The 57671-nt window shown below is 58.9% G+C and carries 55 protein-coding genes and 1 other RNA gene (2 of these 56 cut by a window edge); 45 read left to right on the top strand and 11 right to left on the bottom strand.

Features of this window, described 5'->3' with window-relative positions:
* From B0D78_RS02540 to B0D78_RS02520, 5 genes are all read left to right on the top strand, one after another.
* A protein-coding gene (locus B0D78_RS02540) for a DEAD/DEAH box helicase (RefSeq protein ID WP_078015413.1) crosses the window boundary here: on the top strand, window positions 1-1589 show its 3' portion. The gene continues 130 nt to the left of window position 1, outside the view; 1589 of the gene's 1719 nt are visible here — the last part of the coding sequence; its start codon lies beyond the left edge, outside the window; it ends in the stop codon at window positions 1587-1589.
* Window positions 1519-3528 (top strand): AAA family ATPase, encoded by a 2010-nt coding sequence (locus tag B0D78_RS02535; RefSeq protein WP_078015412.1) that lies wholly within the window; start codon window positions 1519-1521, stop codon window positions 3526-3528. The genes B0D78_RS02540 and B0D78_RS02535 overlap by 71 nt, the downstream gene beginning before the upstream one ends.
* 116 nt (window positions 3529-3644) lie before the next feature.
* On the top strand, window positions 3645-4184 hold the full coding sequence (locus tag B0D78_RS02530) for a hypothetical protein (RefSeq protein ID WP_168169968.1): 540 nt from the start codon (window positions 3645-3647) through the stop codon (window positions 4182-4184).
* Window positions 4181-4666 carry a methyltransferase domain-containing protein gene (locus B0D78_RS02525; RefSeq protein ID WP_078015410.1) on the top strand — a complete coding sequence of 162 codons (486 nt, stop codon included), beginning with the start codon at window positions 4181-4183 and terminating at the stop codon, window positions 4664-4666. The genes B0D78_RS02530 and B0D78_RS02525 overlap by 4 nt, the downstream gene beginning before the upstream one ends.
* On the top strand, window positions 4659-5108 hold the full coding sequence (locus B0D78_RS02520) for a hypothetical protein (protein ID WP_078015409.1): 450 nt from the start codon (window positions 4659-4661) through the stop codon (window positions 5106-5108). Before B0D78_RS02525 ends, B0D78_RS02520 begins: the two co-directional genes overlap by 8 nt.
* Before the next feature lie 89 nt (window positions 5109-5197).
* Here the strand turns inward: B0D78_RS02520 and B0D78_RS02515 are convergent, their stop codons facing one another.
* The 4 genes from B0D78_RS02515 to B0D78_RS02500 form a co-directional block, all read right to left on the bottom strand.
* Window positions 5198-6343, bottom strand: a complete 1146-nt coding sequence (locus B0D78_RS02515) for an HTH domain-containing protein (RefSeq protein WP_078015408.1) — start codon at window positions 6341-6343, stop codon at window positions 5198-5200.
* Window positions 6344-6877, bottom strand: a complete 534-nt coding sequence (locus B0D78_RS02510; RefSeq protein ID WP_078015407.1) for a hypothetical protein — start codon at window positions 6875-6877, stop codon at window positions 6344-6346.
* Window positions 6864-7190, bottom strand: a complete 327-nt coding sequence (locus tag B0D78_RS02505) for a hypothetical protein (protein WP_078015406.1) — start codon at window positions 7188-7190, stop codon at window positions 6864-6866. Before B0D78_RS02505 ends, B0D78_RS02510 begins: the two co-directional genes overlap by 14 nt.
* Before the next feature lie 77 nt (window positions 7191-7267).
* Entirely contained in the window at window positions 7268-7807 is a 540-nt protein-coding gene (locus B0D78_RS02500; protein WP_078015405.1) for a hypothetical protein, read from the bottom strand.
* Window positions 7808-7997: 190 nt separating this feature from the next.
* Here B0D78_RS02500 and B0D78_RS02495 point away from each other — a divergent pair, with 190 nt between their 5' ends.
* Genes B0D78_RS02495 through B0D78_RS02385 form a run of 23 tightly spaced genes read left to right on the top strand, consistent with a single transcriptional unit; the run spans window position 7998 to window position 33353 of the window.
* Complete coding sequence (locus B0D78_RS02495; protein ID WP_143521697.1) at window positions 7998-8426, top strand: terminase small subunit; 429 nt, start codon at window positions 7998-8000, stop codon at window positions 8424-8426.
* The gene (gene terL / locus B0D78_RS02490; RefSeq protein ID WP_078015403.1) at window positions 8419-9885 is read left to right on the top strand and encodes a phage terminase large subunit; all 1467 of its coding nucleotides are present in this window, start codon (window positions 8419-8421) and stop codon (window positions 9883-9885) included. The genes B0D78_RS02495 and terL overlap by 8 nt, the downstream gene beginning before the upstream one ends.
* A 12-nt stretch (window positions 9886-9897) precedes the next feature.
* Complete coding sequence (locus tag B0D78_RS02485; RefSeq protein WP_078015402.1) at window positions 9898-10332, top strand: hypothetical protein; 435 nt, start codon at window positions 9898-9900, stop codon at window positions 10330-10332.
* A complete protein-coding gene (locus B0D78_RS02480) occupies window positions 10332-12245 on the top strand; it encodes a portal protein (protein WP_078015401.1) in 1914 nt (637 codons plus the stop codon). Before B0D78_RS02485 ends, B0D78_RS02480 begins: the two co-directional genes overlap by 1 nt.
* Entirely contained in the window at window positions 12226-12486 is a 261-nt protein-coding gene (locus tag B0D78_RS02475; protein ID WP_078015400.1) for a hypothetical protein, read from the top strand. The genes B0D78_RS02480 and B0D78_RS02475 overlap by 20 nt, the downstream gene beginning before the upstream one ends.
* Entirely contained in the window at window positions 12479-13576 is a 1098-nt protein-coding gene (locus B0D78_RS02470) for a hypothetical protein (protein WP_078015399.1), read from the top strand. Before B0D78_RS02475 ends, B0D78_RS02470 begins: the two co-directional genes overlap by 8 nt.
* 13 nt (window positions 13577-13589) lie before the next feature.
* Window positions 13590-14492 carry an SU10 major capsid protein gene (locus tag B0D78_RS02465; RefSeq protein ID WP_078015398.1) on the top strand — a complete coding sequence of 301 codons (903 nt, stop codon included), beginning with the start codon at window positions 13590-13592 and terminating at the stop codon, window positions 14490-14492.
* Window position 14493: 1 nt separating this feature from the next.
* Window positions 14494-14823 carry a hypothetical protein gene (locus B0D78_RS02460; RefSeq protein WP_078015397.1) on the top strand — a complete coding sequence of 110 codons (330 nt, stop codon included), beginning with the start codon at window positions 14494-14496 and terminating at the stop codon, window positions 14821-14823.
* Window positions 14820-15377, top strand: coding sequence for a hypothetical protein (locus tag B0D78_RS02455; protein ID WP_078015396.1), 558 nt, complete (start codon window positions 14820-14822; stop codon window positions 15375-15377). The genes B0D78_RS02460 and B0D78_RS02455 overlap by 4 nt, the downstream gene beginning before the upstream one ends.
* Window positions 15374-15835: a hypothetical protein gene (locus B0D78_RS02450; RefSeq protein WP_143521693.1), complete on the top strand. Its 462-nt coding sequence runs from the start codon at window positions 15374-15376 to the stop codon at window positions 15833-15835. The genes B0D78_RS02455 and B0D78_RS02450 overlap by 4 nt, the downstream gene beginning before the upstream one ends.
* 14 nt (window positions 15836-15849) lie before the next feature.
* A complete protein-coding gene (locus B0D78_RS02445; protein WP_078015394.1) occupies window positions 15850-17367 on the top strand; it encodes a hypothetical protein in 1518 nt (505 codons plus the stop codon).
* Window positions 17364-18410 (top strand): hypothetical protein, encoded by a 1047-nt coding sequence (locus B0D78_RS02440; RefSeq protein WP_078015393.1) that lies wholly within the window; start codon window positions 17364-17366, stop codon window positions 18408-18410. Before B0D78_RS02445 ends, B0D78_RS02440 begins: the two co-directional genes overlap by 4 nt.
* 18 nt (window positions 18411-18428) lie before the next feature.
* Window positions 18429-19574, top strand: a complete 1146-nt coding sequence (locus B0D78_RS13185) for a hypothetical protein (protein WP_078015392.1) — start codon at window positions 18429-18431, stop codon at window positions 19572-19574.
* Between the two features lie 10 nt (window positions 19575-19584).
* Window positions 19585-20133: a hypothetical protein gene (locus tag B0D78_RS02430; protein WP_078015391.1), complete on the top strand. Its 549-nt coding sequence runs from the start codon at window positions 19585-19587 to the stop codon at window positions 20131-20133.
* Complete coding sequence (locus B0D78_RS02425; RefSeq protein WP_078015390.1) at window positions 20114-20539, top strand: hypothetical protein; 426 nt, start codon at window positions 20114-20116, stop codon at window positions 20537-20539. Before B0D78_RS02430 ends, B0D78_RS02425 begins: the two co-directional genes overlap by 20 nt.
* Before the next feature lie 55 nt (window positions 20540-20594).
* Window positions 20595-21938 (top strand): hypothetical protein, encoded by a 1344-nt coding sequence (locus B0D78_RS02420; protein ID WP_078015389.1) that lies wholly within the window; start codon window positions 20595-20597, stop codon window positions 21936-21938.
* A gap of 12 nt (window positions 21939-21950) precedes the next feature.
* Window positions 21951-22238, top strand: a complete 288-nt coding sequence (locus tag B0D78_RS02415) for a hypothetical protein (protein WP_078015388.1) — start codon at window positions 21951-21953, stop codon at window positions 22236-22238.
* Window positions 22239-23450, top strand: coding sequence for a hypothetical protein (locus B0D78_RS02410; protein ID WP_078015387.1), 1212 nt, complete (start codon window positions 22239-22241; stop codon window positions 23448-23450).
* Window positions 23451-23499: 49 nt separating this feature from the next.
* Window positions 23500-31929 carry an LPD38 domain-containing protein gene (locus B0D78_RS02405; protein WP_078015386.1) on the top strand — a complete coding sequence of 2810 codons (8430 nt, stop codon included), beginning with the start codon at window positions 23500-23502 and terminating at the stop codon, window positions 31927-31929.
* Window positions 31930-31982: 53 nt separating this feature from the next.
* On the top strand, window positions 31983-32384 hold the full coding sequence (locus B0D78_RS02400) for a YcbK family protein (protein WP_078015385.1): 402 nt from the start codon (window positions 31983-31985) through the stop codon (window positions 32382-32384).
* A gap of 4 nt (window positions 32385-32388) precedes the next feature.
* Window positions 32389-32763, top strand: coding sequence for a phage holin family protein (locus tag B0D78_RS02395; protein ID WP_078015384.1), 375 nt, complete (start codon window positions 32389-32391; stop codon window positions 32761-32763).
* The gene (locus B0D78_RS02390; protein ID WP_240496098.1) at window positions 32753-33070 is read left to right on the top strand and encodes a transposase; all 318 of its coding nucleotides are present in this window, start codon (window positions 32753-32755) and stop codon (window positions 33068-33070) included. The genes B0D78_RS02395 and B0D78_RS02390 overlap by 11 nt, the downstream gene beginning before the upstream one ends.
* Entirely contained in the window at window positions 32976-33353 is a 378-nt protein-coding gene (locus B0D78_RS02385; protein WP_240496097.1) for a chemotaxis protein, read from the top strand. The genes B0D78_RS02390 and B0D78_RS02385 overlap by 95 nt, the downstream gene beginning before the upstream one ends.
* A 584-nt stretch (window positions 33354-33937) precedes the next feature.
* On the opposite strand, the gene B0D78_RS02380 is transcribed toward B0D78_RS02385, so the two are convergent.
* The 6 genes from B0D78_RS02380 to B0D78_RS02355 all read right to left on the bottom strand — a co-directional run bounded on the left by B0D78_RS02380 (window position 33938) and on the right by B0D78_RS02355 (window position 40539).
* Complete coding sequence (locus tag B0D78_RS02380; RefSeq protein WP_078015383.1) at window positions 33938-34129, bottom strand: hypothetical protein; 192 nt, start codon at window positions 34127-34129, stop codon at window positions 33938-33940.
* A complete protein-coding gene (locus tag B0D78_RS02375) occupies window positions 34122-34472 on the bottom strand; it encodes a hypothetical protein (RefSeq protein ID WP_078015382.1) in 351 nt (116 codons plus the stop codon). The genes B0D78_RS02380 and B0D78_RS02375 overlap by 8 nt, the downstream gene beginning before the upstream one ends.
* A complete protein-coding gene (locus B0D78_RS02370; RefSeq protein WP_078015381.1) occupies window positions 34460-35347 on the bottom strand; it encodes a hypothetical protein in 888 nt (295 codons plus the stop codon). The genes B0D78_RS02375 and B0D78_RS02370 overlap by 13 nt, the downstream gene beginning before the upstream one ends.
* Window positions 35340-35726, bottom strand: a complete 387-nt coding sequence (locus tag B0D78_RS02365) for a hypothetical protein (RefSeq protein WP_078015380.1) — start codon at window positions 35724-35726, stop codon at window positions 35340-35342. Before B0D78_RS02365 ends, B0D78_RS02370 begins: the two co-directional genes overlap by 8 nt.
* A 114-nt stretch (window positions 35727-35840) precedes the next feature.
* On the bottom strand, window positions 35841-37016 hold the full coding sequence (locus B0D78_RS02360; protein ID WP_078015379.1) for a tyrosine-type recombinase/integrase: 1176 nt from the start codon (window positions 37014-37016) through the stop codon (window positions 35841-35843).
* 361 nt (window positions 37017-37377) lie between these two features.
* Window positions 37378-40539, bottom strand: a complete 3162-nt coding sequence (locus tag B0D78_RS02355) for a hypothetical protein (protein ID WP_143521687.1) — start codon at window positions 40537-40539, stop codon at window positions 37378-37380.
* A 295-nt stretch (window positions 40540-40834) separates the two neighbouring features.
* Between B0D78_RS02355 and B0D78_RS02350 the strand changes: the two genes are divergently transcribed.
* Together B0D78_RS02350 and B0D78_RS02345 are read left to right on the top strand one after the other, a co-directional pair.
* Entirely contained in the window at window positions 40835-41131 is a 297-nt protein-coding gene (locus tag B0D78_RS02350) for a hypothetical protein (RefSeq protein WP_078015377.1), read from the top strand.
* 10 nt (window positions 41132-41141) lie between these two features.
* The gene (locus B0D78_RS02345; protein WP_078015376.1) at window positions 41142-42104 is read left to right on the top strand and encodes an ArsA family ATPase; all 963 of its coding nucleotides are present in this window, start codon (window positions 41142-41144) and stop codon (window positions 42102-42104) included.
* 68 nt (window positions 42105-42172) lie between these two features.
* On the opposite strand, the gene B0D78_RS02340 is transcribed toward B0D78_RS02345, so the two are convergent.
* Complete coding sequence (locus B0D78_RS02340) at window positions 42173-42658, bottom strand: DNA-deoxyinosine glycosylase (protein ID WP_078015375.1); 486 nt, start codon at window positions 42656-42658, stop codon at window positions 42173-42175.
* A gap of 172 nt (window positions 42659-42830) precedes the next feature.
* Here B0D78_RS02340 and B0D78_RS02335 point away from each other — a divergent pair, with 172 nt between their 5' ends.
* From B0D78_RS02335 to ftsA, 15 genes are all read left to right on the top strand, one after another.
* Window positions 42831-43391: a hydrolase gene (locus B0D78_RS02335; RefSeq protein ID WP_078015374.1), complete on the top strand. Its 561-nt coding sequence runs from the start codon at window positions 42831-42833 to the stop codon at window positions 43389-43391.
* Window positions 43392-43653: 262 nt separating this feature from the next.
* Window positions 43654-43997, top strand: an RNA gene (rnpB, locus tag B0D78_RS02330) — RNase P RNA component class A.
* 321 nt (window positions 43998-44318) lie between these two features.
* On the top strand, window positions 44319-44744 hold the full coding sequence (gene mraZ, locus B0D78_RS02325; RefSeq protein ID WP_240496096.1) for a division/cell wall cluster transcriptional repressor MraZ: 426 nt from the start codon (window positions 44319-44321) through the stop codon (window positions 44742-44744).
* Window positions 44734-45675, top strand: a complete 942-nt coding sequence (gene rsmH / locus B0D78_RS02320) for a 16S rRNA (cytosine(1402)-N(4))-methyltransferase RsmH (protein WP_078015373.1) — start codon at window positions 44734-44736, stop codon at window positions 45673-45675. Before mraZ ends, rsmH begins: the two co-directional genes overlap by 11 nt.
* Before the next feature lie 41 nt (window positions 45676-45716).
* Complete coding sequence (locus tag B0D78_RS02315; protein ID WP_143521685.1) at window positions 45717-46025, top strand: hypothetical protein; 309 nt, start codon at window positions 45717-45719, stop codon at window positions 46023-46025.
* 118 nt (window positions 46026-46143) lie between these two features.
* A complete protein-coding gene (locus B0D78_RS02310; protein WP_240496095.1) occupies window positions 46144-47760 on the top strand; it encodes a peptidoglycan D,D-transpeptidase FtsI family protein in 1617 nt (538 codons plus the stop codon).
* Window positions 47761-47775: 15 nt separating this feature from the next.
* On the top strand, window positions 47776-49275 hold the full coding sequence (locus B0D78_RS02305; protein ID WP_078015370.1) for a UDP-N-acetylmuramoyl-L-alanyl-D-glutamate--2,6-diaminopimelate ligase: 1500 nt from the start codon (window positions 47776-47778) through the stop codon (window positions 49273-49275).
* Complete coding sequence (locus tag B0D78_RS02300; RefSeq protein ID WP_168169967.1) at window positions 49272-50642, top strand: UDP-N-acetylmuramoyl-tripeptide--D-alanyl-D-alanine ligase; 1371 nt, start codon at window positions 49272-49274, stop codon at window positions 50640-50642. Before B0D78_RS02305 ends, B0D78_RS02300 begins: the two co-directional genes overlap by 4 nt.
* Complete coding sequence (locus B0D78_RS02295) at window positions 50639-51607, top strand: phospho-N-acetylmuramoyl-pentapeptide-transferase (RefSeq protein ID WP_078015368.1); 969 nt, start codon at window positions 50639-50641, stop codon at window positions 51605-51607. The genes B0D78_RS02300 and B0D78_RS02295 overlap by 4 nt, the downstream gene beginning before the upstream one ends.
* A 72-nt stretch (window positions 51608-51679) precedes the next feature.
* On the top strand, window positions 51680-52990 hold the full coding sequence (murD, locus tag B0D78_RS02290; protein ID WP_078015367.1) for a UDP-N-acetylmuramoyl-L-alanine--D-glutamate ligase: 1311 nt from the start codon (window positions 51680-51682) through the stop codon (window positions 52988-52990).
* 67 nt (window positions 52991-53057) lie between these two features.
* Window positions 53058-54071 carry an FtsW/RodA/SpoVE family cell cycle protein gene (locus tag B0D78_RS02285; RefSeq protein WP_233543428.1) on the top strand — a complete coding sequence of 338 codons (1014 nt, stop codon included), beginning with the start codon at window positions 53058-53060 and terminating at the stop codon, window positions 54069-54071.
* Window positions 54014-55123: a UDP-N-acetylglucosamine--N-acetylmuramyl-(pentapeptide) pyrophosphoryl-undecaprenol N-acetylglucosamine transferase gene (locus B0D78_RS02280; RefSeq protein WP_168169966.1), complete on the top strand. Its 1110-nt coding sequence runs from the start codon at window positions 54014-54016 to the stop codon at window positions 55121-55123. The genes B0D78_RS02285 and B0D78_RS02280 overlap by 58 nt, the downstream gene beginning before the upstream one ends.
* Window positions 55124-55137: 14 nt before the next feature.
* Entirely contained in the window at window positions 55138-56568 is a 1431-nt protein-coding gene (murC, locus tag B0D78_RS02275; protein ID WP_078015364.1) for a UDP-N-acetylmuramate--L-alanine ligase, read from the top strand.
* A 26-nt stretch (window positions 56569-56594) separates the two neighbouring features.
* Window positions 56595-57356: a hypothetical protein gene (locus B0D78_RS02270; protein WP_143521682.1), complete on the top strand. Its 762-nt coding sequence runs from the start codon at window positions 56595-56597 to the stop codon at window positions 57354-57356.
* 27 nt (window positions 57357-57383) lie between these two features.
* Window positions 57384-57671: the 5' portion of a cell division protein FtsA gene (gene ftsA, locus B0D78_RS02265; protein WP_078015362.1), read on the top strand. Its footprint extends 1020 nt past the window's final position; 288 of the gene's 1308 nt are visible here — the first part of the coding sequence; it begins with the start codon at window positions 57384-57386; the stop codon falls past the right edge of the window.

Here is a 57671-nt window from a genome sequence, read left to right as displayed (position 1 = left end):
TGTGCGAGGACATCCTGCGGCAATGGCCGGACAGCCGCATCCTGATCCTCTCGCACGTCAAGGAGCTGCTTTCCCAGGACGCCGACAAGATCGTGCAGGCGTGGCCGGACGCGCCCGTCGGGCTGTACTCGGCGGGGCTGAACCATAGAGACGTGGACCGTATCACGGTGGCCGGTATCCAGTCGATCTGGCGGCGTCCGGAGGAATGCGGCAAGATCGACCTGGCTATTGTCGACGAAGCGCATCTGATCAACCACAGCGACAGCGGCATGTACCGCTCGCTGCTGAAAGACCTGAAAGAACGGAATCCGCTGCTGCGGGTCGTCGGGCTGACGGCGACGCCCTACCGCCTCGGGCACGGGCTGATCACCGAGGGCGAGAACCGCATTTTCGACGGGCTGATCGAACCGGTGACGATCGCCGAGCTGGTGGCGGGGGGGAGCCTGGCGCCGCTGCGGTCGAAACTGCCGGCGAAGACGCTGGACGTCGAAGGCGTCCACAAGCGCGGCGGCGAATATGTCGAAAGCGAGCTGCAGCTGGCGGTCGACACCGACGCCAACAACGCAGAGATCGTCAGAGAGACGATTTCGCGCGCCGGAGACCGTAAAGCCTGGCTGTTTTTCTGCACAGGCGTGGAGCACGCCTTCCACATGCGCGACGAACTGCGGCAGGCTGGCATTCCTACGGCCACGGTGGTAGGAGACACGCCCGCCGCCGAGCGCGCGGAGATCCTTGAAAATTTCAAATCGGGACAGCTGAAAGCCCTGACCAATGTTGATGTATTGACAACGGGCTTCGACTATCCGGGCATCGATCTGCTGGCCATGTGCCGTCCGACGCTCTCGCCGGGGCTGTACGTGCAGATGGCCGGAAGGGGCATGCGCGTCGCCGAGGGCAAGGCGGACTGCCTGGTGCTGGATTTCGCCGGCAACGTAGCGGCGCACGGCCCGATCACGAGCGTGGCGATTCCCAAGAGGAAGCGCGCGGCGGAGAAAAAACCTGTGCGCAAGTGCCCGGAGTGCGACGAAATCGTGGCAGCGAACGCCAAAATCTGCCCAGCCTGCGGGTACGAATTCCCCGCGCCGGAACGGAAACCGCAAATCATGGCGCTGCACGGGCGCGACGACATCATGGGGTTGGAGCCGTCGGAAATGGAGCTGCGCGGCTGGTTCTGGAGCGTGCAGCACAGCTCCAGGAACGGCCTGCCGATGCTGCGGGTGGACTACGACTCGCGGGATTTCGTCAGGTCGATCAGCGTCAGCGAGTATCTGTGCCTGATGCACGGAGGCTTCGCCGAGCAGAAGGGATTCAAGACGCTGCGCTATCTGATGCGGTGTTCCGGCATCGCCGCCAGGTATCCCGACGCCATGACGCTGGGCGTTATCAAAAATGAAGACGAGCTGCGCGAACTGGCGCAGCTTATGAACGAGGAATCGCGGTCTCCGGCGAAGGTGTACTGCGTCAGGGAAGGCAAGTACTACCGGGTCGTAAGCCGCGAATGGAAGGTGGTGGAAGCAAATGGCGACGCTGCCGCGGAACTGGGACCAGATGGCGCCGGAGAAGCGCCTGCCGCCGGAAGCGCAGGCTAAGGAGGCGATGCTGGCCGCCGGCATCGGCGTCGAAGAGGCGCCGGACGTCGTACTGGATGGCAAGCCGCACCGTTTTCGCGTAGCCGGCGACAAGGGACGCGAAAAATCGGGCTGGTACGTGCTCTTCGGCGACAACCTGCCGGCGGGGCGTTTCGGCAACTGGCGCGGCGACCTGTCGGTGGCGTGGCACGCGACGCCCGACCACGCGCTGACGCAGGCCGAACGCGAGCTGATCGAGCTGAGCTACGAGCGGGCGCGCCTGATGCACGAGGCCGAGGCGAAAAAGAAGCACGAACAGGCCGCGGCCCTCTGTGCGGAAATCTGGGAGAAAGCCGCCGAGGCCGACGGTGAGAACGGATATCTGGTCCGCAAGCGGGTCAGGAGCCACGGGCTGCGCCAGACGGGCGACGGGCGGCTGATCATGCCGATCTACGTCGGCGAGCGGCTGGCGTCGCTGCAGTACATAAGCGCCGACGGCATGAAGGAGTTCCACGCCGGCGGCGAGGTGTCCTGCGGATATTTTTTCATCCCGCCGACGGGCGCGGCGGCGAAGGCCGTCTATATCGTCGAGGGGTACGCCACGGGAGCCAGCGTCCACGAAGCTACGGGCGCGGGCGTGGTGGTGGCGCTCAACGCGGGGAACCTGTCCAAAGTCGGGCAGTTTTTGCGCGGTAAAATGCCGCAGGCACGAATCGTTTTCGTGGCCGACAACGACAAAAGCGGCGTCGGCCAGCAAAAAGCGCAGGCGGCGGCGGGGCTGATCGGCGCGCAGGTGATCGTGCCGCCGGAGATCGGCGACGCGAACGACTACGCCGTCGCGGGGCGCGACCTGAAAGCACTGCTGGACGCAGAGCCCGACCCATGGCTGGTGCCGCTGAGCGAGTTTTGCCAAAAGCCGCAGCCGATCAAATGGCTGATCAAGGGGTGGGTCCAGGAGGAGGCTCTGATGATGGTTTTCGGCGCCTCGGGGACGGGAAAGACGTTCGTGGTGCTGGACCAGGCGCTCTCGATCGCCTGCCCGCAGATCAACGACTGGCAGGGCTGCCGCGTCAAACACGGCCCGGTGGTCTATCTGGCGGGGGAGGGGCATATCGGCTTGAAGGCCCGCATTGCCGGCTGGATGGCCCACAGGGGGGCAAACTCGGCCGAGATGTTGATCAGTACCTCCGCGGAGGACTTGAACACGCCTGAGGGCGTTGGCAGGGTCGTGTCGGAGATCGGACGCTACGAGACGAAGCCGGTTTTGATTGTCGTGGACACTCTCAACCGGTTTCTGTTCGGCGACGAGAATACGGCCAAGGACACGAAAACGTTTCTCGACGCCTGCACGCGGCTGATGAACGAATTTCACTGTTCGGTGCTGATCGTCCATCACACGGGCGTCGCGCAGGAGGCGCAGAATCGTGCCCGAGGGTCGTCGGCGTGGAAAGGCGCGATGGATCTGGAAACGTGGGTCAACAAGGAGCCCGGCAGCGTGAAAGTGCTGGTCAGGCAGACCAAAAGCAAGGACGCGGAGCTGCAAAGCGATCTCTGGCTGGAACAAATGCAGATCGCGGTGCCGGGCTGGACGGACGAGGACGGCTCGCCAGTGACGACGGTCGTCATGGAGCGCTCCGACGGCGGCGACGAGCCGAAGGAAAAGAAGCTCACGAAAAGCCAACAGTTCGGGCTGCAGACGTTCCGCGAAGCGGCGGAGCACTTCGGGAGGCTGGACGCGGAGGGGAATTTCGCGGGGCTGAATATTGATGATTGGCGTACAGTATTTTTCGAACGAAGTGCAAGCGACAACGAAAATACAAAAAGAGGATGTTTCAGCAGAACTCGATCAGACCTCTGCGAAATCGGAAAAATCAGAGTCGAAAATGGACTTTGTTTTTTAAATGGGGTGACAGCTGAATTAGAACATAAAGAATTTGTGAAGAAAATTCAAACTTCTTGATGCAAAAATTTTTGCATCAGCAAAAAAACTAAACTCGCCTAAAAAAATGAACTCGGCAATTTTGATGCAAAATGTTTTCAAAAAAATGCATCAGTAAAAGTCAGCAAAATCAATGGTTGACGATCCGTGATGCAATTGATGCAAAATTGATTTTGAGTAAACTTGCATCGCGCCCAAAGCCTGTTTCTGCTGATGCAAATTGCCCCCCCCCCTTTAGGGGGGGGCATCATTGCATCAGCATCAGGATGGGGAAAAATAAACTCGGCAAGGAAGTGATTAAAATTAAAAATAAAATTCGTGAAATTCTGAAAAATGATTTTGCCAAGTCGATCTCGAAAAACACTGACGAATCGTTTGAATTGGAATTCGCGTTCGCCGCGCCGGAGCGTAGGTGGCGCGCAGACATTGCCTTTCCCAGGGTAAAAGTCGCGGTCGAAATTGACGGCGGTACGTGGACGTTGGGGCGGCACAACCGGCCGGGAAGCGTGCTCAAAGACATGGAAAAGGGGAACGGCTACGCCACCCGGGGCTGGCTGGTGTTCCACGCGCCGTGGGAGTGGATCGAAGACGGCGAAAAGGTCAGCGAGCTGAAAGAGGCGGTCTGCAAGGCAATCGAAAAACGGCAGATCGAAATATTTTACGGATTGGGGCGATGACTTTGAAAATTCTCGACGCCTGCTGCGGCAGCCGCATGGCGTGGCATGATAAAAACAACCCGCTGGCCGTGTTTATGGATAACCGCCAGGCCGACGAGACACTGTGCGACGGGCGAAAGCTCGTTGTATCGCCGGACGTCGTGGGCGATTTTCGGCACATGCCGTTTCCCGACGAAAGTTTTTATCTGGTTTTTTTCGACCCGCCGCACATGTCGCAGCTGGGTGCGGACTCATGGACGGCGAAAAAATACGGCGTGCTGCTGCCGACATGGCGCGAGGACCTGCGTGCCGGCTTTGAAGAGTGTTTTAGAGTGCTTAAGCCCTGCGGCACGTTGGTTTTCAAGTGGTCGGACGTGCAGATTCCGTTCGACGACGTGCTTCAGCTGGCGCTGCCTTACAAGCCGCTGTTCGGGCATCGCCGACGGCGCGGCAAGCACGAGACGATCTGGTCGGTGTTTTTCAAGGGAGACTTAAATGACTAACGATCTAAGTGAGATCAAGCGCGTGCTGCGGTCGGTCTGGTGGACGCAGAAGAGGCTAGACGCCGATCTCGAACGTTTGGCGTGGCTGCGGGCCAAGGCGGAAGGCGTCCGAGGCTTGGAGTACGACCGGCAGACGGTCCACGGCGGGGAGGAGCACAGCGCGCTGGAGGACGCGGCATGCGCGATTGCGGATTGCGAGGCCAAAATCGAGGCGGAGGTCGCGCAATGGCGGGCGGCGCTGGATCGGGTGACGGGGATCATTCATGACGTCCCCTCGCCAAAATTAGCGGTGATTTTACAGATGCGGTATCTCAATCTGTGGCCGTTTGAAAAAATCGCGGTCGAGCTGGGCTACACGTGGAGGCACGTCAATCGGATGCACGTGTTGGCGCTGAAAGAAGCGAATATGGTTTATCAGGCGCAAAAAGAAAAGATGTCATAGAATGTCATAGTCTTGACGTGATATGATGTAGACTGGGAATTACGGGGAAAAAGAATAACGACAAAGGCGAGGCCGCGAAGGCCCCGCCTTTATTGTTGTTCATTCATGAATTTGTTGTCGGCGTTCGTTTCGTGTAAACGGCGCCGGAAAGTCGCGCTGTGGGGAAGGGGGCTGTCGAGAAATGAGATGATTTTCGCCGTGTCCTCGCTCGCCCAGCGTATATGGGGCGTTGTGTCGTCTCTCCCCAGGACGAATCGTGTTCTTAGCCGGCATCCTGTTTTGTCATGCAGGACGCGGGAAATGTATTCGAGCAGTTCTTGCGCTCCCGACAGGCAGAAATAATAGGCTGAAGTGCCCTGCCGGCGGTTGACGTTTTCGCCGGACCAGCCGTGCATTTCGGCGTAGCCCTGCAAAAACTCAGCAAAGCGGAATTTGATTTTCGGCACGCCGCGCGAATAAAAAGGCGCCGAAAAATCGATACCGACGCGCGAAGCTTCGCGTGTGATGTGTTCGACATCTTTTTGTTTATGTATCCTGAGTTTGTAATACCCACCGTGCGGTCTGTCCATAACCGCATCGAGCGCAAACCCCTTTGCGAGATTACATAAGGTGTCTTTGTATTTACAGCCTACGACGACGCTTGTCACTCGCGCGCTGGGCGCGAAGGACGTCCCCGCCCAAAGCACGCCTAAAAGATAACTTCCCCATTCCGTGGCGGGGTCGAGGATTGGAGCGTGGGGCTTCGTCCCAAGTGCCGGGCCTTTTGCCATGCAAAAACCTTTGTTTTCGAGGTCTTTGATGGCGTTTCTCAAAGTTTTTTCAGAAATGCTGATCTTGGCGGCGATTTTTTTTGTCTCGATCCGCTGTTTGCGCTGTTCCTGCAACTCGGCGATTTTCACAGTCCGGCTGCCGGACAGCGGTAAAAAACGCTTGCACGGGTGTCCTGAGCAAAAAGTGATCGTGTCGTCGGCGATTTTATACGCGCGGTCTGCGCCGAGATGGTCCCGCATTACGTAATGGCGGAGCGTAAGCCCCGCGGCCAGCATGACGTCAAGCGCCGCCGAGCCGGTAAAAACAATTTGATTGTAGGCGACTTGCCCTAGGATGCCTTTTTTTCGCAATTCGGCGTCTATTGACGCCAAAATTTCGTGGTCGCCCCTCAAAATAGCCCGCGGCGGGGTTTCGGAGCAGCTGACCAGCAAAGCGCGCAGATCAGCCGCAATCGTGTCAGCCATTTAACACCAGCCGTCCGGGGCTATGACTACAACGTCGCCGATCGTCCAGGCGCGTCCGGACGTGATTTCGGCATTGTCGGCGTACAGTTCGGGAATGTCATCGTTATAGTCGTAAACCACGTCCATATCTTCGGGATCGGGCAAAATTTCGCGAATGTCGTCGACATGGACGGCGTCTGACGGCGTCGCATCGGGATCGGGGATCCCGATGATAGTTCCCGCGAATACTCGCGGCAGTCCTTGTGGGCATTGCACCCACCAGTTGACGACGATAACCGAATTATCATAGACAATAATTCCGGACTCCTGCTGGGTGAGGTTTGTTAGAGAAAGCATCTTTACTGCATCCTTTCTTTTGGGGGTGTAGTTTTTGATCCATTCAACGGGGATCATCCAATCCCGGCCGATTTTTTGAGCGCCGGGGACGGCATGACGGATGCAGAGCTGTCGCAGGGTTGCGGCGGAATAATGGCCGAAGCGGGCGGCGAGGATCGCCGCCGCTTCGGCAGTGCCGATAAAATCAGTTTGGGACATGGATAAATTTCCCCGTCCCATAGCTGTCGGCGGATTCAAATTCAATCGCGGCCGCGTCGTTCGTGTCGTAATACACGGTGACGTCGCCAATAAAAATTTCCCTGTACTCCGATTTTGTTTCGGAGTCGTAAAACCGGCCGACGCCGCAGGGGGTTAAAATTTTCCCCGATTCGAGGACGACATATCCGTCCTCGCAATTACCCCGATAGACGCCGGGTTCGGCCCGCAAAAATTCCTGCGCGGTCACGGGGTAGGACATCCCCGCGTCGTCGGTGTCGGTGCGCAAATCATTCAATTTTACTTCGTATTTCATTCAATTGTCCACCTTTCTTTTTATTTTGGGGGGCGGCATGAGCTGCCCCCCGTCATTCGAACGGAACCCCGCGAGTATTACATTTCCTCCTCTGGGAAGAGAGCTTCCCAGCGCCGCTGGAGTTCTTCGACATTCGGGCCGTTGTATCCGACCCAATTCTCGTGGTCGTCCTCCCATTCGCGGGCCCACCCGAGCTGGGCCTGGATAGTGTCTCTGACAGCCTTTTTTACATTTTCCGGCGTGGCGGGGCCGTAATCAACGACGTCTCTCCAGCCCACTGCAGAGACGTCGCCGGATTCTACTCCCACGTAGATGCCGCAGGAGTCCGGGTCGTCGTATGCATAGACGGGGCCGTCGGGCATGACCTCGACGATATCGTATACATCGTCCAAAAACTTTTCCGGGTCGGGACGCAGCGCTTCGGGACCGGCGGCGCCCCACTCGTCCCAGTCGCGATAATGGTTGTTTTGCGCGGCTTCGTCGAGCCGCTGGCGCTCGAAATCGGCGTGACTCTCGTATCCCGCTTCGCGGGCCACGGCGTCGAAGACGTCGATTTCAGAAGCGGCCTGCCAAAACCCCCAATCCGTGCCGTTAATCCAAAGGCGGTAATTTTTCATTTTTTCCTCCTATTTTTCGAGCCGCAGCGGCTCGTTTTTTGTTCTGGCCCCATTATACTACGCTAGCGTAGCATGTCAAGGGGGCAAAATAAATTGCGTAGATTCAGCTATTGCAATAGTTTGAGCCGTTTTTAATGGCTTGAAAAATAAAGACGAAATATTCAGATTATTTGGAAGCGAGGTGATTTGCGTGGCGGACGATAAAAAATTGACGGCGAAGCAGCGGCGGTTTGTCGACGCCTATGACGGCAACGCCACGGCGGCGGCGCTGGCGGCGGGGTATTCGGCGAGGACAGCGCAGCGCATAGGGTCGGAAAACCTCTTTAAACCTCTGATCGCAGCAGCCATCAGAGCTCGCGAAACGAAACGCCGCGGCTCTCTTATCGCGACGCGCGAGGAGCGCCAGTCGTTTTGGACGGCGACGATGCGGGACGAGCGCGTGGAGATGAAGGACCGGCTCAAAGCCTCGGAGCTGCTGGGCAAATCCGAGGCAGATTTTATCGATACTGTCCGGGCGTCCGGCCCTGATGGCGGCCCCCTGCTGGTGCTGGGGGCGGAGATGACGGCGGAAGCGGCGCGGCGGGCGCGGCAGATCGCGCAGGAGATCAAAAATGGATGACCTCAAGTCTTTGCCGCCGGCACAGCGCGAGATCGAGCTTGCGGCGCGTCTGGCGGTCAGCCGCGACTCGCTGGTGGCGTTCCGCTCGGCGCTGCTGGCGTCGCCGGGAGACGTCGCGCCGATGGAGGCCCATCATAGATGGAGCAATATCATTCTGCACAGCGATAAAAATGTTGCCATCGAGGCGTTCCGCGAGAGCGCTAAAACGCAGATCGCGCTGCGGGCAAACCTGCTTCACGCTTTGACGTTTCCGAGCCCCGAGCGCAGTTTTATCGTTATCATCCGCGCCACGAAAGAGCTGGCGGCAGCGCTGCTGCGGGAGACATCGCGAGAGTGGCAGGCGCGCCCGGAGCTGATGATGCAGGCGGACGGGCTGCCGGATATCCTCGAGGACAGCGGCAACGCGTTCCAGGTGCGGTACAGGTCGGGGCTGCAGGTGCGCCTCGCGGCGTTCGGCAAGGGCGGCGCCATCCGCGGCCTGTCGTGGGGCGCGAAACGGCCGGACCTGATTGTCTGCGACGACATCCAGGATTTGGATGACGTAAGCAGTGAGACGGTCTGCGAGAGCGACTGGAAATGGTTCATGTCCGACATCTATTTCCTCGGGCATGAGTCGCGGATTTTCATGATCGGCAATAACCTCGGCGAGCGCAGCATTATCGAGCGGATGATCAAAGACGCCGACGTCTGGGGATTCGAGGCGGAGCGTGTGCCGAAAATGACGCAGGACGACGCCGGGGAGTGGCGCTCGTCGTGGCCGGCGCGGTATCCCGTCGAGTCGATCCTCGAGCAGAAAGAGGCGTTCGCGCGCAAAGGTATGTCGGACGTCTGGTACCGAGAGATGCTGTGCGAGGCGCGCAGCCCTGAGCAGCAGCGGTTCCGGCGCGAGATGTTCCGCTACTATGACCCGCGCACACTGCGGCGCGACGAGCTGAGCGTCTACATGACGGTGGATCTGGCGTCGAGCAAGGCGGCCAGCGCCGACTACTCGGTGTGCTGCGTGGTCGGCGTGACGCCGGAGGGGATGTGGCAGGTGCTCGACTGCTGGTACGGCCGGGTGACGCCGGTGGAGCACATGGACGAGATTTTCCGGCTGGTGCAAAAATGGCGGCCGATCTCGGTCGGCATCGAGAAGGTGCAGTATCAGGCGGCGATGCTGGCGTTCCTGCAAAAGGAGATGCCGCGCCGCAACGTGTTTTTTACGATCAAGCCCCTGATCGCGGGCGCGAAAAAGGAACAAAGAATCGACGTGCTGCAGCCGCGGTTCGCCGTCGGGGGCGTGTGGTTCCCCGTGGGCGCGCCGTGGCTCCAGGAGATGGAGGGCGAGCTGCTCGCCTTCCCCACTGGGCAGCACGATGATCTCATAGACGCTCTCGCATATGCGGAGCAGATCGCCAGCGCGCCGGTTGCCGGCTTCGCGCGGGCGGATATCGAAATCCCGGCATTCGGGTCAATGTAGGAGGTAGTACGTATGGTGAATCTGGAGATCACGCGCGAGGGGTACGAGGGCATTCCGGCGATGGCGGAGACGCTCACGGAGGACGATCTGCGCCAGGTGGCAAGAGGCCACGACGTGCAGCTGATTCCTCATCTGGTGGCGGCGGTCAAAAAGGCGCAGGAGGGCATTGTGGTCACGGGCGTAACGGTGACTGATGAAAACGGAAACACGGTCTCGGGGACGCTGACGCTCAAAGTCGGCGATGAGGTGACGCTGACGGGCAAACACGAACCCGCCGAGAGCACGGCGGCGACCGGCTGGACCAACAGCGGCCCCACCTATGCGGCGATGATGGTAAACCCCGACGATACGAGGGTGATCACCGTCAAAGCGCTGGCGGCCGGATCGACGAATCTGGCCTGCACGAGCGGCGCCGGCAGCGCGACGATCGCGGTCACGGTGCAGTAATGGCGGCGCTCAAGCTCTCCGCCGAGGCGCGGGAGCGGGTGCGTATGGTCGCCCTGCGCGACCTCGCCAGAGCGGAGGATTTTTACCGGCAGACGACGGAGCCGCTGCTGCTGAGGCGGCGGGAGATCTACCAGGCGGACAAGGAGCTGTACAAAAAGATGTTCCCCCGCCTGGGGTTCTCCGACTACACGAGCCACGATTTTTACGCCTGGGTGCAATGGGCGCTGTCGCAGGCGCTCGACTCGTTTTTCGGCACGACGAAGGTCATCTCCATCGTCGGGCAGGGGCAGGGCGACGCTGAAAACGCTCAAGTGATGGAAGAGCTGATCAAATGGCAGCTGGAACAGGGCAACAAAGGATTTATGTTGTTTTCCAGCTGGTTTGAGGACACGCTCGTCTACGATCTGGGTGTGCTGAAATGCTGGTGGTCGCGGGTATCCCAGCCGCGCGAGGAGACGGTGACGGTGCCGCAGGACCGGCTGATGGGAATGGCGCAGACGCCGGGCGTCGAGCTGCTGGACGTCGGAGCGCCGGATTTTTACGGCGACTGTCAGGTGACGCTGCGGCGCATGGTGACGACGGACAATCGGCCGGTGCTGGATCATGTCAGTCCTTTTGACATGCGCTGGCTGCCGGAAGCGCGCCGTATGGAGGAGTCGCTGTTCGTGGCGCAGCGTCAAATCGTTACGGGCGACGTGCTGCTGCGCGGCGCGAGGGAAGGCGTGTACGACCGGGACGAGGCCCAGATGGCGGTAGACGAGGGCGGCGCAGTCGACTACGAGATGGCGGACCAGGTGCTGAACCCCGATCTGGAGATGTTCCCGGCGCAGGAGGACGATGCCGCCCGCCGTCGCGTGGAGATATTCGAGTGCTATGTCAAACACGACGTCAACGGCGACGGCGTGCTCGAGGATTTGATCGTGACGCTGGCGAACGACCATCTGCTGCGCGTGGAGCTGAACCCACTGGGGCGGCTGCCGTTTTTCGTGTTGTCGGCGCAGCATGACTCGTCGCGTGTGCTGTCGCAGTCGTCGATGGCGGACATCGAGGGCGAGTTGCAGGCGCTGCGTATTGCTTTCGTGCGCCAGATACTGCTCAACATCAGCACCAACAACACGCCGCGCTATTTCGTCAACGAGAACATGGTCAACATCGAGGATTTAACAAAAGACAAGATGATGATCCGCTGCAAGGACGATCCGCGCAGCGTGGCGACGGCGTTTCCTTCCGCGCCGCTGGCGCCGTGGACGATGCAGTTCATCGAGTATTTCCGCGGCGTCGAGGAGGAATGGACGGGGCGCACGCGCTACAACCAGGGCACGGACGCGAACACGCTGAACAAGACGGCGACGGGGATTTCGCTGATCATGAAATCCTCGGCGCAGAGGATCAACCACATCATCAAGATTTTCGCGGAGACGGGCGTGAGCGAACTGAACCGTTTCCTGATCCGCCTGAACCAGACGTATATCGACCAGGCGCAGGTGGTGAGGCTGCTCGACCGTGCGCTGACGATTCAGCCGGACGACCTCGACGGCAATTTCGACATCGTCGTCAATTCGGACGTGGGGCTGGGCGAAAAGGAGCAGAAGGTCAACTCGCTGACGAGCTACCTTCGCGAGGTGTACCCGTTCGCCATGCAGCTGGGGATCGCGGGGCCCGCGGATTTCTCCCGGGCGGCGATCCGGCTCTTGGAGCTGCTGGGGTGGAAGGACGCGCGCACGTTCCTGCGCACGCCGGAGGAGATCCAGCAGCAGCAAATGCAGCAGCAGATGATGATGCAGCAGGCCGCGCCGGCTCCGATGCTGGCGGCTCCGCAGGTGGCGGGGAATGCCGGTGTTCAGGCCGGCGCGGCCGCGGCCATGCAGATGTTACAGGGAGGTGTTCCCCAAGGTGGATTTGGACAGGGGTAAGTTAGAGCAGCAGGCGTTGAGAGGACAGCAGGCGAAGACCTGTCTGTCCTTTTTTGATGACTTCGAGAACGACATGAAAGATCGTCTCTGGCAGGCGACACAGAGGGACGATAGGGCTGCGAAAGAAGCACTGGCCTATGTTGCCGTGACGATCAAGATGTTCAAGGCGTTTCTTCAGTCCGCCGTCGGCGACGGACTGGTTGCAGAGAAAGAATTGAAGGGAGCGGAAAACAATGGATAACGACAACGTGGTAACGCAGGGCGCGGAACAGCAAGAAGCGCAGCCGCAGGTGGACAACCGCGGCTTCGACGAGCTGAGCGACGAGGAGCAGCAGGAAGTCCTGCGCGCGTCTTTTTTCGGAGAGATCGAGGACGAGCCGGAAGATGAAGGCGGGATCGAAGGGGGAAAAGACGAAGAAGAAAAAGATGGAACTCCCGCAGACGGTGACGGAGCTGACGGCGAAGGGAAGCAGCCGGAAGGGGCGCCCGAAGGCGAAAAAGCGGCGGGTGAAGATCCCGCAGCGGCTGCACCGAAAGGCGAAACCGGGAACGAATATACGCCCGAGGAATTTCTTCTTCTCACGCCCGACGAGGTAGACGCTTCCCGTCTGCCGCAGGCGGCGCGGATCGTCCACGAGCGAGACATGCAGTACTACCGCGACACGATTCAGCCGCAGCTCGACGAACTGAAGCAGTTGCGGCAGTTTCGCGAGAATGTGCTCAAGGCTCAGCAGGCGGGGCCTCAGCCGCAGGCGCCGGCACAGCCGAAAGCGCCTGACTTCAACGCTCAGGTCAAGGCCGAGGCAATGCGCCGTCTTGGCGTGACGAGCCTGGACGATTTCAACGTCGACCATCAGATCATGGTGGCGCGGGTGACTGGCGAGCTACAGCAGATGGAGTTTCAGCGCGCGCAGGCAGAGAGTATGCGACAGGCGCAGGCGGCGCAGACGCAGCAGATGTACGGCGGTCTGATGGGCGATCTGCAGCGGGAGTACGGCGCGGATTTCGCGCTGATCGACCGCTACGCCATGGCGGAGATGCAAAAGATGCCGTATCAGAGTGTCATGCAGACGATGGCGGAACTGCAGTCGGGCGACGCGGCACGCATCAAGGCGGTGTACAAAGGCTTCGCCGACCGTTACAGGGCGTCGAAGCAGCCGGCCGCGCCTGCGCAGCCGCCGGCGAAGAAAGCGGCGGAGGCTCCGCCCAAGGTGATCGGGGGCAGCGGCGGCGACGCCGGGGCCGGGATGTCCTGGGGGGAAAAGGATTTCGCGCGCGCCAGTCAGAAAGACCAGGTGCGCATGCTTCAGGACGCGTTTTTCAAAAACTAGGAGGACATAACATATGGCACTTACGCAGTACAACGCGACGGGAAAAACTTTCGATCTGGGTAAGCTGATCACGATCATCTCGCCCAGCGACGCGCCGATCCTGAACCGGATCGGTTCGGCGGGGAAGGCGACGCAGGTCGTCCATCACTGGGAAGAGGATGAGCTGCCCAAGCCGATCGACAACGCGCACGTGGAAGGCGAGACGTTCAACGTCGAGAACCCCGGCGAGACGACGATCAAGGACAACGTCTGCCAGATTTTCCACAAGGGTTTCGGTGTCACCGACACGAATCTCGCGGTGAAACGCTACAACATGAGCAACAAATTGGCCTACGAGATGCAGAAGGCCATGAAAGTTCTGGCTCTCGACCAGGAGCGCGCCATCATCCGCAGCAGCAAAAAGGTGCTCGGCAACAGCGCCACGGCGCGCCGCATGGCCGGCCTGCCGTACTACATCAGCACGAACGTGTTCAAGAACAACGGCACGGCGCGCCCGCTCACGTACGAGCTGCTGAACGACGCGCTGGAACGGGTGTACGAGTGCGGCGGCGATCCCGACGTAATCGTGGCGTCTCCCCGCAACAAGCGCGTGCTGTCGCTGCTGCTGCCGCTTTCCACGGAGCGCAGCCAGAAGGCCGAGAGCAAGAAGATGATCGCCACGATCGACGTATTCGAGGGCGACTTCGGCACGCAGCGCGTTATCACCGACCGCTGGCTGCCGAACTCGGACGTCTACGTGTTGTCTACGCAGTATCTTGGCATGGTACCGCTGCGCCCGTTCGGCAAGAAAGAGCTACCCAAGACCAAAGACGCGACGGAACAGGTCATCGTCGGCGAGATCACGATGGAGGTACGCGCCGAAAAGGCCAGCGCCCGCATCACCGATCTTGACGGCGTGCTGCCGACGGCTCCTTAGTATGGGCGCGCTGGAAATCGACGACGCCGTCCGGACGTTCCTGCGCATCAAAAGCGGCGACGAGTGCACGATCACCAAGGTCATCGACGATGACGCGTACCGTCGTCGCTGTCACGAACTGAGGACGGCGCTGGGCGGCACGCGGGGGTTGATCCGCAACAAACGCGGATCGGCCCTCGCGCAGTTCCGCTACTCGATCCCCGTCGACGAGTTCGACGCCCTGCTGATGGCGGGCGACCCGGACGCGCTGGCATGGAGCGTGAACAAAAACGATAAGCGGGCGCTGCATCGGCTGGTGCAGCGCTATCCGCACTGGAGGGTGTACGCATGATCGCGGCGTCTCAAGTCTGTCAGATGGCGCGTTACAACGTAGGCGACGCCGGGCACACGACGTACAGCGACTACGAGGTGATGACGGCGCTGCAGTCGTCGCTCGATCTGCTGGTGACGAGCTGCGACGAGTGTTTCTCGCCGCTGCTGGTTAAGTCGGCAGAACTGGAGCTGTCGGATTGGCGCGCCGCGCTGCCGGAAGATTTTCGCTCGGTGGTCTCGGTACTGGGTCCCCGCGGCGTGCCGCTGGAATCGAATTACGAGACGGGCCCGTTCCGCGGCGAATTCCGTTTCGAGAACAGCGAGATCGTCTCGCCCGAGTCGCCGGTGACGCTGGTCTATCGCTACCGCCCGGCGCGGCTGACGGCGGTCGGCGACGAGATCGACGCGCCGGAGACGCTGCTACTGCCGCTGGCGCGCATGACAGCGTCTTTGCTCAAGGGCGATTTCGAGACGGCGCAGGCGGTCTCCGACAGGACGGCGCAGGCGGGCAAGGCGCAGCGCTGGGAAAACGCCGCGGAGCCGCGGTTGTGGGGGGGGTACGTCCCGCAATGAGATATGTAACTCAAGCCGTAGATGTGATCCGCCAGCGCGTCAACGATGTGCTGGCGGTAAATTACACGAGCGAAGAGATTATCAATAACATCGACACGGCGTGCCGTTTCCTGGGATTGACTCTGATCGCCCGCCGGGCGCCGGAGATGATCGCGTCGGAGCCGGTCGTCGATTATTCGGCGGCGCCGAAGGGCTTTCATAGTTTTGTCGGGCAGTTCCCCGTCTGGCGCGAGGGGGCGGTGCTGCGAACGTCAACGGGGAACATTCCTGTTGAGATCCGGTATTTCTGTACGCGCGAGGGCGTTTCGCTGCTGGAAGACAAAATCCCTTACAGCGACGACTATTTCGACGTGATTGTCACAGTGGCGGCGTCGCTGCTGCTGAACCGCGACGAGTTCGACACGTCGTCGGAGAAAGCGATGATCGACGCGATCGGTACGTTGCTGCCGAAAGGCTAAAGGAGGTGAGCCCCGTGCGACGGGCATCGAAACACGCAGTCGAGGGGACGATCCTCGATTTCAGCGATTTTTCCGGCGGGCTGAACCTGCGGACGGCTCCGGAGAATATTGCGCAGAACGAATTGGCGGAATGCAAGAACATGACCTACAGTTCGCAGCCGGGGCGACTGAGGACGCGTGCTGGAGTGGGGCTACCGCTCCATACGTTCGACGCGCCGATCGACGCGCTGTTCTGGCATTCCGGCGTATTGCTGACAGTTGCCGGCGGCGTGCTGTACAAATACGCTCCGGCTCCTGCCGGAGCTGTGGGGACGACAACGCAGATCGGCACGCTGACCGGAGCGGTCCGTCCGCAGTTTTGTGTGTTCGGCACGGACGTCTTCATCGCCTCGGGCGGCAAGCTGCAGAAATATGACGGTTCCGCGCTGACGACGGTGACGGATTCGCCGGCCCATGCCGTAGGGCTGTATGCCCGCGCGGGGCGGCTGTTCTGTTTCGAGAGCGATTCCGACATGCTGCGCGGCTCGGCCGTCGGCGACGCTTCCCGTTGGACGATCCCGTCCAGCGCGACGGACGCCGATCCCTGCGAGACGCAGATCGGCTACAAGGTTGCCGGGAACATCGTTGCCGCCGTGCCCTCGTTGACGAATGTGATTTTTTTCAAGGATCGCGCGACATTCCGCCTGGCCGGCGAGTATCCGGAATGGAAGATCGTCGAGATCAGCCGCGACGAAGAGATCGTGAACCGCGATACAGCGGCCAACGTGGCCGGCTACCTGTTTTATCTGGAAAAAAGCAAGGGTATGCGGCTGCTCCAGGGCACGGACGGGTATGAGGAGATCGCGCCCGGCGACGCGCTAATGAGGGTCAATCCCTGGTTAAGAGGCAAAATGATCGACACGTGGGCTCGCGTCTGGAACCTGCGCGGACGAAATATCCTGCTGATATCCGCAGGGAAAAACACACTTCTGCCGGTATATTACGAATATGGTATAACCTCCATGCCGGCGCTGATGTGGGAATTTTACGGCGACGTCCGCGACGTGGCGGAACCGGATCGAGACAACTTGTATATCGCCATTGGAGCGAATCTGCACGACTTTTCCGGCAGGACGAGCGGGGATTACGACTCCGCGGCGGGATCCCATCTGTCGCCGGTATCGTGCTCGTTCAGCACAAAAAAGATCATCGGCGCATCTGAGTTCCTGACCAAACGTCTGGGAATCTCCGCCAATTCGTTGAATTTGCTGGTGAATGCTGTCTCCGACGAACCTTTGCGCATTTCCGTCGCCGGTGTGCCCTTGATGAACGTCGTTTTCGAGGTAGATGAATCGCCCTACATTTACGATGACACCAGATTCATCTATGACAATGAGGATTATGTTTGGGGCGGTTTGCAGACTTATCAGGATTTCTATACGCACAATGTTTTGCGAAGCAAGTACGTCCAGGTATGCTTCGAAAGTTCCGGAGTGCCGTTTCAACTGACGCGCTTCACGCTGGAAACGGTTCCCGTGGGGGTGGTGTCGTGAGTGAGGTCGTAATGCGCCCTGTGGTATCGGTATATCTCGAACCGGGGCGCCCGATCGGGGCGCACGTCGCCGTGATGGACACGGTAATCGTAGACGCCGTCCTGAAGGATTCGGAAGGGGTGACGGTCGATCTCGAGGGGTGTTCCGTAATCGTCGCGGCGACCGACCGGGAGAAGACGACATTGTACGCTGGAGAGATTCAGTCCGCCGCCGACGGTTCTTTCCGCGTGGCGGTACAGCCCGACGTCTCCGGGCGTCTGGCGCTGGAAGCGAAGGTCACGTCGGACACGGACGGCGGAGTTTATACGTTTTTTCTCGGCGCATTGTCCGTCGCGGCGGAGAACGGCGACGACGGCCCCTCTGCGGCGCTGGTCAGCCTGACGCGTCAGCTTATGGGCGCGAAAGCGGCGTGCGAGGCCGCGACCGCCGCCTGTTTGGAAGCAACAAGCTTCGTGAATGAGGCGACCGCGGGCGTAGTGGAGGCCGTCAACGCCGCGAACGTCGCGGCGAATGCGGCAAACAGCGCCGCCGGTCAGGCGCGTAACGCCGGGGAGGCTTGTTCTTCCGCAACGGCGAACTGCGTTGCGGAAACGGATATTTGCGCGCAGAGATCGGCTGCGTGCCTGTCGACAACGGACGCATGCTCGGCCGCGACAAGCGCTTGCGATTCTGCGACCGCCGCGGCCAATCAGGCGGCAGGGAGCTGTAATGCCGCGGCTAACGCTGCGACAGTCAGCGCGGATTTATGCCAAACAGCAAAACAACAGACGGAGCAAGCGACCACGGTCTGCCAAAATGCTACGCAAAACGCCGCAAGCTCCGCCGGAGCGTGCCAAAGCGCGACGGCTGCATGTAATGCCGCTGCGCAGCAGGCAACGGCCTCGACAAGTAACTGCCAGTCCGCAACGGCGCAATGCTTGGCGGCGACGCAGGCGGCAGAAACGGTGGTTGGCGCGGGTCAGGAGGGGCAAATCCTGTTCACGGGTGCTTCGGGCGTTTTTTGGGACTGGCCGGGGAACGGCTATATGTACGTTCCCGAATGATGAAAACGAGGTGAAACAATGGCTAACAGATACGGATGGGGAGACAACGAACCTAAAATTTTGCCGGGGACGCAGGGCGGTGACCGGACAAACTTTTTCGGAATCAAAATCAAGGCTCTTTTCACGGACTTGTTCGCGAAGCTAAATGTCGACGCGAACAAGTTGGACGGTATTCAGGCCGGCGCGGAAAAGAACAAAAACGCCTTCGCGAAAATCAAAGTCGGCTCGTTGCTGATTTTAGCCAATAACCAAGAAGACACTTTTGAGATAGTTCCCGGAAGCAATGTCATTGTCACGCCGGATGCCATAAACGACAAGGTAACGATCGGACTGCCGCCGTCGCTTGACATAAACGTCACAGGCTCGGCGGCGAAGTGCAACGGCTGTGGAGAAATTATGCCTACAGAACTGACAAACAGCAACGAAGGATCGTTACGGATGAGTGGTTTTTATCAAACATCCCAAGGGGTTGCTAATGGCTCTTCCGCTGGGATGAGCTATGCATCGATTATCCAAGCGTCCCGCAACAATAGTCGAATCAATCGAATAATTTTACGCGGTGATACGTCGAAACCTTTAGTATATCATCAAGCTTATAACGAAAACACGTGGGGACCGCTGACCAGGTTTGTCATGGAGGGCGACAACATCACCGGCAACGCGGCCAGCGCGACGAAATTACAGACGAGCAGAAGAATCAACGGCGTTCTGTTCAACGGCACTGGGGACATCACGATCACAGCCGCGGCCAACGGCGGCACGTCCGCCGCCTGCTCCGGCAACGCCGCCAGCGCCACCAAGGCCACGCAGGATTCCCGCGGACAACAGATCGACTCGACGTATATCAAGGGTTTGTCGGTCAGCGGCAGGACTGTGACCTATACAAGGGGCAACGGGACTACGGGTTCGTTCCAAACGCAGGACACGAACACGACGTATACGCTGGCAAGCCTCGGCGGCGCGCCCAAGCCCCAAACCGCCGCCGGTGTGGGACAGTGGATAGACTTTAGAACCCTTACCGACGGCAATCTTCCCAGCGGTGGGACGTGGGCGTACTTTTGCAACGGCCAAAAAACTTCCACGGTAACCCCGATTGGCGTCGCTGCTGGCGGGACGAAAGTAGCATTTCAATGGACTTTTGGTTTTGGGTGGCGCATCGCATAGGAGGTAAGGCATGTACGAAAACTTGATCCGCAATCTCGACGGCAGCTACACGTTTTTGAAAAACGGCTATCCTTACAACTGCCCGAACATGGGCGAGTGGCTGGAAGAGTATGCTGCCGTCCACGCCTACGCGATGACGCATCCCGACGAAGTGGCGATTGAGCCGGAACCGGAGCCGCCGACGCTGGAAGAAGCAAAGGCGGCGAAGACGGCGTGGAACCACGCCTACGCCGACGGCCTGCTCGCTCAGGCGAAGGCGGGCTACACGCTCGGCGAGATCGAGAGCTGGGACGTGCAGAAACACGGCGCGGCCGACATCCTCGCGGGCAACGCGACGAGCGAAGACGCGCAGGACGTGACGGCGCTGTACGACCGGCGTATCGCCGTCGGCGGCGAGACAATGACGTTAGAGCAGTTTTGCCAGAGAATCCTCGCCAACGCCGCGGCCTATCGGGCCTACTCCGCGAACGTCAACGGCATCATGCAGGGTATCGACGCCATCATCCGCCGTTGCGAAACGGTGGAACAGGTGCAGGCCGTTGTCTGGCCGGAGATGTAAAACCCCAGTCAAGGGGCCCCTGTCGTTCGGGGCGTGGGTAAACATCTACGAAGCGCGCGACGAAAGCCGTTTCGAACTGGACAACCGCGAAGAACTAACGTTCAATCGCGAGCACGGCTTTTTCACATGGATGTTCGATTTCGAAACGCGATACCTGCTGATCCCGAAAATGTGCGGGGATGGCCGTTACTGGCGCCCGCACATTTTCGCCATGGTGAAAGCGCTGAGGAAATCCCACGGCTGTATCGGCGCCTACTGCGTCACGAAACGCGATCCGCGCGTTTACATGCGGGTGCTCGGCGGCGAACTGGTCAAACAGGAACATGAAGACGGCAAAACGTATAGTTATATTCTGGTGACGCCGGAAAATACGCGGGTAAGGGAAGGTGATATGGATGGGCAGTAGATCGTCCACGACTCAGGTACGCAAACGCGACCCCGAGTCGGCGGAACTTCAAAATATGCGGACGAGCATTTACAACATGCTCGCGCCGATCACGGGCGCGGCGCCGATGAGTACTGTCGTGCCTCAAACCGGAGGAGCGTCCGCGGGGAACGGCGCGGACGCCGCGGTTTCCCGCGGAAAGCCTTCGCAAAGTTTTGCGAACGGTCTTCCGCAGGGATATACGTTCGACAACCGCGGGCAAATCGTCAAAGGCTACAAAAACGGCGGCGACAACGAGGGCGCGCCGATTTACATGCGCAACGCCGACGGCTCGATCGCCACGGTGTGGAACTACAATTCCGGCGGCGGGACGGCAGGACAGACGGGGATCCCGTCGGCGGGGCAAGGCACGAACTGGAGCGATACGGCTTTCGGCTCCGACTGGCTGGCGAACCGTGTCCGTGCGGCCAACGCGCTGAACCAATACGACACGCTGTCGCGAAACACGCAGCCGTTGATGGACAGAATCACGGGGACGGCCGACAGGATCATCGACACGGCGAACGGGAATCTTCCCTATACGCAGAAAATCGCCGGACTAAGCGCGTTGATCCCGGGACTGTCGAACAAAATTTCCGGCGTGGGCGACAGGGCGTTGGAGGCGACGGAAACAGCGGCGGCGGCGATGAAGCCAAACACGCAGAACATTTCCAACCTCTCGGGGAAGATCGAGGGCATTGGCGACCGGCAGGGAACGCTTGCGGACGAGGTACTGAATTTCACGCGAACGGGGAACATCCCTGACGCCGTAACGGAGAACCTGAACAGGTCGGTAAACTCAGAGCTGAACCGAAACACGGGAAGCGCTTTGAACGATCTGGCCACTCGAGGGGTAATGAATAGCAGCGTGGCGAACCGGTCGCTCGGCGGCCTGGCGGACAGCGCCGCCGATGCCTATGCAAAAAATTACCTGAACGCGTACAACTCGGTACTGTCCGGCTACGGGCAGACAAACTCCACGCTGGCTGGCGCCGGCGACACTTACGCGAAGGCGATCAGCGGATACAAGGCGGCGAACGACGATCTGAGGAGCGGGCTGAGCGACCAGCTGGCCGGCTTCACGGCGGCAGGGAACCTGTACGGCAACGCAATCAACGGCTACAACTCCGCAATCAGCGGTTACAACAACGTTATCAACGGGCGAAATGCTACAATCAACGGCTACAATACGGCTATGTCAGGCTACGGCAAAGCGCTTGACTCAAACACTGATCTGATGAAGCAGGCGGCTTCGATGCCGCAAACGCTGAGCCAGGCGATGATGTCGCAGTACGCTCCGGCGTATCAGTTCTGGAAGGACCTGCAGAACAGCTACGACAATCGCGAGGATTACGACACAGTCGTCAAGCAAGGGAAGTAGAGGTGTTTCGATATGGCAGTCTATACGGTAGGCGGCGGAGGCGGCCTGTTCGGTTCGTTTTTGCCGCAGCTTCTGGGGCTGGCGGGGCGGACGCTCGGCGGCCCCGTCGGCGCGGGCGTCGGTTCGGCGCTTGGCGGGCTGGCGGGCGGACAGAACGTCGGCGGCGCGCTGCTGAACGGCGCCGGTTCGTACTGGGGGAGCGCGCTCGATCAAAAGGACTGGGCCGAAAAGCTGATGGAACAGAACCCGCTCAAGCCGCAGGGCTGGGGCGGCGGTTTCCGCTCGGGAGGCAGCTGGTAAATGGCTGTCTATTTCGAGCGGCAATACAAGCCGTGGTGGGCGGACCTGGCCACGGCGACGCTGTCGGGGCTGGTCAAGGGCATGTTCGACCGCGACGCGGCGGCGCGGGCGCAGCGCGTCAACGCCAACCGCTGGGGCGAATTCGAGAAACTGTACGACGAGGCAAGCGGGCAGTACGCCGCCCCGCAGGAATCGCCGCTGACGATCCAGGGCGCGCCGGAAACGAAGAAGCTAAGCCAGCTATTCGCGCCGCAGCAGAACGCTTTCGGTTCCGACCCCTTCGGCGGCGTGCCGGAACAGTTCCGCCCCCAAGAAGGCGACGGGCTTGTCGGCACGGCAGTCAAGGCGTTGCAGAACAACGCCATCCGCGGACGCACGCCGACGATCGACGACGTTTACAAATGGGGCGCGCAGTCGGGAGCGATCAACGACCCGAACTTCCAGAAATTCGTGGAAGCGCGGTTCGGCAGCCGTTTCAAGATGCAGGACGCCGACCGGCTGGCGAGCAGGCTCGGGAACATGCCGCAATACAACGACCGGCAGGGAACGCTTAATTACGTGGGCAACCGGGCCTTGTACGACCCCGACGGGGCGAAGACGGTGGGCAATTTTATTCAACACTTGAACCCGGGCTTTAACAACCAGGCGGTCAATCTCGGCAACCGGCAGGTGGTGCTGTCGCAGGACAAGTACACCGGGGAGACGACGCCGGTCTTCGGCGGCGCGGTGGGCGTGTCGCCGGATACGGCCTACGCGCAGAACGCGGCGAACCGGCGCCAGGAGATGGCGCTGGAAGCGGCGGAAAAGCGCAGTGCGAACGCTTACGCCCCTGTCCGCGACGAACAGAGAGCGATCCGCGACGCGTGGGGGAAAGCCGGAGAGATGGCGGGGATGTTCGGCGGCTCGCCGGCCGAGTTCGAACAGGCCGTGCGCGGCATCGACCCAACGCTGTCGCCCGCGGCCGTGGAGCAGCTTCTCGGAGATTTGCGCAAAATACCACAACTCGTGGATTCCAGGGGTCTGTTGTCCAATAATCCCTTGTACGGGTACAATCCCGCTCCGGCGCAGGCTGGGCAGGGAAACAGCATTCCTCCGGCCGTGCTCGAAAAATATCCGGAGACCACGCAGCAGGAGTATGACGAGCTTGTACGCCAAGGGCTGAAGATGGGGAAAACGCTCGAAGAGATTGAACGCGATCTCTTGGGGAAATAGATAAAGCCGCCTGTATTAAGGCGGCTTTTTATGTAAGGAGAGCATGTATATGTCGAGTTATGAAGAGATGCTGAATAGAATCAAACGTCCTGCGCCGAGCGGTGATTACGACAGCATGCTCGCGTCGATCAAAGCGAAAGCCAAGCGGCCGGAAGTAGACGAATCCCCGTCTTTCGACGACCTCATGCAGATGCAGACGCAGGTGGGGACGCCGGAACAGGAAGCCGCCAATCAGGCGGCCCTTGCCGAAGGCGGGGAAAACATCAAGCGTTTTATCAACGATACGTATCACGCCGGGATGGGCGGCGTCGAAACGGGCATGGCCAACATGAGCGACGCGCTGGCGCACGGCGTGCGGGCTGTCCCGCTCATGGGCGGCGTTGCGGACTGGATCGGGGGAGGCTCGAACTGGTGGGACGCCCGGGCGAGAGAACACGCTCAAAAAGTCGGAGCGAACAACCTTTGGACGTCCAGCGTGAACGCTCTTGGTTCGACGGCCCCGTCCATGGCGGCCTCCCTCGCCCTTGCCGCGGCGGGGAACCTGGCGCCGGCCGGACAAATGTTGATGCCGGAAGGACTGATGAGTCTCCCCCAAAAAATGCTTTCGGCCGCGATGATGTACCGCAGCGGCGAAGAGGCATTGGGCAACGCCGGACGCACGTACCGCGAAGCCGTTCGGGAAGGACGCACGCCGGAGCAGGCGCAGAGCCAGGCGAACAGGCAACTCGCCGCCGAACTCCCCATGAACGTGTTCTTCGACAAGGCCGGGATTTTCGGCGACGCCTGGGATGGCATCCAGAGCTCTTTGAAACGCGGTTTGGCGATGACTCTCAGCGAAGTCATAGGCCAGGGCGGGCAGGAAGTCGGGCAGGACGTGATCGGCGACGCCGCGGCGGCGACGAGAAACCGGGGGATCCTCGAATATCTCCGCGCCATCGGCGAGAACGTCATGAACGCCGAATACATGAAGCAGAAGATGAAAGACACTTTCCTGCCGACGGGCTTGTCGTCTATTATCGGCGCAACGCTGGGACTGGGCGTGCGGTCGATGCGGAACGGCCGCGGCGGCAACGTGGACAATTTTGCACGCGGAGTGCCGGACGTGGGAACTCAGCAGGCGGTCGCCGAGATCATGCAGCCCGTTAAAGAAGAGCAGCAGCGGGAAGAGTTGAACAACTGGGTACCGCAGTCCGCGGGGACCGTCCCCGGCAACGTCGCTCCGCAGATGCCGGAGAAGATGAGCGACGTGTTCAAGCCCGTCGAGCCGCAGCCGGTCGTGCCGGAAACGGCAAAGCCTTTGCCCGGCGCGATGCCGGCGGCGGAGACGCCCGCGCCGACGGGCAGAAAGGCGGAAACAATCGCCGCGGCGAACATGCAGAAGGTCATGAAGATGCAGACTACTGTGCCGACAGTCGGACAGACTGTGCAGGAAGAGGTTATCCCCGAGGACACCGGGGAAACGCTGGACGACCTGCGCACGCAGATGGCGGAGGAGTATCAGAACATCCGGCAGATGGACGCCGAGGAACGCGAAGACCTGCCGCCGTCTACGCTCGCTGACCTGATGGAGCAGTCGGGGCGGAGGTACGAGCAGAGCCCCAACGTACAGGACGTGATCGGGCGTGCGCCTGCAAAAAACAAACGCCAGCCCTTCTCCTTGGGGACCGACGTCGAAAACGCCTTGCAAACGCTGGGAAATATTTACACAGCGGATTCAGGGCGCGATATGAGGATCACCGGCGAGAGGTCCCTGCCGCGAATCAGCCGGGAGGCCGCGTTTATTGAATCGGCTCGCGAAGCGCGGGAACGTATAGCACAGCAGCTTAAGGCCGCCGGGGGCGATGACGAGACGGCGAACGCCGGCGGCGAAGTCTGGGCGAACCATCTGCTTGCCCGCGCCCGCGCGTTGGGAACGGACGAACATGGACAGCTGCGCTCCGACGCTCTGACGCCGGCAGAACTGGACAAGCTGAACGTCCGCGGCGAAGAGGACGCGGGACCTGATTGGGGCGGCGACGTTTACGACCAGGCGGTGCGGGATGGGCTGAATATGGACGAGCGTGTGCCCGTCGTCGATCTTTCCGGGGTGGCGGACGGAGCCAAAACCGCCAATGTCAAGACTCTGACAGAACATTTGAAAACACTGATTAAAGACGGCCCTAGCATCTCACGGGATGCTCTTGCATTCCTTAATCTTCCTAAGGATTCGTATCATTTAGGCCATATCGCCCACTCAGGCGCTCCGATTTATCGGAAAGAGAAAAGCATTCGCAACGCATCTGTTTTGTCTCTTCCGGAGCTGATGAAAAACGCTGTTCTCGTGGAAAGCGGGCCGAACAGGAAGAAGAACAAGAAACCCGGCGTTAGAATGTATCACCGCTTTTATGTCCCTGTGGTAACGCGAGAAGGGATAGCTACCGTCCGTATCGTAGCAGAAGAGAAAAATAACAGTGACCGGCTTGTTCCGCTCGATGTCCGCGTTTATGACGTAATTATAAACAAAAGAATCCCCCGCACACAGCCGATTGGTGCTTCGGCGTCAACAGCGGAGGATTCTTTTTCTGGGATCACTATACGCGAAATGCTCCGCGGTGTCAAGGGGATGGACGGAGAATATTACGCGCAGAGTTCTCTGCTGGACACGGAAACCGAGCGGGAGCGCAGCGCCATCGTCGAAGCCGCCAAAGCGAACGGCACGTACCTGAAAACGTCTTACGGGACGGAGACCAATCTCACGCCGGAACAGTGGGTGCTGGTACGGACGAAGCAATTCAAGGAATGGTTCGGGGACTGGGAGAACGATCCCGAGAACGCCTCGAAAGTGTTGGACGGGAACGGCGAGCCGCTGGTGGTGTACCACGGCAGCACGCACACCGGGTTCTCGACTTTCAGCACAACCGGCGTCGGCGACACTACCGGAGCGGGGGCGTTCTTCTCGGGGCGAAAAGACGTAGCCGCGACGTATTCCGGAAGCGACGAGCTTGTTTCGCGGGAGCCCGGGACTTCCGAGCCGGATCTCTCCGGCGAGGGAGTTTATCCCGTCTTTTTGAACCTTCGCAATCCTTATCGCATTGACGCCGAAGGCAAGGACTGGACGAACGTCGGCGAGATCAGCGTTTACGACAACGAGACCGGTGAAAGCGTTTACGATCGCGACGGCGAACCGTTTAGGACTCCCCGCGAAGCGGAAGAATACATCGAGCGGGATCTGGACGACTATTCCGGGCGTTACGAGGTGTCGTATCCCGCCGGCGAGATGACCACCAACGAGATCGCTCAGAATGTCGGGGAAGGAAACTACGGCGACGGATTCGACGGCGTGATCTTCGAGAATGTCGTCGATGAAGGGCACTGGGGCAGCGTCGACGCCCCGGGCGACGTATACGTCGCGTATGCACCGAACCAGATCAAGGCCGTCGATAACCGAGGCACATTTTCCTCTACCGACGCGAATATCTATAACCAATCCGCCTGGCACGGTTCGCCGCATCGGTTCGACGAATTTGACCTCGGCACGATCGGAAGCGGAGAAGGCGGACAAGCGCACGGCTGGGGGCTATATTTCGCACAGGACCGGAACGTGGCCGCCGGGTATCGCGAAAGGCTGGGAAGAGTAAGCAAGCAAGCGACCGTCGACTACGATGCTGTGGAAGAATACCAAGCACGCTATGGTGAAGGGACGCCGGAGCGCAAAGCGCTCGATACGGTTCTTGACGTGTTCCGCGACCTGGGCGGCGAAAAGAGGGACGAAGACTCTGTCGCGGCTTACGAAAGTACTCAGGCTAAAATCGGCGAACAAAGATTGAACGTCGAAGAGAAAATATCAGATCTCGAAATCCGGAAAAAAGAAGGCAAGCCCATCAACGAGGACTATTTTGCGAGACTGAAAGCCGAATGGGAACAGATCAAATTGGAAGAAGCGGCACTGGACAAGTTCTTTAGCGTAGGCTGGCTCAACTCCGGAAGCTTGTTTGAGGTGAACGTGCCGGAAAACGATGCACTGCTGGACGAAGACAAACTTCTTTCCGAACAGCCTGAGAAAGTACAAAAGGCAATCGCCGATCTTATTCGAGATATGTCTGACGCTCAGTTTAATCAATTCAATAAGGACATCGACGACGACCTTAACGAAATTGATAGGGCAGAGCCTATGACACGGGAGGACCTTATCGAATCGTTCGCCGCGGAAAAAGGGCGTCTAATTTACGAATCACTTGAATCCGTTTTTTTTGGCGCTAGAGAGGCATCGGAAGCTCTGAACAAACACGGCATCAAGGGCATCACCTATAACGGTCGCCAGGACGGCCGCTGTTTCGTGGTGTTCGACGACAAGGCGATCAGCGTCATCAACCGGTTCAATCAGAGAGAGAACGCGATCCGTCGCGGCCAGATTCAGATCGGCTCGCACGGAGAAGGGCTAATCACGCTCTTCAAGCACGCCGATCGCTCCACGTTCTTCCACGAGATCGGGCACATGATGCTGGACGATCTGATCGCTGACGGGCTGCTCGAAAAGGCGAACGCACGAACCAAAGCCGACCTCGATACGGTCAGGAGATACCTGCATATCGAAAACATGGATTTATCGAAACGGCACACGTTCGACGGCGCGGAAAAGGCGCGCTACGCCGAGGCGCAGGAGCGCTTCGCCCATGCCTTCGAGGCGTACCTGATGGAAGGCAAATCGCCGACGGCTGAGATGCGGAGCGTGTTCGCCAAGATCAAGCAGTGGCTGATCAACATCTACCGCGACATCAAACGGCTGGGCGTGGAGCTTTCGCCGGAAGTGCGCGAGGTGTTCGACCGCCTGCTGGCGACGCCGGAACGCGGCGATTTCGGCCCGATCTGGCGGGGGTACGAAGGCGAAGCGGCCGTCGAGAAGCTGCTGGAAGAACGGCAAGGCGAGGTTGTCGGAGCGATGTCCGATCCTCGCCTTGGAGAGAACTCAAGCATTGATTTTGTTTGGGGACAGGAAGGCGACCCGCAAAAAGGATATAAAGGCGGTTACGGCTTCGCGCATATAAAAGCCAAGCATGGGGATAAAGCCGTTCAGGCAGTACCTCAAATTATCCGAACGGGATCGTTTGCCCTGGAGAAAACAACAAACTCGGCTATTTATATTTCAGCCGAAGGAAAAGTAATCCTGCAAAGGGCATGGAAGCACGCGCCCAAGAATTGGGTGTTGACTTCCTATCTTCCGGATACAAAAAAAGGCCCTCGCCCCGCACAGGACGTTCAGATTGGCGGGCAAGTCGAGGAATCTCTGTCCTCCTCGAGCGAAGGTCTTTCTAACGCAAGGATACCACAATCCTCAAACGGAAGCAACCGCGACTTCTCCGTCCATGGCAGCCTGCCGCAGGTCACGGTGACGGCGGAACCTGGGAGCAAGTCCGCCGGCACGCTGATCCGAATCAAAGACATATACGACAAGCTGCGGAAGATCGCGCCGGTGCGCAAGGGCGTGAGCGCGCCCGCGAACGTGGCGGGGTACTACACGCCTGAGACGGACGTCGCGCGCGAGCGGCACTGGGGGGATTTCCCCACGGCGCTGCACGAGATCGGGCACGCGCTGGACTACAAGCTGGGGCTGCGCGAGAACGTGCGCGACGCGGAAACGTCGCGGCAGCTGTACGACGAACTGTGCGAGCTGGGCAAGGCGACATCGCCGCAGAACGTGACGGCGCTCTACGAAAAGCTCCACGGGCGGTATATGCACGCTCCGGGCGCCGAAACCCATGGCCCCGACGTGAGCGCGGCGGCGCTGAAATTCGAGGGAGCGCAGCGGTACCTGATGAAAGAGGGGATCGCTGAGTACTTCCGCGGCTACGCTTTTAACCCCGACCTGATGGAGATCGTGGCGCCCGAGTACACGAAGCTGTTCCGCGAAACGCTGGAAGCGCACGAGGAATACCAACAGCCGGTGAGCGAGCTGTTCGACGCGGTGCGGAGCTACAGCGAGCTGACGCCGGAACAGAAGCTGCGCGCCGGCATGATCCGCGGCGACGAAAAGGTCAGGAACCAGAAGGGAACGCGGGCAGCTGTCGCCGAAGCATGGAACGGCTTCCGCCAGAAGTTCGACGATCAACTCCGTTATCTGGAGCAGATGCAGAACCTCCTGCGCGACCGCGTGAGGGAACTGGCGAAGAAACTCGGCGGACGTTACGCCGACATGCTCCAGCACGGCGAGCTGAAAGACGAATTCGCCGTCTACGACATGCTGCGCACGATGCCCGGCTACATGGGCAAGGCGAAGCGCGACGTCCTGGCGCTGATGGAGCCGGTCAAAAAGCTCGGCGACGAGGCGTATGCCAAACTGACGGGTTACATGAAAGCCTTGCGCGCGCTGGATTACTGGGACAACGGGCTGGAACCGGGCATCGGGCTGACGCGTGCGGAAGTGAGCGCGGTCGTGAACCGCACCCGGCACGAGAACCCCGAACTGGCACGGATCGCCGAAGACATCGCCAAAGCCTACGAGGCGATGGTGGAGCGGACTCTGATCGACTCCGGCGTGTGGAGCCGCGGGCAGTACGAGGAGTACAAAAAGCGCTGGCCGCACTACGTGCCGTTCGTGCGCGTTAACGAGGACGGCTCGGTGACGTCGCCGACGCGCCGCGGCAAGGGCATCGTCAACCTGTCCAACCAGGTGAAGCAGGCGACCGGCGTCGGCGCGGGGGACGCGGTGATCGACACCAAAGACCCGTTCGAGATGATGGTCAAAAACGCGCTGGTGTTCAACCAGCTCGCGGAAAAGAACCGCGCTGCTCAGGCGCTGGTCCGCGCCGCGCTGGCCGACCCGGCGCTTTTTGCCGACATGATCGAGCCGGTGCAGGGCGGCGAGCGAGCCAGCGACACGTTCACGGTCTGGTTCGACGGCACGCGGCGGGCGTTCACCGGCGACAAGAAACTCATCGACGCGCTGGCGGCGATGGAACAGGCCGCGGGCATCAGAAACCCGATCTTCGGCAGCCTCGACCGCGCCGCGCAAGGCGCCGCGAATCTGCTGAAACTGGGAGCGACGCGGGCGAACCCGGCGTTCATCCTCACGAATTTCATTCGCGACGCCATGTATTCGAGCCTGACGAACAGCGCCAAGGGCGCGCGGTCGATGCCGTTTTTCGGCACGGTCAAGGGGCTGCTGATGCAGACAGCGAAGGACGAGACTGCGAAACAGCGGATCGCCGACGCGCTCGACCACGGGCTGGCCTATTCGGGCATCACGGAACTGGGGCTGAATGCCTCGGAAAAAGGGATCTCCAAATACGTTGGCAAGGCCGTCCATGGGGACAAGGGCTTCCTGCGAAAGCTCGCGTCGACGTGGGACAACACGATCGGCAAATACAACGAGATGGTCGAGCTGGCGCCGAAGTTCGCCGAGTACGAACGGCTAGTGAAAGAAGGCTATCCGAAACGCTACGCCGCCCGCATGGCACGCGAGGTCAATCTCGATTTCTCTCGCGGCGGCCAGTGGGGCAAGGTGTGGAACCGCTATACGGCGTTCTTCAATCCTGCCGTGCAGGGGACGTCGAAACTGGTTCGCACGGCGGCGGCGCATCCGGGCCGGTTCGCGGCGCGCACGGCGATGTACGTGATCCTGCCGTCGCTGATCTCCTGGATGGCCGGACGCGACGATGACGAGTACAAGCGCATCAGCCGCAACATCAAGGACCGCTACTGGGTCTTCAAGGTCGGCGGCACGTGGCTGCGGCTGCCCAAGCCGGAGCTGGCGGGGCTGTTCGGCTCCGCCGTCGAGCGTGTGCTCGACGCGGCGTTCGAACACGACCCCATGGCGTTCCGCGAACTGGGGCGCAGCGTGTGGGAGGGATTCAGCCCGAACCTGCTGCCAACGTTTGCCGAACCGATCCTGGAGCATCGAATGGGGAAGACGTTTTTCTACGATTCGCCGCTGATCCCGCCACAGCTGGAGAACTTGCCGCCGGAATTGCAGTTCACCAAGAACACGTCGTCGATGGCGAAGTTTCTCGGCAAAGCGTGGGGCGTGTCGCCAATCCTGATCGACCACTACGTCAGCAGCTATGGCGGCGGCGTAGGCGAGTACCTGTCCAAAGCGCCGGACATATTTTTGAAACCGCAGGAAGAGGCGAAGAAGCTCAGTGAAAAGCCGCTGTTCAGCCGCTTTACGGTCGACCCGAACCGCAACAGCGAATCGCTGGCGAAGTTCTACGACCTGCGCAAACAGGCGACGGTGGCCAAAAACGCCTACGATGTGCGCCGCAAGATGGGCGAACAGCCGGAATACTCGGCCGGCGTCCATATGGCGAAAGCGTTCGACCAGTCGGCACGCAAGCTTTCCGACTGGCGCAAAGACATCGCCGCGATCCAGCAGTCGAAGAGCATGACGCCGGAACGGAAACGCGAGGTCATCGACCGCATCCGCCTGAGAATGAACCAGGAAGCGGAAGCGGCGGTCAGGAACTATTTCACCGTGAAGGAAAAGCTCAATCGACGCGAACGGTAACACAAGAGGAGGCTGTTCAAAACAGTCTCCTCTTTATTTATGGAGGTGATCTCATGGAACAAAAAATGCTGTCGGAGCATTTCAGCCGGGGAGAGTGCGCGTGCCGCGATTACTGCGGCTTCGATGCGCCCGACCCGCGTCTGCTGGAACTGGCGGAAAAGGTCAGGAGCATCCTGAAAGAGCCGATGCACGTCCATTCGGTCTGCCGGTGCAAGGCACGCAACGCCAGGCAGGGCGGTTCGCCGACGTCGAAGCATTTGAAGGGGCAGGCGATGGACTTTCATTGTGAACGCCTGTCGCCGCTGGCGGTCTATAACGTCATCGCCAAAGCGTGGTACGACGGACGGCTGCCTGAACTGGGAGGCGTCGGGCTGTACGACTGGGGCGTGCATATCGACATCGCCAAAGCGCCGGACGGACATCTGAGGACGTGGGATCGAAGAAAAGCGAGGTAGCTATATGCCGGGAGAGGAACAGCACGAGCGGACGTTAATCGACATCGCCATGACGGGAGGTGTGGGAGCGATGCTGGCCATGATTTTTCAGGGGGTGCGCGCCGGCCGGGAACATCTTGGAGAACCTTTCGACGGCTGGCGTTTTACAGTGGGACTGATCAGCGCCGGGGCGCTGGGCGCAATCGTCGCGTGGGGGCTGAACGAACTGGGCGTAAGCCGACAGCTGAGCGCGATCATTATCGCCATGTGCGGCTACGTCGGCGGCCCGCTGCTGGACATTGCTTATACGGAGATCCAGGAGACGGTCAAAGCCGCGTTCGACGGCCTGCAGGAATGGCTGCTGAAGGGGAAGTGGGATCGACATGGTCATGATGAGTGACCTCTTTGCTAAGGCCCTCGAGAAAATAATCCGCCGCTGGCCGTTGTGGCTGGCGGCGGCTGTTATCCTGCTGGCGTTTATCTATTGGCATCAGTATCGGGGATGGCGTGAAACGGACGCGCTGATCGGCCGCCTGCGCGAGAGCGCCGCCACATCCGAGCGCCGGGCGGATGCCATTGTGGACGCGACACGCCAGAGGGAGGTGACCGCCCGTGCCCAAGCCAAAAAGCGGACTGATGACCTGCCTGCTGACCGCCTCGCTGCTGCTCTCGACGTTCTGCTCGCAGAGTACCGCGCAGGACGTTAAGCGCGTCCAGGGCGGCTACCTGCTGAGCGAGCAGGCCATGCGCGACACGGTGGCCGGCTGGACGGCGGATCGCGAGAGTGTCCGCGTGCTGCGGCGGGGCATAGATGAGCTGCGGGCGGAGATCGCCGCGCAGGCGGAGGACACGCGGCGGATGGTGGACGATCTCCGGCGCGAGCTGGCGGCGGAGCGGGCGGAGTATAACAGACGCATACGGCGCGGAAGGGCGCAGGGGCTGCTGCTGGGGCTGATGATCGGAGCGGCCGGCGTGGCGATAACGAGATAGGGTGTACGAAAATGGCTGAAAAAATCGGTGGTTTTTCGATTGTTTAGAGCCGAAAAACATCGAAATGTACGAGAATGTACGAAAAGAGCGGGCATCGTCTTCAGCGACGGTGCCCGCTTTTTTGTTTTGTGAAGATATCCTGTTTTTCGGCTTTTATCTTCTAAAATAAAAAACGCCGATTTTGACAAGATAGTGACTCACAAGATAATCACGAGATACGCACAAGTATATTCTATTGCAATTACTGAGTTTATGCCGTCTTCGAAAGGAAATCGCAAGAAAAAGCAGAGGATCTATATTGCAATAAAATCGACATAACGGCATTAATACGGTTCTTATTGCAAAAAAACGGCAAAAATAACAATAAGCCCCGACCTTTTAGGTCAAGGCTTATTGCCAGCTTCGCAGCAAAGGATATAGATGTAACAAATGTCAATTCAACATCGCTGTTCGCGAGACTGATAACTGTTTGTTCGTTTAAATTCAACGTTCACCGCGTTTGCGGTTCCCGACAGGTGGTGCGTCTTTGCATGGCGAAGCTAGGCATAGTATAAACGATTTCCGTTATTTTGTAAAGGGAAGGCTTATTTATTGTGCTTTTGCCGCGGCTGGTAGGTCTCTGCCCACTCGCGCGGGATGCACCAGTCACGCCCAATCTTCTGCGCCCCGGGGATTTTGCCTTGTCCGGCAAGGAGCTTTACTGTGTGCGCACTGTAGCTGCCGGCGCGCGCAGCAAGGATCGCCGCCGCTTCGACCGTGCTGATAAACTCAGTCATTTTTAGCCTCACAGTAATCGGAGGCCCTGAAAATCTCGGCTCCGTCCTCATTATAGACGATAAACTCTATTATGTGATCGATGTCGCTGTCGAGCATCATCCCGTCGATTTGCCCGTCCTCGGGGCGGTCATACGGTTTCCACTCATCCTCGTCCCAGTAAAACTGGACGTTGACAGCCCCGCATGGGAGTTGGAAGCGGTTCCAAATACTGAGGCCGCCATTAACGTCGTAATCCCAATCGCTGGCGCTTTCGACGTCCCCACACTCCAGAACGTAACTCAACATGGTCAAGACCGCCTTGAACATATCGTTGCCGGTAATACCGTTTTTCAGTGTGAGCATTTTTTTGTTCTCCTTTCTTTTTTCGCGTCTTCTTCCGCCCACTTCCTGGCAAGCGGCGCAAGATATTTTTCTTCGGCATCCTTCCGCGCGACGACCGCCTCTTCGAACGTTTTAAAGCGTTTGCGGAGCAGGATCTCTTTGCGAAGGATGAGTTTTGCCTCATAGGGGTACTCCTTATCGTCGACTTCATATACACCGCGAATGCCGAGTTTGCTCTTGGTCTTTTTACTCAGCACCTGCACGTTAGTGCCATCGCGTAGGGCAGCGTCAAGCATGAGCGGCACGTTGGCACGTCCTGTATCTTGCGCGAGGCACCCGCAGCTGCGGGTATTGCCGTTGATAAGATTGCCGGCGGTCACGACGGTTTCTTTGCCACAGTCGCAACGACAGAGCCATGATGTGTCACCGTTGCCGTCTTTGACGTACTCGATCACAACGAGCCGCCCGAAGCGCCGTCCCGCGAGGTCAGTTCTGCGGCTATATCGTATGTCTTGCGCCAAACAGCCGCAGGATTGGATTTTGCCGGAGCGCAAGGCCGTGCCCGTCACGATGGAGGTGTGCCCGCAGTCACACCGGCATAACCAACGGGCATTGCCGCTTTTGGCGTTGTCGGCGCGGCGGAGTACTGTCAGGCGGCCGAAACGTTGTCCCGTTAAATCTTTCAAGCGGTTGCCTGTATCCTGTGCCAGACATCCGCAGCTATTGACACATCCGCTGCGCAGTAGCTTGCGGCTGCGGACGACGACGTTGCCGCAATTGCATCGACACAGCCAGCGCGCGGTCGTGTCCTGCGGCGTCTTGGTCTGGTCATCGGCCAAACGCAAAACGACCAGCCGGCCGAAACGCCGGCCGGTCAGGTCGATTATTTTAGACATCTTCTTCGGGATCAAGCGAGCCGAAGGAGTCTTCCAGCGCCGAGATTGTGGCGGAGGGCTGATCCTCGAGGTCGGTGGGGGTGTCGTATTGAGCCAGCGCATCCTCCACTGCGTCCGCGCCGTATTTCTCAATGTACTTCTGTTTGACGTCCTCAGCGTGCTCCAGCTTGTCAATCATGTTATTCCACCAGTCGTAGCTGGCCTGGTCGGTCTCGTAGATCTCGCGGTCGCGATTGTACGTGATGCAATCGTCGTCGCCAACCAGATCGGCCGTCCACTCGCAACCAGTTTTTCTGTCGATGATGGTAAGATCTTTGACTTCGCCGGTTTCTTTGATCCTGATTTTCATTTTTTTTTCGTCCTCCTTGGTTTTGGGCATGCGCCTTTTTTTGTTCTTGGGCTCATTATAGACGCGTGAGTCTATAATGTCAAGGGGGTAACTTTAACGCAAAATAAAAAGGGCCTTCTCCTTGGTTAGAGAAGGCCCTTTTGCTCATATGTCAGGTTTGGGAGGTATCGGGGTGCCGTCCCGCAGCGCGTCGAGGTAGTCGGCGTACCATTGCAGCATCGCGCGCCGCTCAGGTAGGTAGTCATAATGGCGATAGCTGTCGCGCGTTTGATCGGGATCGATGTGGGATAGCTGCAACTCAATCCACGTTCCGACGAACTTGAGGCGGTATAGAGTCGTTGACGCCATGGCTCGCAGTCCGTGCGCGACGAGCCCGTCAGTGCAGGCCTCTATGTGAGACAGTAGCGTTTGCGCGGACAAAAACCGTCGGCGCCCCGGGAACACAAGTCCTTTCCGAGCTGGATAGTATTTGGCGACCGCCTCGAGGATTTCGATCGCCTGGCGTGACAGCGGCACTATGTGCTCACGCCTTTTTTTCATGCGCATCAGAGGGACGATCCATATCTTCTTGGCCAGGTCGATCTCCGACCATTTTGCGCGCCGCGCTTCGCTGGGGCGGACAAGCGTCAGCGTCTGGAAGCGGATCAAGGCGTCCGCGCCGACCATGGGTTTATTCGAGATGTTGCGCCAAAACGCGGCAATATCCTGCTCCTCGGTCAGTGTCGCGTAATGTTGTTTCGGCAGCGGTTCGGGCAAATTCTCTGCGATCATCAATGCGGGATTCGTACGGACTTTTCGCATCACAATCCCGTAGGCATACATCCGCGCATTAAAAGACGCGATCCGCCGCGCGAGCGATCGATATTTTTTTGCGATCGGAGTGTAGCAATCCATGAGATCGGGGGGCGTTATTGTGTCGGCCAAACGCAGTCCCAGTTTTGGGTACATGTAGTTTTCTTGCCGGTGGCGCAGTTTCAGCACATATGGCTCCGAGCGGTCCAGCGAAATATGATCCAGGTAAAACTCGGATAAATCCTGATAGGTCATGCGCTCCATTGTGCCGGATTGGTCCATATTCAACAGTTCCCAATCCCGGCGCTCGCGCGCCTGCGCCAGGGTCAACGCGGGGTATTTGCCCAGGACTTTTTTGTGATTGCGCCCGTCCCCGCGCCTGGTCCGTATTTGCCAGACCTTGAGCCCCGTAGGATGCACGACCAGGTACAAACAATCGCCGTCGGCCACCGTGTAGATTTTTTCACGGGGCTTCAAACTTTTTATAGATTTATCTGTAAGCCTGATATTTTGCGAATCTTTCGGCATGGCGACTCTCTCCCGTAGATAGGACACGAATTAGGACACACGAGCATGATTAAGCGGTTATACCGTGTTATATGCCGTTACATGCAAAGCCTTGCAAGCGCTAACTTTGTTCTGTGAGATTTAATGCCTTTATATGGCATTTAGCGCAATGACCGGTCTACTGCCGCCCCTCCATCTCCGGCGCGTCGGCGCTGGATTTCCAATTTCCCGTCATGGTCAGGTCACTCCTTCTGCGCCGTTGGAATTCAATGACAGCGCGAGACTTTACAAAAAATTATAACACGGCGGCGGCACGACGACACAAGACTCCGCAGTTATTCCGGCTGCGGAGTCTTGTGTCGTCGTACAGGGGGCGAAACGCTTATTTCTTCCTGCCGTTCCTGTTTTTCGCTTTGAGCTTGGCGGGATCGGGGCCGACGGGAAGAGGATAACTGAGAGAGTAGCGCTGATACGTTTTTTTCTGCCCGGCGTCTTCGGTCCAGTCGGTGGTCGCCACGTCGGCATAGCTGCCTTCGCCGCCGAATTTCATCAGGCCGATGTTGAATTCTCCGTAATTTTTGCCGGAAACTTCCAGATCGAAGTCGCGGAACTGCGCGGCGAGGCTGCCGCCGATGAATTTTTGCAGAAAGTTGGAGGCGAGGCTCTCGGCGGAAACGTTGCCCGACACTCCGGCCTGCATGACGGCGCCAAGGCCGCCCAGCAGACCGTTGAGAACGCGCATGTTGACGCTGCCGCTGACGAACATGTGATAGACGGTGTCGCCGCGTTGCAGCAGATCCTTGGGGATCATGGCGGGATCCAGTTTGGGGAGCGTGCGCGCCCGCTTCCATGCCGTGCCGGTGAAGGAAACGAAGTGGAAGAACGTGTCGTCGGGCCATGCCGTGATGGCGCTGCCGGGCAGGACGAAAACTTCGCCGTCGTTGACGTTGAAGAAAACGTTGCCGTGCTGGATTCTGAACGGGGCTTTGCCGGTGACGGCGAGCTGTCCCGGATATTTGTCGACGACAACGTCCCGGACGCGGATCCTGCCGTCGCCCTGTACCAGCGTGGTCAGTCCGGAACGGACGGTGCCCCTGAAGCTGACTTCGCTTTTTCCGGCGATCTGTGCCGGAGGCGCGAACGGAGCCGCGAGACGGTCCAGGTCGATGTCCTTGCCGTTCAGCTGCACCGAATAAGTCCCCTTGGCCACGTCGCCGTCCGCTTTCACATGGAACGCGCCGCCGCCGAGTTCGAACTGTCCGTCGGGGATATCCACTTTGTTCTGCCTGAAAGCGAAAGGGATCAGCACGTTGCTCACCGGCACCTGTGCGGCGGTGATAAGCGGCGAAGCGGCCTGTCCTGTCACGCTGATATCGCTGCCGTCGATCTCGCTGTGGACGGTGAGCGAAACGCGGCCGTTCGCGACGCCGGCCAGAGAGGGATCGAGCGCGTCGAGGCGGACCGTGGGGGCCGTGACGTCGAACGCGCCTTTCAGTCCCTTTTTGAAATCCACCGTGCCGGCGATCTCGGGGCGGCGGTCGCCCACGGCGATCGAAGCCTTTATTTCGACGCGGTTCTCTTTCAGCTCGGCTGCGCCTTTGGGATTGACGATCTTGAATCCGCTGAGCTGGATCTCTTCGCTTTCCAGTTCGGCGCTGACGTGCGGTTTTTCCAGAGATCCCTTGACGAGAAGAGAGGCCGTCACGCTGCCGGCAAATTTCATCGTGTGGGGAAGGATTTCCGTCAGATCCATTTTCTCCACGTCGAGCCGCAGGTCGAGCGATGAACGACGTCTGTCGAGCGGCAGGACGACGGTCCCGCCGCCGCCGAAGGGCGCGTCCCGTTTGGTGCGCCCTTTCATCTCCACGTTCATCTTTTCGCGGCCGCCGCTGACGTTCAGGGCGACTTCTTTGACGCCGAACTGACCCGCGTCCAGCCTGTCGATGCGGGAATCGAGCGCGAGTTCGAGCCTGGCCGCCGTGCCTTTCAAATGGAATTTGCCGTGAAAAGTACCGGCGACGGTTCCGCCGGGAACGGCCGAGCCGAGGTCGAGGCGTTCGGCCATACCGTTCAGATCGAGCGCCGGCGTTTTGCCGGTCAGGCCGACGGTCCCCTGAAGCTGGACGCGTCCCTTGAAGACGTTGGCGGACGCGTTCTCTATCGTCAGCTCTGTGGGGCTGACAAACACTTTGGCGGCAATGTCGGAGACGACGTATTGTTTTTGGACCGTCAGGCGCGGCAGGTGCGCGAGCATTCGGACGCGGGGCTGCGCCAACGTGCCCGTGATGCCGAGCTCGGCGTGGAGCGTGCCGTCAAGTCCGGCGCCGGCCGTCTCGGGGAACCATGAGGCGAGGTGCTTCAGCGCCAGCGAGGGAATTGTGGCTTTCATGTTCAGCGCCGCGTCCGGCGTCAGTCCCAGCGAACCAACGACTGAGAGCGACGAGCCCAGAAGATTGGCGGAGAGAGCCGCCTGAACGTTGGCGCCGTTCAGTTCGACGACGCCTTCTACGTTGTCGGCCCGATACTTTTGGTAAGCGATGTCGCCGTTTTTCAGGGCGATTTTACCGGTCGGCCGGGCAAGCGTTCCCGCGATATGGGCCTGAAGGCTTTCCAACGTGCTTGCCCCCAGTCCGGGGACCCACTTGCGCAAAGGCTTGAAGTCGACTTTTTGCAGCGTCAGGTCGGCGGCGATGCGCGGATCTGCCGGCGCCGCGTCGATGGAAGCGCTGCCCGTAACGGAGGCGCCCAGTAGCGTGCCTTCGAGTTTTTTCAGCGCGATCTGTCCGTCTTTCAGCGACGCCTGCATCTGCACGTCGCTTTGCAGCGCGCGGAGGCGCAGGTCGAGCCGTTCCGGCAGGCCCGTTTCCGCGACGGCGAACGTGCCGTCGAGGCGGATCCGCTCCTTTAAATAATCGGCGTCGAGTTCCAGAGTGTAAGCCAGTTTGTCCGGTTCCGGCTGTTCGACGTTCAGGCGTTCGACTTTCCAGCCCCGGGAGCCGGACAGATCGCTGGCGGTGAAGCTCCGCGGCGTTACGATCGAGAGGATGGGCAGGCCTTCTTCGTCCGGGCGGGAGGCTTTCCGCGAGGGAAAAAACTCTTTTTGCGCCGCGGCGGCCAGCCGCGCCAGCCGGTCCTCCGTGACGCGCAGCCCCTCCAGCTCGCCGCGCAGGATCACTTTGCGCTGCCGCCAGCTTTCTTCGGGGTCGACGGCGACGAAGATCCTTCGCACGGCGACGATGGCGGGATCTTTTTTATCGCCGACGGTCAGCCCGCGCAGTTCGTAACCGTCGAACGGATTGCCGTCGAACTTTTCGAACGCGGCGCTGAGGTACTGCATTCTCGACAGATATTTCCCCGCGCCGAACGCGATCGTGTCGGTGGCCAGCGGCCCTCCCCAGATCGCGAAAGCGGTCAGCCCGACCATGAGCGCAATCAGCGCCAGCAATATCTTGGAGACAAGAAACCAACGAGATCGTCCTTTGCCGTTTCGCTTTTGTGGAAGCGGCTCTTTGCTTTTTGTCGCGTCGATGATCATCAACCCCATTTCAGCAACGCCCCGGTAAATGTCCGTGAAATTTTTGATCCTGTAATTTTCATTGTAATATCTTGAAGGAACTCCGGCAAGAGGGCATCGCGAGAGTTTCTCGTGATTCGTCATGCAAGACGTTCCGTCGTCCGCGCGGCGGAGATCGGTTTCAGCGGATGAAATGGAGCCTGCGACAAAATCGGAACGACGTTCGGTTCTCTTCGGCGTCGCCGATACGCCGGAGTGGTGTATAATAAACGAAACGGTGAGCTGTGCTGGATTATATGACGATCATGCATAGAGGTGGAGCAGAGTGGACAGAACTTTTAAAGAAAAAATGGCCGCCGCGTGGGAGTGGATTCGTCTCTTTTTCTGGGGCGCTTCGTTTGACAAGCGCATGGGCGTCGTTCGCAAGGAAGCTTACGACGTCAACGACGAGTTGATGCTGCTGCTTTTCGGCGATTATCTGGGCATCCCCAATCCGGTCTCTTACTATATGATGGAGCTGCTGCCTTACCTTGCGAAGGATATTCCCGGCTGGGAGCGCCGCATGATGAACCGGCAGATGCTCATCGCGGAAAAAGCGGGACAGTACGGATTTGACGGCTAAGGAGAAAATCATGACTTATAAACGGTTCACATTCTTCGGCGGCAAGGGCGGTACCGGCAAGACGACGTGTTCGTCGGCTTATGCGCTTCATCTGGCTCGCCAAGGCGTGCGTACGCTGGCGGTGTCCACCGATCCGGCTCATTCCCTGGCCGATGCGTTTGGCACCGGAATCGGCAGCTCTGTGGTCAAGCTCGAGGAAAATCTCTGGGGACTGGAGATCGACGCTGCGCTCGAAGCGAAGAAATACATGGAAGGCATTCGCGAACAGATGCGTCAGATCGTCAGTCCCGCAATTGTGGAGGAGATCGACAAACAGCTGCGCATCGCTTATGTGTCTCCCGGTTCGGAGGAATCTGCGATCTTCGATTGTTTTGTCGATCTGATGGAGCGCGCGGGGGAGAAATACGACGCGATCGTTTTCGATACGGCCCCCACCGGGCATACGCTGCGCCTGTTGACGCTGCCCGAGGTGCTTGGCATGTGGATGGAACATCTGCTGGAAAAACGCCGCAAGGCTATGGACATGATGCGCTTGGCCTCCCATTACGAACGCGACCTGCTCGAGAAACTGAAAGAAGATCCCGTCTTCGATCTGCTGACTCGCCGCCGCGACCGTTTTCAGCGTGCCCGCGATTTGTTGACCGATCACGAACTGACAACCTTCCACTTTGTACTCAACGCCGAGAAATTGGCAGTCCTCGAGACGGAGCGGGCCGTGGCCCTGATGAACGAATTCGAAATCGCCGTGGGGCCGCTGATCGTCAACCGCGTCATGCCGCCGGAAGCGGGGAGTTTTTTCGAGAAAAGAAGAGCTCAGCAGGCTCAATATCTCGAACAGATCCAAAAGGAGTTCGGAAAGTATGGCGTCGTGCAGCTGCCGATGCTCGACGGCGACATCGAAGGCATGGGGGAGCTGGAAAAGCTCCTGCCCCTGCTGGCTGCGCTTGAGGCGAAGAAAAGCGCAGCTTCGTAAGACGACGGCATAAAAGCGGACGAAAGGCACTGGGGCCTTCCGTCCGCTTTTCTTGTGCGAGCGCGCGCCTACAGCCAGGGAAGGATGGCGCCGTAGGCGGCGCAAAGCCGTTCGAAGGATACGGCGCAGTTGGCGGGGCTGGTGGAGGGCAACGTTGTTGCCGGATGCCCCGTAACCGGTTCGATCAATTTGCGGTAGAAAGCGGCTGATTTTGTGCCAGTGCAGAAAATGGCCTGAATCGGGGCGCGATCGAGAACGACCGATAGATCGTTGGGCACCGGGCGCTTGATCGAGGCGTCGCTGGCGCCTTCGATCTCGCACGAGCGCAGCACGTCCCACAGCGCGATACGACGGCGCAGGACGAACTCTCGCCGAGCCTCCCGGCCGAAAGGAACCTCGCTCTTGAAAAGCGCCGCCAGAACCTTCCAGAAACGGTTCTGCGGATGGGCGTAATAGAACCCGGCCTCCCGCGATTTCGGCGAGGGCATGGTGCCGAGGAGCAAAACGCGGGATGAGGCGTCGAAAACAGGTTCCAGAGGATGAACGATGAGCATGTGATTTTCCTCCTGCGCAACGACGTATGACCCTCATTGGAGGGGCGGTCTCTCGTCGGATTAAAATGGAACGCGCCGGTTTGATTCGCACCGTGCAAAAGAGTACAATAAAAAACATGCCGCCGCGGGGCGGCTCTTTTATCCGAAAATTTTCAGGGGAGGTTGTGAGGCGATGACACCGACACCGCAGGAAGCCTATGAACTGTTGAAAGAGTACAACAACGGGGAGTTTCATCTCAAACATGGCCGCATCGTCGGCGACGTGATGCGCTGGTTCGCCGTCGATCAGGGGTTCGGCGATGAGGCCGACTTTTGGCAGACGGTGGGGATTCTTCATGATCTTGACTTCGAAAAATATCCGGAGCAGCACTGTGTCAAAGAAGAAGAGATCATGCGCGAGCGCGGCGTCGACGAACGCATAATCCATGCGACGACCAGCCATGGTTTCGGTCTGACGGGGATTGCGGTCCAACCGGAGCACCAGATGGAAAAAATTCTCTTCGCCGCCGACGAACTGACCGGTCTGATCGGCGCTGTGGCGGTCATGCGTCCCTCCAAGAGCGTCGGCGATCTTGAAGTGAAGTCCGTGAAGAAAAAATTCAAGGACAAAAGCTTCGCCGCTGGCTGTTCACGTGACGTGATCCGTCAGGGAGCCGAAATGCTGGGCTGGGAACTCGACGAACTGATCGGCAAAACGATAGAGGCGATGCGTGCCAGCGAGAACGTGGACTGATGCTGATTTTCAATCAAAAACCCGACACTATTTCTTGATAAAACGCATTCACATACGAAGCGCCGCGAGGTTCGATCTTCCAACTGAGACATAGTATGAATCAAAGATCTGTATCAAGTCAAGTGCCGCCTGTGTTATGAGAACCGGAGCTTCAGCGAAATGGTTTCCGTCGTCGGACTTCCCGCGGCAAGAGCGCCGCGGGAAGTCGCTGGCGGAAAACTGCAGCGTGACGCGGGCACGAAACGATGATATACTTCAGAACCGGAGTGGTCCTGATAGTCGCTGCCGTGCAAACGGGAGAGGAAAGTCCGGGCTCCACAGGGCAAGACGCTGGATAGCGTCCAGTTGGCGCGAGCCACAGGAAAGTGCAACAGAGAGCAGACCGCCCGGTTTCCGCACCGGGTCAGGGTGAAAGGGTGGGGTAAGAGCCCACCGGACGACAGGCGACTGTCGTGCCTGGCAAACCCCGTCTGGAGCAAGATCGAATAGGGAGGGCCGAGGCTGCCCGCTGACCTCCGGGTACAGATCGCTCGAGACATGCAGCAATGCATGTTCTAGATAAATGACTATCCCAGACAGAACCCGGCTTACGGGCCACTCCGTCATTTCCTCAAAGCATGACCTGTCTGAGAAGTTCTGCGTCGGGCGGATAATATTTTGAATTATCTGTATTATTTTTGTAATTAGTAATTCTACAATTTAGACAATTCATTGTGGATCTTCCCTGGATGGGGGAAGATCCAATTTTTTTGCTTTCGGCGTGTCATCCTTTTTTTTGTTGGATGTTTAAATCGTAAACAATTGTACCAAAGGTTCATTTTGCTACGATTGATAGGATCTTTCAGCTTATTGACCCTCTTCCAAAAAAACGATATTCTGGCCGTGGTGGAATAAAGTGGTAGAAAGTGGGGAAAAATGGACATGTTCATGGGAAGCTATGACCATCGCATAGACAACAAGGGGCGACTCGTCATGCCGGCGAAGTTTCGTTCCCAGATAGGGGACACCGTGGTCTGCACGGTGGGCCTCGACAACTGTCTTGCCGTCTACCCCATGGACGCATGGAGCGTATATCTGCAAAAGCTTCAGTCTCTGCCGTTCACCAAGGGGCAGGCCCGTCAGTTTATGCGCACGCTTCTCGGCGCGGCGGAGGAACTTCCCGTGGACGGACAGGGACGCATCCTTCTTTCCGTCAAGCTGCGCAAATACGCGCAGTTAAGCGACGCGGTCGTCGTCAATGGCGTCAATGATCATTTGGAAATCTGGAACAGCGAGAAATGGTCCGCCAGCAATGACGAGATGCTGGAGAATTTCACCTCCCTGGCCGAAGGGGTGTCGGACCTTGGAGTTTGAACATGTCCCCGTGCTCCTGACGAAAGTCGTCGAGTGCATGGACCTCAAAGCCGACGCGTTGATCGTTGACGGCACGTTGGGACTGGGCGGTTATTCGGAGGCGTTTTTAAAGCGCTCCTCCCGGTGGCGGGTCGTCGGCATCGATCGCGACGAACAGGCGCGAGACATTGCCTGCCGGCGGCTGGCTCCTTTTGGGGAGCGTTTTCTGGCTCTCGACGGAGACTTTCGAAATATGAAGGAACTGTGCGTATCCGCCGGGATCTGTACGGTTGACTGTGTGGTACTCGATCTGGGCGTGTCGAATATGCAGCTGGCCGACGGCCGGCGCGGTTTTTCGTTCCGCGAGGACGGGCCGCTAGATATGAGGATGGATCCCGCTGCGGGAACTCTCTCGGCGGCGGAATTGGTGAACGATCTTTCACGGGAAGCTCTGGCGGAGATTTTCAGGAAATACGGCGAAGAACGTTTTGCCTGGAGCATTGCCGGCGAGATCGTCAAGGAACGGCTGAAAAGGCCGATAACGACCACGGCGGGACTGGTGGAAGTGATCCGCCGGGGGATCCCCGCTCCGGTAATGCGGAAAATGAACGGGCATCCGGCGCGGAAGGTGTTCCAGGCCCTGAGGATTGCGGTGAACGACGAACTGGGCGCGCTGGAACAGGGATTGAACGAGGCGTTTTCGCTCTTGGCTCAGGGAGGACGTCTGCTCGTCGTGACGTATCACTCGCTGGAGGATCGCATCGTCAAGCGGCGGTTCAAAGAATGGAGCGAAGAGGGAAAAGGCGTTCCGGAGCCGCGAAAGGGACAGGTTCCGGACGACGAGGAGATAGAGCGCAATCCGAAGTCGCGCAGCGCACGGCTTCGCGGTTTTTTCAAGAAAGATATGCCGAATAAGGCGGAAGGGCGGATCGGACCATGGCGCAAGGTGTGAGATATTCGAGAAGGAATTCCGGAAAGTTTGGAGAGGCGTTGGTGACGTTCTTCATCACTTCGATCATGTGTCTGGGGCTTCTGTCGATGCTGAGGAACGATTCTCAGCGGATGGACGACGCCATCTCTGTAGTTCAGGGACAGCTGGAAGCGTGCGAAAAAGAATGCCGCGATCTGGAGCGCGAAGCGGCGGCCATGATGTCGCCCCGTGCGATTCATACCTATGCGGCCCGTCAGCTCGGGATGACCCAGGTCCATCTGGCGGGGGCTGTCCGTCTGGATGGTGTGGGACGCTCTGGCGGCACGATGTCTGCTTCTTTGACCAATTCGGGAATAAGATTGCCCAATTGATGATGGATCGTTTGTGACAAAAAACGGGTGATGCGGAAAAATGCCGGAATGGGGAACGAATGAAACGGAGAAAGAGCCCAGACGCAGAAAAATTCAATGGTGTCTCGTCTTTCTCGTGATGGCCTGGTATCTGGGCGCGCTGGTGAGGGTCCATATTTACCCGGACCGGCGGGCGGTCGAGCAGCTCGCCAAGCAGTATCAGCAGAGCGAGCGCAAGGCGATGGACCGGGGCAGCATTTACGACGGCCGCGGCGAGCCGCTGGCTCTCTCCATTACGATGTACAGCGTGTTCCTCGATCCGGGAGTGGAAGGCTTTGAGCCCGGAAGCCTCAATAATCTGACGCCTTATATCGGTAAGGAGAAAGTTCAGGCTCTGGGGGAGAAATTGGACCGCCGTTTTTATTGGATCAAACGTTATCTCGAGCGCAGCGAAGCGGAAGAGATCGTAAAGAACTGCGGCAAGGGATTTTACATCAGAGAGGAACGCAAACGGATCTACCCGAAAGGGAATATGCTTTCCCACCTGCTGGGATTTTGCGATCAGGACGGCTGGGGGCTTGCCGGCATCGAGCTGATGTGGAACGGCACGCTGGTGGTGCCAGAAAAAATGCACACGGGGTACCGCGGCGCCTCGGTCGCTGCGGGCATGAAACGGGAATCGAGAAACCGCAACGACACCCAGGGGCTGTATTTGACCATCGACTCTGAAATTCAGTACGCGGTAGAACGCTTTCTTGGCGCTCAGGCCGCCGAGATCAAGGCTCCCTGGGCGGCGGGAATTTGTCTGGAAACGAGGACCGGCGCCGTCAAGGCCATGGCCAGCTATCCCGTTTTCGATTCAAACAATCGTTCTACCTTTAAGAATCTGAAGGCTTTGAGCAACAATGCCGTAAACCGGGTGTACGAACCGGGTTCGACCTTCAAGCCCATCATGGTCGCCATGGCGCTCGAACAGGGACGGGTGAAACAGAGCGACTCGTTCCGTTGTCCCGCGCATCTGAAGGTGGCCGACGGTTATATCAGCGATTCCCATCCAAGGGACAACGGCGTCATGAAGGTAGCGCAGATCATCGAGAAATCGTCGAACGTGGGCATGGCCCAGATCGGTATGAAAATGCCCCCCTTCAGCACCTATGAAGAGATGCGCTCTTGGGGGATCGGTTCCCGCACGGGCATCAAACTGAACGGTGAGGAAATGGGGCTGCTGCCGACGGCCGATAAATGGTACGGGATCACTCCCGCAAACGTCGCCATCGGGCAGGGATTCGCGGTGACGCCGCTCCAGCTCGTCACGGCTTTCAACGCCATCGTCAACGACGGTATCCTCGTTCGCCCCTACTTGGTGCGGTCGGCCGTCGACGGCGAGGGGCATCAGGTGTATCACTCCGAGCCGATGGAGGTGAACCGCGTCGTTTCGCCGCGAAATTCCAGATGGCTTCGCGGCGTCCTGCGCCAGGTCGTGGTTAGCGGCACAGGCAAACCGGCCGACAGCGAACTGGTCCACGTGGCCGGAAAAACCGGCACCGCTCAGGTCGCCCGGAACGGGAAGTACGTCAAAGGGCTTTACAATTCGTCCATGATCGGCTTCTGGCCCGCGAACGATCCCCAGTATACCATGCTGATCGTTTTCGGCGACGTGACGGGCAGCCTGTACTACGGCGGTCCCGTTGCCGGTTCGGTTTTCAAAAAAATTGTCGACGAAGTGGAACGTCTGAAGGGCGTCGGCGTCAAGTAAGAGGAGTGCGTGACCATGGATCGGCGATTGAAAAGAGGACTTGAAGATCTGAAAAATGCTGGGCTTCTGACAGATATCGGCGGTGACTGGAACAAAATACCGGCGGACTGTACCCTGAAAAGCGACTCCCGGACCGTCGGCCCGGGAGATATTTTTGCCTGCGTCGTAGGGCTTCATGCCGACGGACATCGTTTTATCGAGCAGGCGCTGAAAGCCGGCGTGTCGTATCTTTTGATCCAGCGTCCCGAGCCGGGGCTGCCGATCCCCTGGATCCAGGTAACCGACGTCCGGTCGGCGATGGGGTATCTCGCCGCGGCTTTGAACGAAGGGCCGTCTGAAAAGATGAAAATGTTCGCCGTCACGGGCACTCAGGGCAAAAGCACCACCAGCTACATGATGCGCAGCATTCTGCAAAACTGCGGCGTCAAATGCGGCCTGCTGGGAACGATCGTTTACGACGACGGCGCTACGGTAGAGCTGGCCGATCGAACTACGCCCGAAGGCAGCGAGATCCAGCAGTTTTTGAAGAGAATGGTCGACAACGGCTGCCAGGCCTGTTCCATGGAGTGCTCTTCGCACGGCATCGTGCAGGGACGTCTGAGCGGGTGCGTCTACGACGGCGCCGTGTTCACCAATCTGACGCCCGAACATCTCGACTTTCACGGGACGATGGAGAACTACTACGAAGCCAAAGCGGCGCTGTTCCGCAAATACCTCAAGCCGGGCGCGGCCGTGGCGCCGAACGTCGCCAGCGAATACGGCCGCCGTCTTGCGGCCGAATTTCCGAAGGCCATGACCTGGGCGCTCGAATCTCCGGCCCGCCTCCAAGGGACGAACGTAAAACTCGACATCGACGGGAGCGAGTTCGATCTGCTCCTCGACGGGCGCAAGATGGGCCGCGTCCGTATCCCGCTTTCGGGACGATACAACGTGGAAAACGCGCTTGGCGCGGCGGCCGTCTGTTTAGCCGAGGGCTGCAACGAAAGAAAGGTCGCCGAAGGCCTGGCTCTCATGCCTCAGGTGCCCGGACGCATGGAACGCCTGAATCTCGACAACGGCGTGCGCGTCATCATCGATTACGCGCACACGGCCGATTCGCTGAAAGCGTTGCTGGAGACGCTGCGCCCGTTGACCGAAGGCCGGCTCGTCAGCCTCTTCGGGCACGGCGGCGATCGTTTCGCCGGGCATCGTCCGCTGCTGGGACAGGCGGCGGCGCAGAAAGCCGACCGGATCTTCGTCACCATGGACAACCCGCGCACGGAAGATCCCGTCAAGATCGCCGAGCAGATCGTGGCGGGCATCAAGGAAGTCCGCGCCGACGATTGCTGGTCCGTCGAGCTGCCTCGCGACGCGGCGATCCGCAAGGCCTTGGACTGGTGCCGCCGCGGCGATCTGCTGGTGCTCTCCGGCAAGGGGCCGGAGCCGTATCTGGAAATCAACGGCGTCAAATATCCTTACAGCGACCGGTCGGTCGTCGAGGGCTGGGCCGTCGAGAGGGGCGTGAAGATCCGGTGAGATTGAGTCGATTGGCGTCGCAGGCCGGCGTGACGGTGAAGGGCGTCGACCCCGAGCTGCCTCTGATCATTCGGGTGGACAGCCGCGAAACGCAAAAAGGCGAAGGATTTGTGGCGCTTCACGGCGCCAAGGTCGACGGACACCGCTTCATTCCCGACGTGCTCGCCAAAGGAGCTTCGCTGATCGTCTGCGAGGCTGGCTCCTATCGGGATGAATGGAGTTCGCTGTATCCCCAGTGCGCTTTTGTTCTGACGCCGGAACGCTGCGAATACGGCCTTGCCTCTTTGGCTTCGGCCTATCTGAGGTCGCTGGAGCATCTGCGCGAAACGATCGCGATCACGGGCAGCGTCGGCAAAACTTCGGCGAAGAACGATACGAAAGCTCTTTTGGAAGATTATTTCAAACTTCACGCCGCCGGAGGCAACTATAATACGCTCATCGGCTGCGCCGTGACGGTGCTGGCCGCGCCGGCAGACACGGAAATCATGCTGCTGGAAATGGGCGCCAATCACCACGGGGAAATCGCCGCGATGGTGAATTATCTGCCGCCCACGATCGCCGCGATCACCGAGGTGGCTCCGGCGCATCTGGAAAGTTTCGCTTCCCTTGAAGGCGTGCTTCAGGCCAAATCGGAGATCTTGGCGTCGAAAAATCTGCGCTGCGCCGTGATCAACGGCGACAACGGAATGCTCTGCAAACGTGCCGAAGAACTGAGACTGCCGGAAGTGATCCGCTTCGGACGCCGCGGCGAAGTGCTCTTTGCCCGCGAGCGATTGAGCTGGGAAAAAGATCATTTTACGGTGCGCGCGATCCTGACGGGGCTGGACGGTTTGTCATTCAACCTTTCTCTGCCGTTGGCCGGCGTACATCAGCTCTATCCGCTCTGCTGCGCCATCGCCATCGCGGGGCGTGCGGGGCTTTCCAGCCGCGAGATCGCGGCGTCTTTGCCCAAGTGCCGCAACAGCGCCGGGCGCGGAGAGATCCGCCTGTCCGAAAGCGGCGCGGCGATTCTCGATGAGTGTTACAATGCCAGCCCGGCGGCCGTGAAAGCGTCTCTGGCTGCCATGGACTCGGCCGACATCCCGGGGCGCCGCTTTTTGATCCTCGGCGAAATGTTGGAGCTGGGAACGGCGTCGGTTTCGGAACACGGCAGGATCTTTGAGCGGGCGCTTCACGTCAGCGACCTGCTGTATCTCTTCGGCGAGGAATGGAAGAACGTCGAGGGGACGGCGGATTATTACTACGACTCCATCGATGCGCTGATCGAGGCGGTGGATGGAACGCGTCCGGGCGAAGGCGACGTGATTCTCGTCAAGGGATCGCGCGGCAATCATCTTGAGCGCGTGGTGAGGGCGCTCGAACTATGATGACTCTTCTGGCTCCTCATTCGCTGATCCTTCTTTTCGTGATTTTCTTCTGTGAGGTCGCCGCGCAGCATTCGTGGATCGACTGGATGCGGCGCCGTCACGTGTCTCAGGTGCAGAAGGCTTATGGAACGCATATCGACGAGAAGATCAAGGCGAAAGTTCCTGCGGCGGGCGGCGTGGTATTTTTGCTGATCGGTTCAGGGCTTTTGCTGACTCACATGATTCGGGGCGATCGCGCCGGCGTGATCTTCTGGTCGTATCCGATCCTTTCCGCTATGGTCGGCTTATGCGACGACATGTTGAAGTTCAAAAACAGTTCTAGCGAGGGGCTGCGCAGCCTGCAAAAGTTCGCTCTGCAGGCGACGACGACGGGGCTGTGGTTCATCCTTCTGGCATTGGACGGCAAAGTTCCCGCTCTGTTCTGGGGCTTTTCGATCGGCGGCTGGATCTGGCCTCTGGCGCTGTTTTTCGCCGTGGGCATTCAGAATTCGGTGAACGTGACCGACGGTCTGGACGGTCTGGCGGCGGGGGCAAGCGTCGTGACTTTCGTCGTTTTGGCGTCGCTCTCGCCGGAACCTTACCTGGGATCTCTGACGGGATTGGCCGTCGCTTTGGGATTCCTATGGCATAACTGTCATCCCGCTCAGGTCTTCATGGGCGACGCGGGAGCACATTTTTTGGCCGGGCTGATGGCTTCCTGCGCTTTTATGGGCGCTGGCGGCGTGTTGGTTCTGATCCCCGCGGGAACGGGATTCGGCATTGAGATGCTGTCGGTCGTGATCCAGCTGATCGCCATTCATGGTTGGGGCCGGCGCGTTTTTAGAATGAGCCCCCTTCACCATCATTTTCAACTGTTGGGCTGGCCCGAAGACCGCATCGTCGTCCGTTTTTTGCTGGTCCATACGCTTTGTTCGCTGCTGTGCGCCGCGGCGGCGCAGTCCGTGGCGTTCTTTTTTATGCCGTGATCGATTTTCGTTGAGCGCGACGTCGCTACCGTGCGTTTGGTCTTTTCGGGCGCGGCGGAAGGAGGAGTTTAGATGGTTCATAAGATCACCGTCGTCGGCGCCGGCGTGAGCGGAAGGGCTCTGGCGCTCTGGGCGGCCAGCCGCGGCGCCGGTGTTTTCGTGACCGATCATCGGGCGGAGATCCCCCGCGAGACGCAGGAGCTTTTCAGCAAGACGCGGATCCAATGGGAAACCGGCGGCCATACGCCCAGATGCTGCGAGTGCGACCTGATGGTCGTGAGCTCGGGCGTCTCGGAAAAATCGGATGCGGTGTCGATGGCCCGCGCAAAAAACGTGCCTGTGCAGGGAGAGCTCGACCTTCTCGCCCCGTTCCTGAAAGGAAAGATCATCGCCGTGACGGGGACAAACGGCAAAACGACCTGCACGGCGCTGATCGCCCACCTGTTGCAAAGTTGCGGTCTGAATGCCGTCTCCGTGGGGAACATCGGCGATCCCCTGGCGGCTCATGCGGACAGAAGCTATGATGCAATCGTGATGGAGCTGAGCAGTTTTCAGCTGCACTGGAACACGCAGCTCAGGCCGGACGTTGCCGTCCTGACGAATCTGGCCCCTGACCATCTTGATTGGCATGGCAGTTACGAGAGCTACAAAAGCGACAAGTGCAGGATCTTTCTGCCCCGTCAGGGGGAGTGCTACGCGGTGACGCATGACGTCGACGCGTTCCGCGTCCCGGCGGGACGCACCGTTTGTGCGTTGGGACGCGGCAATTTGAGGATCGACATGGACGACAGCGATGTGCTTCTGGTCGATCGCGAAAGACGCCGCCTGTTGTTCCGTAAAAGCTCATTGAAACTGCTCGGCGCCCATAATTTGGAAAATGCCGCCATGTCTTGTGCCGCCGTAGCGCTTGCGTTTCGCGACGTCGATCCCTCCGTGGGACTTGCCAGTTTCGAAGTCCTCCATCATCGCTGTGAACCGGTGGGCGAACACAATGGCGTCCTTTACATCGACGATTCCAAAGGGACCAACGTGGCCGCTGTGATCGCGGCTTTGCACAGCATCAGCGGCCGCAAACTCGTCATCCTTGGCGGCCAGGGCAAGGGCGAACGCTATGATGAACTTGCCCGCGTCGTGTGCGAAGAGACGTTTGCCGCGATTGTGATCGGTTCCGAAGCCGAAAAAATTTTTGCGGCGCTGCGGTCTGCCGGTTATCGACACGCCGTGCGGGCGAAGGATATGGGCGAGGCCGTGAAGAAAGCCTCGGAACTTGCCGGTCCCGGCGATAAAGTCCTTCTTTCTCCCGCCTGCACAAGCTGGGACATGTATCATAGTTATGAAGAACGGGGAGATCATTTTGCCCAACTCGTCAGAACACTGTTCTAACCAGATAAGGGATTCGTGGTTTTATAACCGCGACGCCGGCGGCGGGAGCGTTTTTGGGCTTTGGATTGTGCCCTTGATCCTTTCCACGTTAGGCGTTGTTGTAGTCTCGTCGATGACGGGCTGGGATCTTTCTTCGCCGGGATTGAAGCAGGCGCTGTGGCTCATGGTAGCTTTGACGGGATTTATCGTGGTGACGCAGGTGCCGCTGAGTTTCTGGTCGAGACACAGCGTTTTTTTGCTGGCCGTGGCTTTTGGGCTGCTGGCGATGACGGTCTTTTCTCCGTTGAAAGTCGTCGTCAAAGGGGCTTCCCGCTGGATCCGCCTCGGTCCGGTCAACTTCCAGCCGTTGGAAGTTGTGAGCTTTGTGATGATGATCCATCTTGCCAAAGTCTACATGCGGGTGGACGGCATGTGGAAAGCGCTGATCCTCAGCGGCATCCTGTTTGCTCCCTTTGCCCTGATCATCATGAAACAACCTGACTTTGGCGGTCTGCTGCTGCTCGTGGGCATCGTCGGCGCTCTTTTCATCGAACGGTACGGCATCCTGTTGCCATTGGTCACGGGAATTGCCGCGTCTCCGGTGCTATGGTACATGGCGAATTATGGATATCGCGCCGAGCGGATCGAAACATGGCTCGATCCCTGGACCGATCCGCTGGGTTCCGGTTATCAGGTTATTCAGGGACTGATCGCTTTTGCCAACGGGCGAATATGGGGCATCGGGCTTGGGCGGAGCCAGCAGTTCTTGCCGGAAGTGCATAACGATTTTATTTTCCCTGCTCTCGGGGAACAGTTGGGGCTTGTCGGCACGATGAGCGTTTTTCTTCTGTTTGTGTTTTGGACGCTGCGCGTCTATGCCGCATACAGAAAAGCGACGCCGGAACGGCGTATTCTCATTTGGGGATGCTGCGTCGCGGTACTGCTGCCGTTTTTCATCAATCTGGGCGGCGTCATGAAACTGATCCCTCTGACAGGCATGCCTCTGCCGTTTATCAGTTACGGAGGCACCTCGCTGGTATTCATGTGGGCAAGGATCGGTTTGCTGATCAGACTGATCAAAGAACCGATAGAAGACGCGTAGAGGAGGACGGTGACGTGACGTACAGAATCCTATTGGCGGCCGGGGGGACCGGCGGTCATATCATCCCGTCCATTGCTTTCGGCTTGTGGCTGCAGAAGCGGGGGGAGTCGGTTATTTGGCTCTCGGGCAGCCGTCCGCTGGAAGATGAAATTTATAAGGCTCATGGCGTAGTTCCTCAAAGATTGTCGCTGGAAGGTTCTCCTTTGGGCGTGTCCGGCCTGCGTTCGTTGACGCGCTGGAAGCACCTTTTCAGTTCTTTTTTCGAGGCGCGCGCGATTTTAAAGAAAGAACGGATCGACCGTTGTGTGCTGTTCGGCGGTTATCTTTCGATGCCCGTCTTGCTGGCGGCGCGTTGCCTCCATGTTCCCGTGCTCATGCATGAACAGAACACTGTGGCGGGAAAAGTCACCCGTTTTGCGGCCAGATGCGGTATTCCTGTCGCTTGTGCCTGGGAAGACTGCAAGGGACTGGACACGGCAAAAAAGATTGTGACGGGGATGCCGTTGCGCGAGATCCGTCTGATCGATAAAAAGGACGCTCAGAAACGGCTGCTGGGGACGTTTTTGAGGGATGACGAGAAATTGATTATTATTTTGGGCGGCTCTCTGGGGAGCGGCGGCCTGAGAAAAGTGCTGCAAGACGCACAAAATATGATAAAATCAACGAGTTGTAAAGTCCTGTGCATGGGCATCAAAGCCGAAGATCGTCCTTTCCCTGAAGCGCTGGTTCATGAAGCCTGCTGGGACATGACGACGGTGTTTTCTGCCGCGGACATGATCGTCTGTCGGGCCGGAGCTTCGACGCTGGCAGAGCTTCGGGCTCTGGGAATTCCGGTGCTCGTCGTGCCGTGGTTAAAAGCCGTTGGACAGCACCAGTTGAGCAATGCCCAATATTTCTCCAAATTGACGGGAGCCCCCGTCTTTTTGGAAGGCTCTTCACAGGAGCAGTTTCGCGCGGCCTTGCGGTCTGCCGCAGAGCGGCGCGTGAGCTGTGAGGATCTGAGTGCAGGCGCGGTAAAACTTTATGAAGCCTTGCGCAGCCTCACAGTTTGAAAGGGGAATCCCACGTGAGTCGAAAAAAAATAGATCTGGGCAGTATCAAGAACATCCACCTTATGGGTGTCGGCGGAGCGGGGATGAGCGGGCTGGCACTGCTTTTCCACGAGTTGGGCTTCAATGTCAGCGGTTGCGATATGGGACGCACGGCTTACGTCGAAAAGCTGGAGAAAGCCGGCGTAAAAATCCTTTACGGACACGACGTGCACCATTTGGATGAATGCAGAGTCGATTTGCTGGCGTACAGCAGCGCTATTCCCGCGTCCAATCCCGAGCTGGCCGAGGCGCGCAGGAAAGAGATCCCTGTGCTGCAGCGGGCCGAGCTGCTGAGCCTTCTTTTCGACTCCAAACGCGGCATCGGCGTGGCCGGAACCCATGGCAAAACGACGACGACTTCGCTGATCAGTTATATCCTTGAGCAGGCCGACATGCAGCCTACCATTGCGGTTGGCGGGGAACTTTGTGACATCGGATGCAACGCCAAGCTCGGCATGGGGGAGTATATGGTCGCCGAGCTTGACGAAAGCGACGAGTCTTTTGAGTATTTCCATCCTCTTTACTCCGTCGTGACCAACGTCGATTGGGACCACGTGAATCAGTATCCCGATCTTCAGGCCGTCATCGACGCTTTTGGCCGTTTCCTCTGCAACACCAAGGAAGGTGGCAAGCTTTTCCTGTGTGGGGAAGATGTCGGAGTTAAAAGGGTGATCGAAGCGCTTCCGGACGATTTGAAGAAGCGCGTGCATCTTTTCGGGCGCGACCCTTCGTTCGATTTTTACGCTGCGGATATCCAGTATCATTGCGGCGGCGGTTTGAACTACACTTTCCATGCGAAGGGCCGGAAAATGGGAACCATTGAGCTGGTGATTTCCGGCGAACATAACGTTCTCGATTCGCTTGCGGCGTGCGGCGTCGCTCATGAATTGGGAGTTTCTTTCGATATCATTCAAAAGGCCATGAGGATGTTTCACGGGGCGAAGCGGCGTCTTCAGCTGCGCGCCATGTGTCCTGGCAATATCCTGGTATACGACGACTATGGACACCATCCCCGCGAGATTGAGGCAACGCTGAATGCGGTCAGGCTTATGTACCCTGACCGTCGAATCCTGTTGATATTTCAGCCTCATCGCTACACGCGGACCCAGGCTCTTTTCGATCGTTTCGCAGAAGTGCTGGCCAGCGTGCCCCAGGTCGTGCTGCTGCCGATCTATGCGGCGGACGAGCAACCGATTCCCGGCGTGTCGTCCGAACTGATCGGCGCCACAGTGGCCAGACGCGGCGGAAACTGCGTCCTCGCTCAGAATAAAGTTGAAGCCGCTGAAAGAGTCCTGTCGTTGGTTCGTCCCGGCGACTTGGTCCTGACTGAAGGAGCGGGCGATGTCTGTGTGATTGGAGATCTGGTCGTTCAGGAGTTGAACAGGGGTTTCGCGTCGGCTCTTTGACGTCTTAAATTTTATGGGGGCGGGCAATGGGGAAAAGATTGCGGTGGTGCCTATACTCTTTTTTAACGGGATCTTTCCTGTGCCTGAACGATCATTTTCAACCCTTTCATCTGAAGTCGTTGCAGGTGGAGAATTTTTCGGCCGAGTTCGAGACGAATCTGCGCGATTGGAGCGAGTCGTTCCTGAATTTTCATCCGGCATGGCTTCTGGCAAAAAGCGAACTCAAAAGCTATGAGCGACAGTACCCCTTTACGATAGAAACGCAGTGGAACCCCTTTCGCGGCGCTCTGAAGCTGACCGCGGTCCCCTTTGTTCCGGCCATGAAAATCGTCTGGCAGCATGCCGAGTATCTTATCGCGCAGGACGGCGCGGCATGGCGCCGCGATCTGTGGGAGAAGGTGCTGACTGCGGAAATTCCGCAGCTCCCTGAACTTCGGGTGGGGAATTCGTTCCCCTTGCTTGAGGATCTGGGACTCAACGGAGTTACTCATTTGACGGTTTCGTATCAATGGCTTGATTCACTGCAGCAGACCCTGCTTTCCCAGAAGGACCTGGAAGCTTCCGACGTTGAACTGCTCCGCCGCGGCGGAGAAGATGTGATCGCCTGTGTTTTTGAAAACATGAGGACAAAAAGCCAGTCGTCTTTTATTGGAAAAGTGTCTCATCTTGAAAAAAGTCTCATCGTCGTGAGAGAATTGACTGGCGCGAAACCGGAACAAAAAACGTCGATCGACGCGACGTACGAGGATAAAATAATTATTAAGAAGAACAGCGTCATCCCTGAATGATGTTTGAGGGCAAAGGAGAGAGAATTCATGGGCAGAGATTCTGACATCCTGGTGGGACTTGATCTCGGTACGAAGAAAATAGCCGTGGCAGTTGCCGAACGAGCGCCGGAAAATCCCGATAAAGCGCAGATCATAGGCATAGGACAGGCGCCTTCCCGAGGTCTGCGCAAAGGCATGATCGTCAATCTCGATCAGGCGGTCAGTTCGGTCTCCGACGCTATCGCCGATGCCGAATCTATGCTCAGCGGTATAAAGATCAGCCGTGCTGTGGTCGCTTTCAGCGGCATCGACGTAAAATGCCACGTACTGAAGGGA

It is taken from the genome of Pyramidobacter sp. C12-8, assembly GCF_002007215.1.
Lineage (GTDB): Bacteria > Synergistota > Synergistia > Synergistales > Dethiosulfovibrionaceae > Pyramidobacter.
Note: the sequence above shows the minus strand (reverse complement) of the source record. Positions and strands in the feature narration are given on the sequence as shown.

Bases quoted from the DNA above. Each gene is read 5' to 3' on its own strand.
- B0D78_RS02535 (WP_078015412.1), top strand. From the start codon at position 1,519: ATGGCGACGCTGCCGCGGAACTGGGACCAGATGGCGCCGGAGAAGCGC.
- B0D78_RS02525 (WP_078015410.1), top strand. From the start codon at position 4,181: ATGACTTTGAAAATTCTCGACGCCTGCTGCGGCAGCCGCATGGCGTGG.
- B0D78_RS02520 (WP_078015409.1), top strand. From the start codon at position 4,659: ATGACTAACGATCTAAGTGAGATCAAGCGCGTGCTGCGGTCGGTCTGG.
- B0D78_RS02515 (WP_078015408.1), bottom strand. From the start codon at position 6,343: ATGGCTGACACGATTGCGGCTGATCTGCGCGCTTTGCTGGTCAGCTGC.
- B0D78_RS02510 (WP_078015407.1), bottom strand. From the start codon at position 6,877: ATGTCCCAAACTGATTTTATCGGCACTGCCGAAGCGGCGGCGATCCTC.
- B0D78_RS02505 (WP_078015406.1), bottom strand. From the start codon at position 7,190: ATGAAATACGAAGTAAAATTGAATGATTTGCGCACCGACACCGACGAC.
- B0D78_RS02500 (WP_078015405.1), bottom strand. From the start codon at position 7,807: ATGAAAAATTACCGCCTTTGGATTAACGGCACGGATTGGGGGTTTTGG.
- terL (WP_078015403.1), top strand. From the start codon at position 8,419: ATGGATGACCTCAAGTCTTTGCCGCCGGCACAGCGCGAGATCGAGCTT.
- B0D78_RS02485 (WP_078015402.1), top strand. From the start codon at position 9,898: ATGGTGAATCTGGAGATCACGCGCGAGGGGTACGAGGGCATTCCGGCG.
- B0D78_RS02480 (WP_078015401.1), top strand. From the start codon at position 10,332: ATGGCGGCGCTCAAGCTCTCCGCCGAGGCGCGGGAGCGGGTGCGTATG.
- B0D78_RS02470 (WP_078015399.1), top strand. From the start codon at position 12,479: ATGGATAACGACAACGTGGTAACGCAGGGCGCGGAACAGCAAGAAGCG.
- B0D78_RS02465 (WP_078015398.1), top strand. From the start codon at position 13,590: ATGGCACTTACGCAGTACAACGCGACGGGAAAAACTTTCGATCTGGGT.
- B0D78_RS02460 (WP_078015397.1), top strand. From the start codon at position 14,494: ATGGGCGCGCTGGAAATCGACGACGCCGTCCGGACGTTCCTGCGCATC.
- B0D78_RS02455 (WP_078015396.1), top strand. From the start codon at position 14,820: ATGATCGCGGCGTCTCAAGTCTGTCAGATGGCGCGTTACAACGTAGGC.
- B0D78_RS02450 (WP_143521693.1), top strand. From the start codon at position 15,374: ATGAGATATGTAACTCAAGCCGTAGATGTGATCCGCCAGCGCGTCAAC.
- B0D78_RS13185 (WP_078015392.1), top strand. From the start codon at position 18,429: ATGGCTAACAGATACGGATGGGGAGACAACGAACCTAAAATTTTGCCG.
- B0D78_RS02430 (WP_078015391.1), top strand. From the start codon at position 19,585: ATGTACGAAAACTTGATCCGCAATCTCGACGGCAGCTACACGTTTTTG.
- B0D78_RS02420 (WP_078015389.1), top strand. From the start codon at position 20,595: ATGCGGACGAGCATTTACAACATGCTCGCGCCGATCACGGGCGCGGCG.
- B0D78_RS02415 (WP_078015388.1), top strand. From the start codon at position 21,951: ATGGCAGTCTATACGGTAGGCGGCGGAGGCGGCCTGTTCGGTTCGTTT.
- B0D78_RS02410 (WP_078015387.1), top strand. From the start codon at position 22,239: ATGGCTGTCTATTTCGAGCGGCAATACAAGCCGTGGTGGGCGGACCTG.
- B0D78_RS02405 (WP_078015386.1), top strand. From the start codon at position 23,500: ATGTCGAGTTATGAAGAGATGCTGAATAGAATCAAACGTCCTGCGCCG.
- B0D78_RS02400 (WP_078015385.1), top strand. From the start codon at position 31,983: ATGGAACAAAAAATGCTGTCGGAGCATTTCAGCCGGGGAGAGTGCGCG.
- B0D78_RS02395 (WP_078015384.1), top strand. From the start codon at position 32,389: ATGCCGGGAGAGGAACAGCACGAGCGGACGTTAATCGACATCGCCATG.
- B0D78_RS02390 (WP_240496098.1), top strand. From the start codon at position 32,753: ATGATGAGTGACCTCTTTGCTAAGGCCCTCGAGAAAATAATCCGCCGC.
- B0D78_RS02380 (WP_078015383.1), bottom strand. From the start codon at position 34,129: ATGACTGAGTTTATCAGCACGGTCGAAGCGGCGGCGATCCTTGCTGCG.
- B0D78_RS02375 (WP_078015382.1), bottom strand. From the start codon at position 34,472: ATGCTCACACTGAAAAACGGTATTACCGGCAACGATATGTTCAAGGCG.
- B0D78_RS02370 (WP_078015381.1), bottom strand. From the start codon at position 35,347: ATGTCTAAAATAATCGACCTGACCGGCCGGCGTTTCGGCCGGCTGGTC.
- B0D78_RS02365 (WP_078015380.1), bottom strand. From the start codon at position 35,726: ATGCCCAAAACCAAGGAGGACGAAAAAAAAATGAAAATCAGGATCAAA.
- B0D78_RS02360 (WP_078015379.1), bottom strand. From the start codon at position 37,016: ATGCCGAAAGATTCGCAAAATATCAGGCTTACAGATAAATCTATAAAA.
- B0D78_RS02355 (WP_143521687.1), bottom strand. From the start codon at position 40,539: ATGGGGTTGATGATCATCGACGCGACAAAAAGCAAAGAGCCGCTTCCA.
- B0D78_RS02345 (WP_078015376.1), top strand. From the start codon at position 41,142: ATGACTTATAAACGGTTCACATTCTTCGGCGGCAAGGGCGGTACCGGC.
- B0D78_RS02340 (WP_078015375.1), bottom strand. From the start codon at position 42,658: ATGCTCATCGTTCATCCTCTGGAACCTGTTTTCGACGCCTCATCCCGC.
- B0D78_RS02335 (WP_078015374.1), top strand. From the start codon at position 42,831: ATGACACCGACACCGCAGGAAGCCTATGAACTGTTGAAAGAGTACAAC.
- mraZ (WP_240496096.1), top strand. From the start codon at position 44,319: ATGGGAAGCTATGACCATCGCATAGACAACAAGGGGCGACTCGTCATG.
- B0D78_RS02310 (WP_240496095.1), top strand. From the start codon at position 46,144: ATGGCCTGGTATCTGGGCGCGCTGGTGAGGGTCCATATTTACCCGGAC.
- B0D78_RS02305 (WP_078015370.1), top strand. From the start codon at position 47,776: ATGGATCGGCGATTGAAAAGAGGACTTGAAGATCTGAAAAATGCTGGG.
- B0D78_RS02295 (WP_078015368.1), top strand. From the start codon at position 50,639: ATGATGACTCTTCTGGCTCCTCATTCGCTGATCCTTCTTTTCGTGATT.
- murD (WP_078015367.1), top strand. From the start codon at position 51,680: ATGGTTCATAAGATCACCGTCGTCGGCGCCGGCGTGAGCGGAAGGGCT.
- B0D78_RS02270 (WP_143521682.1), top strand. From the start codon at position 56,595: ATGGGGAAAAGATTGCGGTGGTGCCTATACTCTTTTTTAACGGGATCT.